General features: G+C 69.4%; 49 protein-coding genes and 3 pseudogenes. 22 read left to right on the top strand and 30 right to left on the bottom strand.

Features of this window, described 5'->3' with window-relative positions:
* The 5 genes from AC3ERT_RS33315 to AC3ERT_RS33295 form a co-directional block, all read left to right on the top strand.
* On the top strand, positions 1-910 hold a 910-nt coding region (locus AC3ERT_RS33315), incomplete at its 5' end, for a DUF2637 domain-containing protein (RefSeq protein ID WP_435178631.1).
* 101 nt (positions 911-1,011) lie between these two features.
* Positions 1,012-1,236, top strand: coding sequence for a hypothetical protein (locus tag AC3ERT_RS33310; protein WP_435178629.1), 225 nt, complete (start codon positions 1,012-1,014; stop codon positions 1,234-1,236).
* 311 nt (positions 1,237-1,547) lie between these two features.
* Entirely contained in the window at positions 1,548-1,889 is a 342-nt protein-coding gene (locus tag AC3ERT_RS33305; RefSeq protein WP_435127144.1) for a plasmid mobilization relaxosome protein MobC, read from the top strand.
* Entirely contained in the window at positions 1,889-3,658 is a 1,770-nt protein-coding gene (locus AC3ERT_RS33300) for a relaxase/mobilization nuclease domain-containing protein (RefSeq protein ID WP_435178625.1), read from the top strand. The genes AC3ERT_RS33305 and AC3ERT_RS33300 overlap by 1 nt, the downstream gene beginning before the upstream one ends.
* Positions 3,659-3,765: 107 nt before the next feature.
* Positions 3,766-4,170 carry a hypothetical protein gene (locus tag AC3ERT_RS33295; protein ID WP_435127148.1) on the top strand — a complete coding sequence of 135 codons (405 nt, stop codon included), beginning with the start codon at positions 3,766-3,768 and terminating at the stop codon, positions 4,168-4,170.
* A 152-nt stretch (positions 4,171-4,322) separates the two neighbouring features.
* Here the strand turns inward: AC3ERT_RS33295 and AC3ERT_RS33290 are convergent, their stop codons facing one another.
* The 6 genes from AC3ERT_RS33290 to AC3ERT_RS33265 all read right to left on the bottom strand — a co-directional run bounded on the left by AC3ERT_RS33290 (position 4,323) and on the right by AC3ERT_RS33265 (position 11,393).
* Positions 4,323-4,514 (bottom strand): hypothetical protein, encoded by a 192-nt coding sequence (locus AC3ERT_RS33290; protein ID WP_435127150.1) that lies wholly within the window; start codon positions 4,512-4,514, stop codon positions 4,323-4,325.
* A gap of 400 nt (positions 4,515-4,914) precedes the next feature.
* Entirely contained in the window at positions 4,915-5,592 is a 678-nt protein-coding gene (locus AC3ERT_RS33285) for a response regulator (protein ID WP_435127152.1), read from the bottom strand.
* Entirely contained in the window at positions 5,589-6,809 is a 1,221-nt protein-coding gene (locus AC3ERT_RS33280; protein WP_435127154.1) for a sensor histidine kinase, read from the bottom strand. Before AC3ERT_RS33280 ends, AC3ERT_RS33285 begins: the two co-directional genes overlap by 4 nt.
* Before the next feature lie 260 nt (positions 6,810-7,069).
* Positions 7,070-8,011 carry an SGNH/GDSL hydrolase family protein gene (locus AC3ERT_RS33275; protein WP_435178623.1) on the bottom strand — a complete coding sequence of 314 codons (942 nt, stop codon included), beginning with the start codon at positions 8,009-8,011 and terminating at the stop codon, positions 7,070-7,072.
* A gap of 262 nt (positions 8,012-8,273) precedes the next feature.
* On the bottom strand, positions 8,274-10,604 hold the full coding sequence (locus AC3ERT_RS33270) for an MMPL family transporter (RefSeq protein ID WP_435178621.1): 2,331 nt from the start codon (positions 10,602-10,604) through the stop codon (positions 8,274-8,276).
* Positions 10,605-10,991: 387 nt separating this feature from the next.
* Entirely contained in the window at positions 10,992-11,393 is a 402-nt protein-coding gene (locus tag AC3ERT_RS33265; protein WP_435127160.1) for a DUF6332 family protein, read from the bottom strand.
* A gap of 435 nt (positions 11,394-11,828) precedes the next feature.
* Between AC3ERT_RS33265 and AC3ERT_RS33260 the strand changes: the two genes are divergently transcribed.
* Positions 11,829-12,014 (top strand): hypothetical protein, encoded by a 186-nt coding sequence (locus AC3ERT_RS33260; protein ID WP_435127162.1) that lies wholly within the window; start codon positions 11,829-11,831, stop codon positions 12,012-12,014.
* A 130-nt stretch (positions 12,015-12,144) separates the two neighbouring features.
* Here the strand turns inward: AC3ERT_RS33260 and AC3ERT_RS33255 are convergent, their stop codons facing one another.
* From AC3ERT_RS33255 to AC3ERT_RS33240, 4 genes are all read right to left on the bottom strand, one after another.
* Entirely contained in the window at positions 12,145-12,474 is a 330-nt protein-coding gene (locus AC3ERT_RS33255; RefSeq protein WP_435127164.1) for an esterase, read from the bottom strand.
* A gap of 83 nt (positions 12,475-12,557) precedes the next feature.
* On the bottom strand, positions 12,558-12,770 hold the full coding sequence (locus AC3ERT_RS33250) for a hypothetical protein (protein WP_435178619.1): 213 nt from the start codon (positions 12,768-12,770) through the stop codon (positions 12,558-12,560).
* Positions 12,771-13,152: 382 nt separating this feature from the next.
* A complete protein-coding gene (locus tag AC3ERT_RS33245; RefSeq protein ID WP_435178617.1) occupies positions 13,153-13,512 on the bottom strand; it encodes a hypothetical protein in 360 nt (119 codons plus the stop codon).
* 67 nt (positions 13,513-13,579) lie between these two features.
* Positions 13,580-13,933 carry an SPDY domain-containing protein gene (locus tag AC3ERT_RS33240; protein ID WP_435178615.1) on the bottom strand — a complete coding sequence of 118 codons (354 nt, stop codon included), beginning with the start codon at positions 13,931-13,933 and terminating at the stop codon, positions 13,580-13,582.
* Between the two features lie 218 nt (positions 13,934-14,151).
* Between AC3ERT_RS33240 and AC3ERT_RS33235 the strand changes: the two genes are divergently transcribed.
* A complete protein-coding gene (locus tag AC3ERT_RS33235) occupies positions 14,152-14,421 on the top strand; it encodes a hypothetical protein (protein ID WP_435178613.1) in 270 nt (89 codons plus the stop codon).
* Positions 14,422-14,424: 3 nt separating this feature from the next.
* On the opposite strand, the gene AC3ERT_RS33230 is transcribed toward AC3ERT_RS33235, so the two are convergent.
* Entirely contained in the window at positions 14,425-14,769 is a 345-nt protein-coding gene (locus AC3ERT_RS33230) for a hypothetical protein (RefSeq protein WP_435178611.1), read from the bottom strand.
* 469 nt (positions 14,770-15,238) lie between these two features.
* Between AC3ERT_RS33230 and AC3ERT_RS33225 the strand changes: the two genes are divergently transcribed.
* The 3 genes from AC3ERT_RS33225 (at position 15,239) to AC3ERT_RS33215 (ending at position 18,493) form a co-directional block, all read left to right on the top strand.
* Positions 15,239-15,979: a dienelactone hydrolase family protein gene (locus AC3ERT_RS33225; RefSeq protein WP_435178609.1), complete on the top strand. Its 741-nt coding sequence runs from the start codon at positions 15,239-15,241 to the stop codon at positions 15,977-15,979.
* A 490-nt stretch (positions 15,980-16,469) separates the two neighbouring features.
* Positions 16,470-17,873, top strand: a complete 1,404-nt coding sequence (locus tag AC3ERT_RS33220) for an ISL3 family transposase (RefSeq protein ID WP_435178607.1) — start codon at positions 16,470-16,472, stop codon at positions 17,871-17,873.
* 32 nt (positions 17,874-17,905) lie between these two features.
* A complete protein-coding gene (locus AC3ERT_RS33215; RefSeq protein WP_435178605.1) occupies positions 17,906-18,493 on the top strand; it encodes a hypothetical protein in 588 nt (195 codons plus the stop codon).
* Positions 18,494-18,722: 229 nt separating this feature from the next.
* Here the strand turns inward: AC3ERT_RS33215 and AC3ERT_RS33210 are convergent, their stop codons facing one another.
* The 11 genes and pseudogenes from AC3ERT_RS33210 to AC3ERT_RS33160 all read right to left on the bottom strand — a co-directional run bounded on the left by AC3ERT_RS33210 (position 18,723) and on the right by AC3ERT_RS33160 (position 26,130).
* Complete coding sequence (locus AC3ERT_RS33210; protein WP_435178603.1) at positions 18,723-19,211, bottom strand: hypothetical protein; 489 nt, start codon at positions 19,209-19,211, stop codon at positions 18,723-18,725.
* 33 nt (positions 19,212-19,244) lie between these two features.
* The gene (locus AC3ERT_RS33205; RefSeq protein ID WP_435178633.1) at positions 19,245-19,706 is read right to left on the bottom strand and encodes an SPDY domain-containing protein; all 462 of its coding nucleotides are present in this window, start codon (positions 19,704-19,706) and stop codon (positions 19,245-19,247) included.
* 88 nt (positions 19,707-19,794) lie between these two features.
* Positions 19,795-19,986: pseudogene (locus AC3ERT_RS33200) on the bottom strand (SPDY domain-containing protein); the annotation flags it as partial.
* Between the two features lie 137 nt (positions 19,987-20,123).
* Positions 20,124-20,975: an SPDY domain-containing protein gene (locus tag AC3ERT_RS33195; protein WP_435178601.1), complete on the bottom strand. Its 852-nt coding sequence runs from the start codon at positions 20,973-20,975 to the stop codon at positions 20,124-20,126.
* A gap of 105 nt (positions 20,976-21,080) precedes the next feature.
* Complete coding sequence (locus AC3ERT_RS33190) at positions 21,081-21,842, bottom strand: winged helix-turn-helix transcriptional regulator (RefSeq protein ID WP_435178599.1); 762 nt, start codon at positions 21,840-21,842, stop codon at positions 21,081-21,083.
* Positions 21,843-21,887: 45 nt separating this feature from the next.
* A complete protein-coding gene (locus tag AC3ERT_RS33185) occupies positions 21,888-22,433 on the bottom strand; it encodes a hypothetical protein (protein WP_435178597.1) in 546 nt (181 codons plus the stop codon).
* 20 nt (positions 22,434-22,453) lie between these two features.
* On the bottom strand, positions 22,454-23,617 hold the full coding sequence (locus tag AC3ERT_RS33180; RefSeq protein ID WP_435178595.1) for a hypothetical protein: 1,164 nt from the start codon (positions 23,615-23,617) through the stop codon (positions 22,454-22,456).
* Positions 23,614-24,273 (bottom strand): hypothetical protein, encoded by a 660-nt coding sequence (locus AC3ERT_RS33175; RefSeq protein ID WP_435178593.1) that lies wholly within the window; start codon positions 24,271-24,273, stop codon positions 23,614-23,616. Before AC3ERT_RS33175 ends, AC3ERT_RS33180 begins: the two co-directional genes overlap by 4 nt.
* The gene (locus AC3ERT_RS33170; RefSeq protein WP_435178591.1) at positions 24,270-24,758 is read right to left on the bottom strand and encodes a hypothetical protein; all 489 of its coding nucleotides are present in this window, start codon (positions 24,756-24,758) and stop codon (positions 24,270-24,272) included. Before AC3ERT_RS33170 ends, AC3ERT_RS33175 begins: the two co-directional genes overlap by 4 nt.
* Entirely contained in the window at positions 24,755-25,522 is a 768-nt protein-coding gene (locus tag AC3ERT_RS33165) for a glycosyl hydrolase (RefSeq protein ID WP_435178589.1), read from the bottom strand. Before AC3ERT_RS33165 ends, AC3ERT_RS33170 begins: the two co-directional genes overlap by 4 nt.
* Entirely contained in the window at positions 25,519-26,130 is a 612-nt protein-coding gene (locus tag AC3ERT_RS33160) for a DUF4913 domain-containing protein (protein ID WP_435178587.1), read from the bottom strand. The genes AC3ERT_RS33165 and AC3ERT_RS33160 overlap by 4 nt, the downstream gene beginning before the upstream one ends.
* Before the next feature lie 484 nt (positions 26,131-26,614).
* Here AC3ERT_RS33160 and AC3ERT_RS33155 point away from each other — a divergent pair, with 484 nt between their 5' ends.
* Together AC3ERT_RS33155 and AC3ERT_RS33150 are read left to right on the top strand one after the other, a co-directional pair.
* Positions 26,615-32,185 carry a DUF6531 domain-containing protein gene (locus AC3ERT_RS33155; protein WP_435178585.1) on the top strand — a complete coding sequence of 1,857 codons (5,571 nt, stop codon included), beginning with the start codon at positions 26,615-26,617 and terminating at the stop codon, positions 32,183-32,185.
* Positions 32,185-32,463, top strand: a complete 279-nt coding sequence (locus AC3ERT_RS33150) for a zinc ribbon domain-containing protein (protein ID WP_435178583.1) — start codon at positions 32,185-32,187, stop codon at positions 32,461-32,463. The genes AC3ERT_RS33155 and AC3ERT_RS33150 overlap by 1 nt, the downstream gene beginning before the upstream one ends.
* A 101-nt stretch (positions 32,464-32,564) precedes the next feature.
* Here the strand turns inward: AC3ERT_RS33150 and AC3ERT_RS33145 are convergent, their stop codons facing one another.
* The 4 genes and pseudogenes from AC3ERT_RS33145 to AC3ERT_RS33130 all read right to left on the bottom strand — a co-directional run bounded on the left by AC3ERT_RS33145 (position 32,565) and on the right by AC3ERT_RS33130 (position 34,096).
* Entirely contained in the window at positions 32,565-32,873 is a 309-nt protein-coding gene (locus AC3ERT_RS33145; RefSeq protein WP_435178635.1) for a hypothetical protein, read from the bottom strand.
* A 363-nt stretch (positions 32,874-33,236) separates the two neighbouring features.
* Positions 33,237-33,563: pseudogene (locus AC3ERT_RS33140) on the bottom strand (DNA cytosine methyltransferase); the annotation flags it as partial.
* A 25-nt stretch (positions 33,564-33,588) separates the two neighbouring features.
* A pseudogene (locus tag AC3ERT_RS33135) lies at positions 33,589-33,690 on the bottom strand (DNA cytosine methyltransferase); the annotation flags it as partial.
* Positions 33,691-33,763: 73 nt separating this feature from the next.
* Positions 33,764-34,096 (bottom strand): hypothetical protein, encoded by a 333-nt coding sequence (locus AC3ERT_RS33130; RefSeq protein WP_435178581.1) that lies wholly within the window; start codon positions 34,094-34,096, stop codon positions 33,764-33,766.
* Positions 34,097-34,307: 211 nt separating this feature from the next.
* Between AC3ERT_RS33130 and AC3ERT_RS33125 the strand changes: the two genes are divergently transcribed.
* The 3 genes from AC3ERT_RS33125 (at position 34,308) to AC3ERT_RS33115 (ending at position 38,130) form a co-directional block, all read left to right on the top strand.
* Positions 34,308-35,495 (top strand): tyrosine-type recombinase/integrase, encoded by a 1,188-nt coding sequence (locus AC3ERT_RS33125; protein WP_435127202.1) that lies wholly within the window; start codon positions 34,308-34,310, stop codon positions 35,493-35,495.
* Positions 35,492-35,833 carry a helix-turn-helix domain-containing protein gene (locus AC3ERT_RS33120; protein WP_435127204.1) on the top strand — a complete coding sequence of 114 codons (342 nt, stop codon included), beginning with the start codon at positions 35,492-35,494 and terminating at the stop codon, positions 35,831-35,833. Before AC3ERT_RS33125 ends, AC3ERT_RS33120 begins: the two co-directional genes overlap by 4 nt.
* A gap of 332 nt (positions 35,834-36,165) precedes the next feature.
* Positions 36,166-38,130 (top strand): hypothetical protein, encoded by a 1,965-nt coding sequence (locus tag AC3ERT_RS33115; RefSeq protein ID WP_435127206.1) that lies wholly within the window; start codon positions 36,166-36,168, stop codon positions 38,128-38,130.
* A gap of 250 nt (positions 38,131-38,380) precedes the next feature.
* Here the strand turns inward: AC3ERT_RS33115 and AC3ERT_RS33110 are convergent, their stop codons facing one another.
* Positions 38,381-39,835, bottom strand: a complete 1,455-nt coding sequence (locus tag AC3ERT_RS33110; protein ID WP_435127209.1) for a DHA2 family efflux MFS transporter permease subunit — start codon at positions 39,833-39,835, stop codon at positions 38,381-38,383.
* 121 nt (positions 39,836-39,956) lie between these two features.
* On the opposite strand from AC3ERT_RS33110, the gene AC3ERT_RS33105 reads away from it, so the two are divergent.
* The 3 genes from AC3ERT_RS33105 (at position 39,957) to AC3ERT_RS33095 (ending at position 42,516) form a co-directional block, all read left to right on the top strand.
* Positions 39,957-40,433: a winged helix-turn-helix transcriptional regulator gene (locus AC3ERT_RS33105; RefSeq protein ID WP_435178579.1), complete on the top strand. Its 477-nt coding sequence runs from the start codon at positions 39,957-39,959 to the stop codon at positions 40,431-40,433.
* A 168-nt stretch (positions 40,434-40,601) separates the two neighbouring features.
* Entirely contained in the window at positions 40,602-41,558 is a 957-nt protein-coding gene (locus AC3ERT_RS33100; RefSeq protein ID WP_435127213.1) for a DMT family transporter, read from the top strand.
* Positions 41,512-42,516, top strand: coding sequence for a LysR family transcriptional regulator (locus AC3ERT_RS33095; RefSeq protein ID WP_435127215.1), 1,005 nt, complete (start codon positions 41,512-41,514; stop codon positions 42,514-42,516). Before AC3ERT_RS33100 ends, AC3ERT_RS33095 begins: the two co-directional genes overlap by 47 nt.
* Positions 42,517-42,808: 292 nt before the next feature.
* Here the strand turns inward: AC3ERT_RS33095 and AC3ERT_RS33090 are convergent, their stop codons facing one another.
* The 3 genes from AC3ERT_RS33090 to AC3ERT_RS33080 all read right to left on the bottom strand — a co-directional run bounded on the left by AC3ERT_RS33090 (position 42,809) and on the right by AC3ERT_RS33080 (position 45,442).
* Positions 42,809-43,612, bottom strand: a complete 804-nt coding sequence (locus AC3ERT_RS33090) for a methyltransferase domain-containing protein (protein ID WP_435127217.1) — start codon at positions 43,610-43,612, stop codon at positions 42,809-42,811.
* 102 nt (positions 43,613-43,714) lie between these two features.
* Positions 43,715-44,638, bottom strand: a complete 924-nt coding sequence (locus AC3ERT_RS33085; protein ID WP_435127219.1) for a ketopantoate reductase family protein — start codon at positions 44,636-44,638, stop codon at positions 43,715-43,717.
* A 270-nt stretch (positions 44,639-44,908) separates the two neighbouring features.
* Positions 44,909-45,442: a TetR/AcrR family transcriptional regulator gene (locus tag AC3ERT_RS33080; RefSeq protein WP_435178575.1), complete on the bottom strand. Its 534-nt coding sequence runs from the start codon at positions 45,440-45,442 to the stop codon at positions 44,909-44,911.
* Between the two features lie 114 nt (positions 45,443-45,556).
* On the opposite strand from AC3ERT_RS33080, the gene AC3ERT_RS33075 reads away from it, so the two are divergent.
* From AC3ERT_RS33075 to AC3ERT_RS33060, 4 genes are all read left to right on the top strand, one after another.
* Positions 45,557-46,498 (top strand): NmrA family NAD(P)-binding protein, encoded by a 942-nt coding sequence (locus AC3ERT_RS33075; protein WP_435127224.1) that lies wholly within the window; start codon positions 45,557-45,559, stop codon positions 46,496-46,498.
* 71 nt (positions 46,499-46,569) lie between these two features.
* Positions 46,570-46,797 (top strand): hypothetical protein, encoded by a 228-nt coding sequence (locus AC3ERT_RS33070; protein ID WP_352177221.1) that lies wholly within the window; start codon positions 46,570-46,572, stop codon positions 46,795-46,797.
* A gap of 215 nt (positions 46,798-47,012) precedes the next feature.
* Positions 47,013-47,753, top strand: a complete 741-nt coding sequence (locus AC3ERT_RS33065; RefSeq protein WP_435127226.1) for a DUF998 domain-containing protein — start codon at positions 47,013-47,015, stop codon at positions 47,751-47,753.
* 261 nt (positions 47,754-48,014) lie between these two features.
* Positions 48,015-48,815, top strand: a complete 801-nt coding sequence (locus AC3ERT_RS33060; protein WP_435127228.1) for an SDR family NAD(P)-dependent oxidoreductase — start codon at positions 48,015-48,017, stop codon at positions 48,813-48,815.
* Positions 48,816-48,961: the final 146 nt, after the last annotated feature.

Here is a 48,961-nt window from a genome sequence, read left to right as displayed (position 1 = left end):
CGTCTGGACGCTGGTCGGCACCGCGACCGGGGTCAGCGTGTGGGCGAACGCCCTGCACGCCGTCCGCCTCAACGATCAGGCGCCTACTGCCGGCGGGTTGCAGCTCGGCGACACCGTGGTCGCCTACCTGTCCACCGTCGCACCGCTGGCCCTGGCCGGAGCGGTCCACCTGTACATCCTCATCGCCCGAGGCCCGGACAACCGCAGCGAACGCAGCGGCCGGGCTGACCGAGCCGGTCACGATCAGGCCGGTCAGCGGTCACCCCACCCCGCTCAGGTCAGTGCCGGTCAGCCGATCGGTGCGCCGACCGACACACACCGGGTGACCGCTCACCGCTCGGAGGACAGCGTGGTCACTGCGACCGACCGGGCTGGTCAGCGGTCACCGCACCCCGGTCAGGCCGGAGCCGGTCAGCCGGTCAGCGCGCCGACCGACCCATCCCGGGTGACCGCCAACACGCCCACCGCGCCCGCCCGGTCACTGACCCGGGCGGGTGACCGAGCGAACGACGGCCGCCCGGTCACCGGTCAGGACACCGACGTTAAGCAGGGCGCTGACCTGGGCGGTCAGCCGGACAGCGGCCCGGCGGTCAGTGGCCGGCCGGACGTCACCGCGCCGGTCACCGCCCGCCCGGTCGGCCACCCGCCGGTCGCTGACCTGCCGGTCGCTCCTGCGCCGGTCAGCGACCGCGGACCCCGCAGAGCCGGTGACCGGCGGCCTGACCTGGACACCGAGGAGCTGCTGGAGATCGCCCGGTCAGCGGTCAAAGCGCAGGACAAGCTCACCCGGCAGGTCGTCGCGCAGGACATCCGGGGTCAGCGGATACCGCTGTCCAGCGACACGCTGACCGCGCTGATGGCTCAGCTCCGCGAACAGCGCGACGAGCCGGTCACCACCTCCCGCGACTGACCGGCCATCCGAGGTCGGGTGACCAGGCCGGACAACCCGGCCGGTCACCCGCCCCGGACAGCCACCTTCCGACTCCCTCCGACCGACTGGAGAGCACCATCATGCGCACCAACCCTGCTAGGTCCGCCGAAGTGGAGACCTGGCTGGCCGTCCTGGTTCGGGAAGGCCACCTCCACCGCGCCGAAGCAGGCCCGGACACCACCTGGGTCGTGCAGAAGGGCCGTCATAGCCGCCCGTGGACGCTGCACCACCCGGTCCTGGCGATGGACTTCGTCGAGGACATCCTGCGCCAGGTCGACCAGCGGGGAGCGGAGTCGGACCGGTGACCGCCAACGACACGTCGCCCACCACCCCTGACCAGCAGCGCAACATCAACTCGGCTCCTGGCGGAGCAAGTTGTCGCGTTCGACGGTCCCACGGCCCGTCGATCGCACTTGCCCCCGCCCAGGGGGGCGGGGGAAGTCCGGCGGGTTCCCGAGCGAGGGCGCACGGGGACCTGCCGGACTCCCGGCACCAGAGGGCGCCGGAGAGGGGAGAAGCAGACGACCGCGCGCCGCGCGAGCAGCCCAACCCGCCCGCGTTTCCCGACCGCGCTCCGCGCCGCCGCTCCCGAAACTCCAGCCAGCGCACCTACAAGTTGACCACGCGCCTGTCCCTCGCCGAGAAGACCGAGATCAGTGACGCCGCAGCGCAGCGCGCGGTGACCGTCGCGCGCTTCCTTGCCGCCGCCGCCCTCACTGCCGCCCGCGGTTCGCTGCCTGTGCACGGCAACGAGCAGCTTGACACGGCGATCGACGAGCTGGCCGCCCTGCGCACCGCGGTCTCCCGCGTCGGCAACAACATCAACCAGATCGCCTACGTCTACAACTCCGGCGGCCAGCCCCGCTCCGGCGAACTCGACCACACCCTCGGCGTCCTGCACCGGATCTTTGCCCGCATCGATGACACTGCCGACGCCCTGGCACGCAGGCGGCTGTGATGGTCCCCAAGATCCGGCGCGGCTCGCGCACCCACGGCGTGCTCGTCTACCTTTTCGGCCCCGGCAAGCGTGACGAGCACACCGACCCCCACCTCGTCGGCTCCTGGGACGGCTTCGCCCCCGACCCCGGCCGAGACACCAGCCCCGATCCCGACCCGAGGGCCACCCTCGCGCGCCTGGCCGCCGCGTTGGACCTGCGTGTCAAGCAGGCTGGCACTCGGGCCCCGGCACAGCACGTGTGGCACTGCTCGGTCCGCACCGACCCCGGCGACCGCACGCTGAGCGATGCCGAGTGGAGCACTGTCGCCCGCCGCCTGGTCCAGGCCGTCGGCCTTGCACCCGATGGTGATCCGGACGGTTGCCGCTGGGTCGCCGTACGGCACGCCGAGGACCATATCCACATCGTGGCCACCATGGTCCGGGGCGACCTGCGCCGACCCCGCATGAACTACGACTACCGCAAGGCCCAGGCCGAATGCCGCCGCATCGAGAAGGAATGGGGCTTGCGCCGGCTCAAGCCCGGTGACGGCACCGCAGCGAAGAACCCCACCAGCGCCGAGCGATTCAAAGCCGAACGCGTCGGCCGCAGCGAGACCCCACGCGAGACACTGCGCGAAGCCGTCCGGCAGGCGCTTGCCGGAGCCGCTGACGAAGCCGAGTTCTTCACCCGGCTCCGCGACAAGGGCCTGCGCGTCAAGCTGCGCGAGGCTCCCTCGGGCGACAGCATCGGGTACTCGGTCGCGCTGCCCGGCGACCGCAACCGCGACGGAACACCGATCTGGTTCCCCGGCTCCACCCTCGCGCCCGACCTGTCACTGCCCAAGATCCGCCTCCGCCTGGCCGACCCACCCGGCGACGACCCGACAGCCCCGGAGGTTGGTACCGGCCGAACCGCGTGGCCACCGACAGCCCAGGGTCGGCGCACCGCGACCGGGATCGCGGAACGCGCCGCCGTGGTCCTGGACGGCGGCGACGACGAAGCCGCCACCCAGCTCGTCGGGATGGGCGAACTCCTCGACGCCGTCGCCCAGACCTCCCCGGCCGCCACCCGCGCCGAGCTGGCCGCCGCCGCCCGCTCCTTCGAACGCGCCACCCGCAGCCACATCCGCGCGGAAAACGCCGATGCCCGCGCGATGCGCTCCGCCGCGAGGGGCATCATCCAGGCCGGCGGCGCACTGGGCCGGGGCGAGGACGGCGGCGCCACCGCGATGCTCCTGTCCACCCTGGTCCTGGCCGCCATCACCGCCGCCCGCTGGCACTCCGCCCGCGGACACGCCCAGCAAGCAGCAGCCTCACGCCAGACCGCCCAGCACCTGCGCGCCGCCTACCAACAGGCCGCCGCTTCACCCATGCAGGCCCTGCACGCCCACGGCCGAGCCCTGCCTGAAGGCCAGCGCCGCGGCTATGAGATCACCATCCGCGCGGCACTGCCCCACGATCTCCCCCGCACCGATAGCGAGGCCCAGCACGACGCGCTGGCCGCCACCCTTGCCCAGGCGGAACAGGCCGGCCACGACCCCGACGCCCTACTCCAACAGGCCGTCGACATGCGCGAACTCGACTCCGCCGAGAACGTGAACGACGTCCTGGTCTGGCGCCTGCGCCGTCTCGCCGACCTCCCTGCACACCCTGGCCCCATCTCCCCACTCCCGAAGGCCGGCACCGGTCGCACTGCGCCTCCGGCTCGCCGACCTGGTGTCCACCGTGCGCCGCCCTCGGCGCCCCGCCCGGATACTCCGGACTCTCGCAACCGTCCGCCGCGCCGCTGACACTCCGGTCCGAAAGGCCCGCATCCGGCCTGCCGGACCGGCTGAAACCCCCTGGACAACCGGCCCCACCTGCTGTTACGGATGAACAGACAGGCTCACACACGGAGATGACGCTCGTGCTCAGAACGAACAACCACCGCGCAGAGGCACCTCCCGCCCCGCCTGCTGCCCCGGCCAGCAGCGACCCGCTGCTGCAACTCCAGCATGAACTCCAGCCTCCCACCGGCCCCCGCGCCTACCGCTACATCCGCCACCCCCAGGTGCTGGCCCTGCGCGGCATCCCCGTGATGTGCACGGCCTGCCGAGCGCGGCGGGACTGGCTCCTGATCAACCAGGGCCGCAACACCTGGGTCCACTGCCGCTGCAACAACGAGTGGCACGAACCCGAGATCACCCGCGCCGCCTTCGAGGCGCTGACCCGCCTCCCCGACACCATCACCTACGCCAGCGTGGAGGAGGGCGTGGCCGCCATGGGCTTCGACGGGACCTTCACCGGCATCTACCTGGAGTAGCCGAGCGGCATTGCATCCGAAGTGGATTTTATCGGTGCGGCATCGCGAGCCGTCTCTGCTCATGTGCCGTGCGAGTGAGGTCAGATGATGATCTGGGACTCCACAGGACGGTGGCGGAGATGGCCCTTGCAGGACGAATGTGGTGGGTGGCTTCAACCGATGTCGGACAGGAACCGGGCGAAGGAGGCCGTGAGGTCGTGGATGGGTTGGGCGGCTCCGGTTCCGGCGACGAAGAATCCGAAGAGGAACAGGAGGATTGCTCCGCTGGCGTTGGTCGACTTGCTCTTAAGAGCGAAGAAGGAGGCAATGCCGAAGACCAGCACCGCCGAGGAGGTCACGGTCATCGGGCGACCTTCCGGCGGTATTTGGTGGATAGACCGGTCGGTTTAGGTAACTGGCGCGTCAGGGTGACCTGTCCGGAGGGCGCCGGTGGAAAGTCGCGTAAAGTCGCAGAGCGGGGGACGGGCCAGTCGGACAGGTGGTGGGGAGTCGATGGGGAGGGAGAGCTACCGGCAGCGGCCATTCGTCTTCCTTGGGTTTCTGTGGGACGGGTGAGAATGGTGCACGGAGCACGTGAGACGTGTGCCTCGGTCCACTTCTTCACCACAATGGCGTGACGCGCCGTCTCTGTCGTCCTTCCTGTCCTGGCATTGCCGATACTCAAATGTCAGTACGCCTGCTTCGTCACCTACAGCGCCTGCAGTACGGGAGCGGCGCTGGCGCGATGTCCGAACGGAGTCGTGGTCAGGTGTGAGGGGTTTCGGGGCGTACGAGGCCGTTCTGGTAGGCGATGACGACGAGTTGGGCGCGGTCGCGGGCGCCGAGTTTGGTCATGGCGCGCTGGATGTGGGTGCGGACGGTCAGGACGCTGAGGACGAGGTGTGCGGCGATCTCGTCGTTGGATTTGCCGTGGGCGGCGAGGGCGGTGACCTCCTGTTCGCGTGGTGTGAGGTCGTGGAGCCGTTCGGCCGGGGCGAGCGGCGGTGTCGTAGGGGTGGTGAGGAAGCGGGTGATGAGGGCCTGGGTGGCGCCGGGGGACAGCAGGGCCTCGCCCGCGGCGACGGTGCGGATGCCGGCCAGGAGGGTGTCGGTGGTGACGTACTTGCCGAGGAAGCCGCTGGCTCCGACGCGCAGGGCCTGGGCGACGTACTCCTCGGTCTCGAACATGGTGAGGATGAGGACGCGGGTGCCGGCGAGGTCGGGGTCGTCGCAGATGGCGGCGGTGGCGGCCAGGCCGTCGGTGCCGGGCATGCGGATGTCCATGAGGACGACGTCGGGCTGGCGTGCGCGGGCGAGTTCCACGGCCTGCTTCCCGTCGGCTGCTTCTCCTACGACTTCCATGTCCTCGACGGAGTCGATGAGCATCCGGAAGGTGCCGCGCAGGAGGGCTTGGTCGTCGGCGAGCAGGACACGGATGGTCAACGGGAGTCCTCGTGCGGGTCGGCCAGGTCGTCGGCCTGGGGCAGGGGTTGGATGGGGAGGTTGGCGGTGACGTCGAAGCCGCCTTCGGTGCGGGGGCCGGCCCGAAGGTCGCCGCCGACGGAGTGGGCGCGTTCGCGCATGCCCATCAGGCCGTATCCGCCGCCGGGGAGCGCTGGCGGGCCGGGTGGGCCGTCGTTGGCCACGGTGAGGCGCAGGTGGGTGTCGGTGTAGGTCAAGTGGACGCGGGCGGTGCGGTCGGAGGCGTGCTTGGCGGCGTTGGTTAGGGCTTCCTGGATGATGCGGTAGGCCGTCAGGTCCACCCCTGGTGACAAGGGGCGCACGGTGCCGTCGGTGGTGACGGTGACGGTCAGGCCAGCCGACTCGCAGGCGGCCGTCAGTCGCGGCAGGCGGTCCAGGCCGGGGGTGGGTTCCAGCGGGTCGGCCTGCGGGCCGTCGGTCTGTCGCAGCACGCCGACGGTGGCGCGCAGTTCCAGTAGGGCGGAGGAGGTGGTGCCGACGAGGTCGGTGAGGATCTTGCGGGCCTGTTCGGGGTGGGTGGCGGCGAGGTGGGCGGCGGTGCCGGCCTGGGCGTGGGCGACGGCCATGTGGTGGGCGACGGCGTCGTGGAGTTCACGGGCGATGCGCATGCGCTCCTCGGTCACTCTGAGGCGGGCCTCCTCCTCGCGGGTGCGCTCGGCGTGTGCGGCACGGGCTTGGGCCGAGGCGAGGTAGGCGCGGCGGAAGCGGCTCAGGGTGCCCAGCGACAGGGGGAGCAGGAGCCACAGGATCGTGCCGAGGGAGCGCAGCATGAAGTTGTCGCCGAGCGGTGCGCCGGACAGGGAGGTGGCCACCAGCACGGCGGCGGTGGGGTAGGAGTAGAGCGCGGTGGTGCGGGAGTCGGTGAGGGTGCCGAGCCAGTACAGGGCGGCCATGACGGGGGCCAGGAGCAGGGGGCTGGGCAGGTAGCCCAGGGCGGTCAGGACCGCCGCGGCCGCTGTGGTGGCCGCCAGCGCCGTGCGCGGGTGCCTGCGGGCTTGGAGCAGGGTCGCACCGCAGAACAGGGCGAGGATCCGGGCGAGCCAGGGGTTGCTCGGCAGTGAGGCGTTTCCCGTGTTGATGTCGGCGCCCAGCAGCATGCAGGCGCACAGCGCCACCGCCAGCACCACCTCCGCCGTCCGGGGGTGGTGCTGCGCATAGCGTTCGAGGTGGCTCGTCATAGTGGTTCTTCCGGGTGCGGGTGCCTTGCTCCATGGTCGCTGATCGCCAGGAGGCGGCGCGAGGCTGGTCGAGCGCGTGTCACGACTGGCCCCGCGGGCGGTCATGGCGTGCGGAACGTTCCTTGAACCTGCTCGCACCGATGTGTCCGAGGTCTGCTCTGTGCCGTGACCTGCTCGGAATTCCGTGCTCATCCGACCTCATTGGCGAATGTGCCGGTGTTGAGGGCTGGTTGTGCGAGTGGGCGGCTTGTTTTTTCTGATCATTTCCGTAGAGCTTCGAGTGCGGCCGTTGCCATTCCGGATTCGCCTCGTGCGTTGGGGTGAACGGAGGCGGCGGCGTTTTGCGTGATGGGGGGTTCGATCCACCGGGTGTCACGGTTGTCACAGGCCGTGTAGTTCTTCGAGGGGGTGGCGGTGTCGATGTAGCGGACGTTTGCTGCTTTGGCCTGCTGGCGCAGCATGGTGTTGAGGCTGTCTTCCACGTGGTGGAGGTAGGCGGTGTCGTCGGGCGAGAGTCCGAAGGAGCGGGTGCAGGCGTTCGTGGTGCCCGAAGGCAAGATGGTGGGGTACCCGATGACGAGAATCCGGGCCCGGGGGGCCTTGCGGTGGATGTCCTTCAAGGCGTGTGCGATGTCCGGCGCGATGGCATTGATGCGCTGTTGGAGCTGGTCGGTTCCGCCGAGGTTGTATCGGCGTTTACAGGCGTCGGGCAGGACGAAATGGCCGATTCCGATGGCGTAGTCGGCGGCGTCCATGGTGATGCATTCCTTGAGGATCGAGGTGAATTCGATGTCGTTGCCGCCGATTCCCAAGGTGACCAGGCGGGTCCGGGACGAGAGGGGGAGTTCCTGCGGCGGGTTGGTTCCGTGGGAGGTGTGCTGGGAACTGGTGAGGTCGTCGACGGTGGCGCCGCTGCAGCTCATGTCGACGAAGCGGGTGCCGGTCAGGCCGAGTCCTCCGGCTATGTCGGAGGGGTAGTTTGCGTCGGAGCGCTGGCATCCGGGCGGCTGTGCCGTCTGGCCGGGCACGTCGGGTGCCGCGGTGTAGGAGTCGCCGAGCGCGACGTAGGGCCCTTTCGAGGATGCGGCGTCTGCGGGCTTCGCGGAGGCCCCGGCATGGTCCTGATCTGTGCAGGCGACGCCTGCCCCCACCAGGGCAGCGGTCAGGGCGAGGGCGTACGCGATGACGGTGGTACGGCACATGGCTGCTCCGGGGCTGGCTGACAGGAACGTGCGTGCCTGCGGCAGGTACGGGTGACCGCCGGACCTTCGAAGAGGTGGTGTGCGTCGGGGTGGGACGAAAGGCCGCCGGTGCGGATCCGGGCTTACGTCGGTGGAGGCCACGACATCACCGCGAGCACGGATGTCCGGCGAGTGCAGGCGGCCCGGGAACGTGTCCCGGGCCGCCTGCGTGCGGGGGCGAGGCCGCTCACGCGCGGGTTCGCACGAGCGCGGGGGGGCTTGCTTACACGCGGGCCCGCACCTGCCCGTCCGGGGCGGGGGCGCCGTCGTGGTCCTGGTCACCGCTCGCGTGCGGGGTGAGGGCTTCGCCTTCGATGTCGACGTGGGGCAGGAAGCGGTCCAGCCACTTCGGCAGCCACCATGCCTTCTCGCCGATCAGGGCGAGGACGGCGGGCACGATGGCCATGCGGACGACGAAGGCGTCCAGGAGTACCGCGGCGGCCAGGCCGAACCCGATCATCTTGATCATCGAGCCCTTCTCCTCGATGAACCCGGAGAAGACAGCGATCATGATCAGTGCGGCGGCGACCACCACGCGGGCGCTGTGGCGGAATCCGGAGACCACCGCGTGGCGGGCGTCCTCGCCGTGGGCGTACGCCTCCCGCATCCGGGAGAGCAGGAACACCTCGTAGTCCATGGCCAGGCCGAAGACGATGCCCACCATGAAGATCGGCATGAGGCTCATGATCGGTCCGGTCTGCTGGACGCCGAACAGGGACGCGGCGTGTCCTTGCTGGAAGACGAGGACGACCAGGCCGATCGCGGCCAGCACGGACAGGACGAAGCCGAGGGCCGCCTTGATCGGCACGAGCACGGACCGGAAGACCACCAGCAGCAGGACGAACGCCAGGCCGACGACGACGGCGAGGTAGGGCACCAGCGCGGACTGGACCTTGGCCGCGACGTCGATGTTCAGCGCGGTGGTGCCGGTGACGTAGAAGGCCGCGGAGGTGCCCGACTCGATCGCCGGGCGGTGGTCGCGGATGGTCTTCACCAGGGTCTTGGTCTTGGCGTCGGTGGGGCTGGTGGAGGGGGTGGCGGAGAAGATCGCCGTGTCGCTGGTCTTGTCGAAGCTGGGCGGGGAGACCGAGACGATGCCCTTGGAGTCGCCGATGCGCTGGCTGATCTGGTTGACGGCGGTCTTGGCATCGGGCGCCTTCTTGGCGTCCACGACGATGGTCAGGGGGCCGTTGAAGCCGGGGCCGAAGCCCTGGGCGAGGTCGTCGTAGGCGCGGCGCTGGGTAGTGCTCTTGGACAGGGCCTCGTCACCGGGCATGCCCAGGTGTAGTGAGGCGACCGGCAGGGCGAGCGCGCCGAGGCCCACGACGCTGGCGACCAGCACCGTCACCGGGCGGCGCAGGACGAAGCGTGCCCAGCGGGTGCCCAGGTTGTCCCGCCCGGCCGCCTTTGTCTCCTCGCGCTGCGGGCCGGTGGCGTCGGGGCCGGTCTTGGGGCGGGAGCGGGGCCGCCTGCCGGGCATCAGCGTGCTGGTGCGCCGGTTGTCTGGTGTGTGGTCCTGCTGCTTGGCGGCCTTGCGGACCTTGCGGGCCAGGACCGCGTTCGGCCAGAATCCCAGCAGCATCGGGACGACGGTGAGGGCGACCAGGACGGCGACGGCGACCGCGCCCGCGGCGGCCAGTCCCATCTTCGTCAGTGTCGGGATGCCCACGACCGACAGGCCCGCCAGGGCGATCACCACGGTGAGCCCGGCGAAGACGACGGCCGATCCGGCGGTCCCCACCGCCATGCCGGCCGCCTCCTGCGGGGCGCGGCCGCGGGCCCGCTCCTCCCGGTAGCGGGAGATGACGAAGAGGGCGTAGTCGATGCCGACCGCCAGGCCCAGCATCATGCCCAGGGTGAGGGTGTCGGAGGTCAGCCCCAGCGGGTGGCCCAGCAGCAGGATCGCGAACAGGCTCGCCGCCGCGCCGATGATCGCGGTCAGCAGCGGCATGCCAGCAGCGGTGAGTGACCCGAAGGTGACCAGCAGGACCACGGCCGCCACCGCGATCCCGATCACCTCGGAGACACCGCTGGGCCCGTCGCCGCCATCGGTCGCGGAGCCGCCCATCTCGACGGTCAGACCGTCGTGGCGCCCCTGGTCGGCGGCCTTGTCCAGCGCCTGGCGGCTGGCGTCCGTGACATCGGAGTCCGCCACCTTGTAGGTGACCACCGCGTACGCCGTGGAACCGTCCTTGCTGACCGCCTGCGACGCGAACGGGTCCGCGACGCCAGCCACCTGCGGGCCGCCGGCCAGTGCGTGCACGGTGTCCTCCACCGCCGCCCGGTTGGCGGCCGCGGTCACTTTCTGCCCGTGCGGGGCGACGAAGACCACCTGGGCCGACGCCCCGTCCGCCGCCGCACCGGGGAAGCGCTGTTGGATGAGGTCGTACGCCTTCTGGGACTCGATCCCCGGCATCGACAGGTCGCCGTCGGACGTCCCCTGCGCGTTGAGGCCGCCGATCGCCACGGCGGCCAGCACCGCCACCCAGATGAGGGCGAACCAGCCTCGCCGCCGGAAGGCCAACCTGCCTAGTCGATACAGAAACGACGCCATCGGGACACTCCAGATCCACTCGTGATTACTTCACCAGCGTGGCCCGGAGGCCCCCTCCGCGTCGTCCTGCCGCTACGGGCATTGCCGGGTACCGAAACGGCAGTACAGGTACTGCCGCAGCAGTAGATGAGGACGCCGCCGACCGGCCGCAGGAACCCGCCGATCGCACACCTTCTCGCACCCGCCATGCCGCGGGATTACCGCAAGGCCCTGGAAACGGCCACGGCCGCCGCCGGCTCGGCGGAGCGACTTCCACCACAGCTTCTTGTCGTCGATCCCGGGTCCCCTTCAAGAAGGCGTGACTGATCATGTGCTCGTCGCAGGCGACTTTCCCGAGAGGTTCTACAGCCTCGCCGTCCCAGCCCGGCTGGCCTTCCCGCTACTGCACTAAGCATCGAGCGGAAAACTCCCTGGTTTGTCCGCCGCTCGATCCGTCGCTGAGGACGACTCCGTGCAGCCCCGCGGGGTTAGGCTCCCGTCCGATTTCATGGTCGACTCCCCGTCGGGCACTACCGCTGAGCGAGGTTCCCCCGGATTCCAGCCGTCCATTCGGTCCCGCCACTCGACGCGTCGCAGGGTGAACGCTAAACGGCCACAGAACAGTGCCGTGGCACCAATGACTGCGCCGGTGACGTACTCCTGGCGAGCCCTTCCGTGCGCTGCCTTCGCCAGCACGGGACTCATCACCGCCGTGAAGCCGGCAACTGCGAGCAGGGCACCCGCCACCACGGCACGCACCATCTCCCTTGTGGTTGCGCCCCGCTCGGTCGGCTTACGTCCTGTCCGCACCGCTGGATCTCCTCCCGTCCCGGCGCATCCCCGCCATTTCGCGCGGTTCGGGGCGAGAGTCGCGGTAGCGACGACCTTGCATCAGTCGCAGGTGACCGCCCATTGACCGCGTGGTCTGCCTCAAGCCCGGCAGCACGAATCGAGGCATAGCACCGATCGCGGGGCCAGCCCTTGCGGAGGGAGCCCACATAGACCCGATCACGCCGTACCCGACCAGGGTCACTGAGCGCGCCATCACTCGTCGTCGTGCGGTTACGGGCACTTCTCCGTACTGAATCCGCAGTAGAAGGAGCTGGAGATGCCGCGGCGTAGTACCCACGCGGCGTGCGGGCCCGGCCCCCAGCCCGGCATCACTGTCAACCCCGCCGCCGTAGGCAATGGCCGAGGTCGGCATCGACATCTCCGCACCAGCAGCGGCGGGCCCGGACCAGCGGGGTGGCCGACGAGCTGGTTCCGGTGGCCGGCCGGGGGCCTGCGTGGCCGTTCGTGCGTGCGGCCGAGGAGGCCGGTGCGGGGTTGCGGGAGCCGACGGAACGGACCCGACGCCGACTGGTCGACGCGCTGGAGGACGCGGCCGAGCACGACGAGAATTCGCCGCCGCACTGGCAGCGGGCCCGGTGAACACTGCGGCCGACACTCCGTATTCGTCTTCGACGGTGAGTGTCAGCAACCGCTGACCTGATCGGGCCAACGGCAAGGCCGCCCCGTGCCGGTGGGCACGGGGCGGCCTTCTGCGGTCGCAGTTGGGGAGTCAGGTGTTGGCCAACTGGTTGGACAGGTCCAGGGCGGACGTGGCGTAGGCGAGGGCTTGGCACAGGCCGGTGACCTCGTAGAGGGTGGGGCGGATGAGGTCGGGCCAGTCGTCGGGGGCGGCGGGCCAGCGGGCGAGCAGCACTTCGGTGGTGGCGAGGCCGAGGTGGGCGTGGACGGTCCAGCCTGCGGGGGAGGCGGGTTCCCAGCTCAGGCGGATGCGGCCGAGGGGGAGGGTGGTGGCGGGTGTGGGGAGCCAGGCGACGTCGAGGGGGCCGTCGGGGAGGCCGGAGACGCGGCGGACGAGTGCGCCGCCGGTGCCGGTCGGCATCGGCTGCAGGGCGAGGGTGCGCAGCGGCTGGACATCGGAAGGGTGGGGTGGGGCGGGGATGTGTTCCTCCGGGTGGTTGGGGGTCAGGCCCAGGACAGGCGGTCGCTGACCGCGGTCGGGAGGTAGCCCTCCTGTCCGTCCTCGACGAGGTACACCAGTCCGTCGTTGATGACGAGGTTTGTGCCGAGGAAGTGGGCGAAGGGGAAATCGGGGTTGACGGCGATGCGGACCCGCAGGTTGGGGTCGAGGTTCTGGAGCTGCTGGAGCAGGTAGCCGACGGTCAGGTCTTGGGGCACGGGAACCTCCGCGAAGCTGGATACGGGGCGGGGACGAAGTGGTGCGGTGGAGCGTCAGCGCATGTTGAAGCCGAGCGTGTCGCGCAGCAGCGGGCTTGCCGGTATCTGGTGGGGCGAGGTGGCGGTGGCGGGATTCGTTGACGTAGCCCTTGCCGGGTTGCTGCATCTGCCAGTTCCCGCAGGAGCAGACGGCCTGGGTGTAGGCGCGGCCGGGGCAGTTGAGGTGGAGCGGTTTGCCGGAGCTGGTGTGCTTGTGCTCGGGTGGGCACGGCGTGCGGTCGGCGTGGTGGTTGGTCAGCGCGGCGCGGAAGGCCACGGAAGTCCCCGGTCGGGAGAGCGCCGGTCGGCCCGGTGCGCGGATCGACCGGGTGGTGAGAGGCGTTCAGGCGGCCAGCAGGAACAGGCGCTCGGTGATTGGCGTGCTCTCGTCGGCCACTGTGACCAGGCCCTTGTGCAGCAGGCGGAGCAGGGACCGGGCGGTGTCGACGTGGCGGGTGCCCATGGCGTGGCTGATCTCGGGGAGGCAGGCTCCGTCGGGCAGGGCGGCGAGGAGGGCGACGATGTCGCTGTCGCGGGCGAGGGACTGCTCGTAGGAGTAATCCCAGGTGTGCACCAGGCCGTTGACGGTGATGACCAGGCTGAGCACGAACCCGGTGCTGTGCACCGGGCTGGTGGCCGCCAGGGCGAGGCCGAAGACGGTGACGGCGGGACCGCAGAACCGGTGCGTGGCGTGTGAGAGCAAGGGCGACTCCTTTGTGCGAGCGGCAGTTGGTAGGGGGCGGTCCCGCCGGGGCCGGGCCGCCGATGATTCAGCGGTCCACGTGGCTGATCAGCGCTTCGAGGAACGCGGCGACGGCACGGCTCGGGACATCCGGGCCGAACTCCTGCACCCAGGGCTCCGCGTCGTCCTCGGCGGGGGTGGCACGGACGGTCCAGACGATGCCGCGCATCCAGGCGGAGGTGTCCTCCGGCAGCCAGCCGCCGTAGACCCGCCCGTCCGGGCTGGTGCAGTGCACGTTAGCCTGCGGGGTGTCGACGATCGCCCAGCCGCGCTCGCTGAGCAGGCTGAGCACCGGTTCCGCGCTGCCGTCGCCGGCCAGGGAGGGGCGCTGCGCGACGACGGGGCGGAAGAGGACGGGCAGGTTGCCTTCGGCGGTGTCCAAAACGGGGTTATCCCTTCGTTGACCTGCGGTTTTCCCCGACACCCGTACGTTGACATGGGGTGTGCCGACGTACGTAGTCCTTTCCGGCGGGAGCGCGTCTGCCGTGGGCGAACTGCACCCGGAGACGGGAGAACAGGCCGCCCGGGAATGGATCGGGGCTGCCAGTTGTCGTAGAGGGGTTGCGGCGCACGGCCGTACGAGGCCGGAGGGGGAAGCACATGGCGGAGCAGGGCGGCAGACACTGGGACGGGGCCGGGCTGGAGCGCAAGATCCGCAGCAGCGGGCGGCCGTGGACAGTCGGCGACATCGTGATGGTCGACGACGGCCAGTGGGCCGTGGACCTCGCCGAACCGGCAGACCCCGAAGCGGACGCGGTGGTGGAGCGCCGGGCCGCCGACGGGCGGCGCGTGGAGATGACGGTGGAGGAGCTGGCCCGCGCGATCGACGCCCGGTTCGAGGACACCCGCCGCGACGGCACGACCGACTGAGCCTCAACCCTCCTTCGTGGATGCGGCGGCGGCGCGCGCCGCCGCGTTCTGGTCGGCGATGTCCGCGGCGAGCCGCAGCACGGTGCCGGCGGCGGGGTGTCCGAGCGGAGCTGCGCTGATGACCTGGCGGATGAGCCGGAAGGCGGCGTGCGGGCTCCATTCGAGCTGGCTGTCGGGGTAGGGCTGGTGCCCGTTGTCCATCCCGGTGAGGCCGTTGCGGACCCGACGGAGCGTGGTGACGTTCACCGTGGGCCGCCGGGTGGTGCGGGCGGCCTGGATGGTGTCGTCGAGGAGCTGGCACAGCGCTGGGTATGCGGGAGTCCACGAGGCGGGGCGTTCGGTGGGCATGGGGAGGTCCTCCTGGCGGTTGTGGTGTCGTCGGACAGTGCAGAGGACACGGCGGTGTGGCGGCGAGGTGGACCGCCGGGGGTGATCGTCGGGCTGTGCTTCTTTGGCTTTGTTCACGAGACCCGACGGCACCTGTACGCGCGTTTGGAAGGCGTCGGCGGTGCGTCGTGTTCGATGTTCGTGAGAACCGGCAGCGCCGCACAGCCCGCCGTCGCAGAGCCGCCACTCGGGTGCTGCGACGCCCCCAGCGGCTCTGCGCTGTGCCTCTGTGACCCAGCCATAGAGACTCCGCAAAAACCATTTGGCGGACCCGGTTCAGCCACTGCTACATTCGTGGAGGCCGTGCGAAAGATCGAGGAGGTGGTACCCGTGAACGTATCGACGTGGGTGCTCTCCTCAGGGGTCACGGTCGGGCGATAGGCAGGTCGTCCGGGAGCGCCGTTCCAGTGCACTCCCGAAAGGCACAACCGTGCATGTCACCTCTGAGCAGCGTCTCGACGACGGCGTCCGCGAGCGCGCCTTCACCCTCGGCGACATCCCCGGCCTCCTCTGGACGCCCGGGCACGCCTCCGCCTCCGCACCGGTGCCGCTGATCCTGCTCGGCCATCCGACCCTCGGGCTGGCGAAGATGTATCCCCGACTTGCGGCCCGGGCCCGCCACTCCGCGGCGCAGGGCTTCGCCACGGCCACCGTCGAACTCCCCGGATGCGGGGACCGCCCCCGCTGGCCCGCCATGGAGCAGACCCGCGCCGAGCTGCGCCGAACCCTGCAGGCCGGTGAACCGGTCGGCGACGAGCTCGTCGACGCCCTCATCCTCCCGCTGGTCGACAAGGCCGTCCCGGAATGGCAGACCGCCCTGGACGCGTTCCTCGCACTGCCCGAGGTCGGCGGACCAGTCGGCTACTCGGGAGGCGTGATCTCCATCGGCATCCGCCTGGCGGCGGTCGACGCGCGCATCGCGGCCGCCGGTCTCTTCGCCGGGAGTTACGTGCCGCGCGCCATGTTCGAAGAGGCACGGCAGGTCACCATTCCGCTGCATGTCCTGCTGCAGTGGGACGACGAGGGCAACGATCGACAGGCCGCCCTGGACCTGTTCGACGCCTTCGGCTCCACGGAGAAAACTCTGGAGGCCAACATGGGCGGCCACACCGGCGTCCCGCAGTTCGCGGGCGCTGCTGCGGCCCAGTTCTTCACACGGCACCTGAAATGAGGCCGGGCCGTCAGACCGGCAGCAGACGGTAGCTGAGGCCAGCGACATACCGCTCGTCAAGGACGGTCCAGGCCCTCGGTCTACACCGTGTGCCCCCTGCCGAACGCCCGGCAGGGGGCACATGCTGCTGAAGCCAAAATTGTTCTATTTCCCTTGGGCCTCCGAGCGCTGCGCAAACTCGGGTTCTGGCTCAACTTCGTGACGTAGCCACACTGAGTAGTGGTTCGCGGCCGTACCAGCCTCCGGGAAGTTGCCCGAAAATGATCAGTGGTGATCACGGGTGCCTGACAGTTCAGGGCCGTGGAAGAGATCGCCCTCCGGTTGGAGGAGTTGCTGTTCGCATCGATCGCGGACGGGTCGGTGGTGTCAATGGACGCGGACAGCGAGACGGTGCGGATCGAGGCTCGCAGTACGGCGTCAGGTTCGGCGTGTCCGGTCTGCGGGAGCTGGTCGACTCGGGTGCATAGCTCCTACCTGCGGTTTCCTGCGGATGTTCCCAGTGGAGGGCTGCGGGTGGTGCTTTGTCCGCAGGCTCGCCTGTCGGGTCGCTTCGTGCCCGCGGCGGACGATCGTTGAGCAAGTGCCGGGGCTGACCCGGAGGTACGGACGGTGGACCGAGCGTCTGCGCTCGACGCTGGCGTCGGTGGGTCTCGCCCTTGCTGGCCGGGCGGGCGCGCGGATGGCGAGTGTGTTTGGAGTGTCCGTCAGCCGCAGCACGGTGCTGCGGCTGGTCGAGGCGCTGCCTGAACCGCACTCACCAGCACCGCGGGTGGTCGGTGTCGATGAGTACGCGACGCGTAAGGGTCGGCACTACGGCACAGTGCTGGTCGACATCGAGACGCGACGGCCGGTGGACCTGCTGCCGGACCGGGAGGCATCGAGCCTGGCCGCCTGGCTGGCCAAACGGCCCGGGATCGAGGTTGTCTGCCGCGACCGAGCCCCGTTCTTTGCCGAAGGGGCCACCGTTGGGGCGCCTCAAGCCGTGCAGGTCGCTGACCGGTGGCACCTCTGGCACAACCTCAGCGAAGCCGCTGAGAGGTGTGTCGCCGGCCATCGGGGCTGCTTGCGAGGCACGACGCCCTACCCGTCCCAACAGATCAAGGAACCAGAAGAACCGGCTGACCCCCTTGGCTCGCCGTGGCCCACCGGCCACCGGTTCGCTCACAGAACCCGGTCCAACCACGCCGCTGTCCACGCGCTGCTGGCCGCCGGCCACAGCCGTCGCGCCATCCAACGCCAGCTCGGCATGACCTACCGCACGGTCAATCTCCTCGCCGATGCCACCACCCCAGAAGACCTCTTCCACGGCCAGTGGCAGGGCCGCCCCTCCCTCCTTGACGAGTACAGGCCCTACCTGGACGACCGCTGGAACCAGGGCTGCACCAACGCCTGGAAGGCATGGGAGGAGATCGTGCCACTCGGCTACAAGGGCAACTACCAGCGAGTTCGCGCCTACTTCCGCACCAAGCGCCTTTCGGACGATTCGATCACCGCACCCCCGCCCTCACCCCGCACCGTCGCCGGTTGGATCCTCCGCCACCCCGACTCCCTGTCCGCCGGCGAACAACTCCGGCTCAAGGCTGTCCTGGCCCACTGCCCCGACCTGGAAGCACTCACCGGATATGTCCGTTCCTTCGCCCAGATCCTCACTGAGCGACAGGGGCAACGACTGCCGGAGTGGCTCGACCCAGTCCGCCAGGACAACTTGCCCGGTCTCCACGCTCTCGCCGCCGGCATCGGCCGCGACCGCGACGCCGTCATCGCCGGCCTCACCATGCCCTGGAGCTCCGGCGTCGTTGAAGGACACCTCAACCGCATCAAGATGCTCAAGCGCCAGATGTTCGGCCGCGCCGGTTTCGCTCTCCTGCGGAAGCGGGTCCTGCTGGCTCCCTGATCGATGTCAGTGGCGGACTGTACCTTCCCCGCATGGGTGTGTACCTGGTGAGCGTTGGCGCGGAAGAATGGTTCGATGACGAGGAAGACGGGTGGGGCCAAGTCGCCTCGGCGCTCAACGCCGAGCTGAGCCGACGGGGCCTGCCGCCCTATGAGGACGTCCCCGCAGAGACCGATTTCGCACCTGGCTCAGGGCAGGCATTCGAGGAGAAACTGACCCCGCCCATGTCCGGATTCATCGCGTTGTGCGAAGCTCACCTGTCGCAAGCGGAATCGGAGACCGTTTGCGGCTGGACGGTGCTCGTGCCTTTCTCGCTCGATGAGGTGATCTGGTTGCCCATCAACGCTGGCTACAGCGACTCGACGATGGTCGCCGGCGCTCCTCAGGCGCTACCACTCGCGGAGAGGCTGGCAGCGGCCATCGATCTGCCGCCCGAGGCTCCAGCGACATGCGACAGCCTCGACCTGAGCATGTGGTTCCGCTCCGAAGGCGCGAAGGAACTGGCCAGCAACCGGCCAGGACCGTGGAGTGATGACCTCGACAGGGCTTTCTACGTTGCAATGTTCCTGCGAGCCGTCCAGCATTCGATCCGCCGCGGCTGCCCCATCGTCTGCACCTGAGAACCAGTCCGAGAATGTCCCCTGACCCGGTCACTCGTAGTAGCGGGATCACGAAATCTGAGCCAGAAGCGGTTCTCGTGGACAAAGCCACTTCTTCGCGGGCGTCAACGACAGGGCCCGGCTCTGAGCCTGGTCTGTAAGAGACCGCAGCGCAGCGACCGTGTGCGTGACCGAGATGCCGGCCGTCTGCTCTGAACCGTGCTGGCGATGTCTTTGAGCCGTTCAGGGGTTACCTGCGGGGCCTGTTGGCGGCCACTACCGGTCCGACGGGGGCCGAAGCCGAGGGCTGGCCGGGCGGCGGGCCCGGCGTCCGGGGCGCCTGTACGGAGCGGGCGACAGCGGCTTGGGCCAGGCGGATCGCCGGGTCACGGTCGGGGGGCCGGGCGGCTTCGCGGGCGTCGATGATGGAGCCGATGGCCTGCAGGCGGGCTTGGCTCTCGGCCTGGGCGATCCGCAGATCCACGGCCGCCCGGGTGATCCGTTCCATGTCGTAGAAGGCCGGCACCCGGCCGGGGCTGGTCATGGCGTGCAGGCGGTCCTGATGTACGACGGCCGCGTTGGACGAGACGACGAGGGTGGAGCGGATCTGCATCGCTGAGCGGAGCAGCGGGTCCTGGACCGGGCGTTGGAGGGCGAGAGTCTCCAGCGCGTCGATGGGGCGGTCCCAGGCTTTCTCGATCATCGCGGTGGCCTGGTCGAAGACCGTGGCGTCGGACACGGGTGAACTCCTCTTCTTCGCAGAAGACTTGGGTCAGCGGCCCGGCCCTGACGCTTGTGGGCGTTGCGGGGCGGAGGGCTGGCGGGGTGTCGGTATGACGGGTCGGGAGGTCCCGGTGGGCAGGGCGAGGGTGGAGTGGGCGCGGGCGGCCTGGGCGCGGCGGACGTCCAGTGGTGTCGGCGCGAGCGGCTTGACCGCTGTTGCGGTGGCCTGGGGTGGGAGATGCCGTAGGTCGTCGCCGTAGCGGATGACGGGGGCCGGGTCGGTCAGAGCGGTGTTCATCGCTGCCACCAGCCCTTGGGGGGTGAAGGAGGAGGCGGTGGCGTACCACCGATTGCCCGGCGGCCCGGCCAGCATGAGCCAGCGCTGTTGGTGTCCGGTCATCTCGGCGGTGTGGTCGTGATGGGGGCGGCGCAGGTGGACTTCGGCCAGGCCGTCCGGGGAGTGGCAGGAGACGTCGGTGCTGTCGTGGCGGTTCCATCCTGCTGCTGTCAGGGGGGGTGCCGAGGTCGAGTGCTGAGAGGTTGCTGCTGCCGTAGTAGAGGTAGGAGTTGGGGCCGTCGGTGTAGGCGGCGGCGAGCGCAGTGGTGAAGTCCGCGACGATCTCGGTGGGGGCGTTGCCCTGGAAGGCGACCAGCCAGCGCGGCATCGCGTAGGGGTCGGAGCATGCCGTGATCCTCCACGGGGCGTCGTCCTCGCCTTCGGACGGATACCTGAGACGCACAGTCCGGTCCGGCGCATGAACGCGGACATTGCCCCGCTCGTCGTGGGTCAGGTTCCAGCCCTGGTCGAGCAGGGGCTGCAGGGCCAGGTCGCGGGAGTTGGTGGATCCGGCGAGGGTAGCGGGGGGTGACCAGGTACTCGGCCCACGGATCGATCGGGGTGTGGGGCACGGGGTGCTCCTTCGAGTGTTCAGCGGCGCGGGAAGGGCACGGGCGGGGTGGGGCCGGGCAGGGCCGTGTCGGTGGCTGGCGCGGGGATGGCCGGAAGGGTGTGCGGGGTGCGGGCGAGTGCGGCGGACTTGAGTCGGTCGGAGTCCGGTTCGGGGACAGGCGTGGTGGTGACGTAGGGGAGGTTCCGCTGGGGGATGCTGGAGCGGATGCGCTGGACGGGTTCGGTGCTGCTGAACGCCCGGGCGGTCTGGGTGAGGAGGTACAGGGGGGTGCAGCTGGTGAAGTCGGCGTGCCACCGCTCGCCGTTGACTCCGTCGACGCGGGCGTACATCGTCCACATCGCCCTGCGCTCGCCCGCGAGTTCGGCGTGGTCGGGGACGTCGTAGTCGCGCCGGCTGAAGTAGGCGTGGCCGTCGGGGGAGTACTGGGAGATGTCCATCTCGGTGTGGTCGGTGCGCCAGCCGTGCTCGGCCAGGACGTCGTCGGGGAGGGCGATCTCCTGGTCGGGCCCGAAGTCCCACGGGTGGGCGTGGCCGGCAGCCAGGCACGTCGCGAGCGCGTCGGTGAAGGCAGCGGTGATCTCGGTGGGGGTGTAGCGGCTGAAGGTCGCGGTCCAGGCGGGTATGCCGAGTGGCTCGTGGGAGCGGGTGATCTTCCACCCGCCGTCGCGGCTGTGGGGCAGGTAGGCGACGTGGACGTCGTGGCGGGGGCTGGTGAAGCACAGCCCGCTGTCGGTGATGGCTTTGCCCCAGCCGCGGGTGTCGTCCAGGGAGTCGTAGATGGCGGCGGTGTCACCGATCCCGGCCAGGTACACGGGGCCGACGAGAACCAGTTGGTCGGGGCGCTGGTCGTCGGGCTGCGGGGTGCTCATGAAGACGTGCTCCCAGGTGAGGAGGGGCCCGCGCGCCGGCGTGCGCGGCGCGCAGGGGCTGGATCGGTGGGACGGTGGTTCTGGTTCTGGTTCTGGGCATGGCGGTCACCTGTTGCGGGCGGGGGCGGACTGGGCGGTGATGGTGGCCGGCACTCGCGGTTGCGGTGCGGGCGCGTGGCTGAACAGGCCGCTCGGCGCGGTGGGGCTGCGGCGCAGGGCCGCCGCGGTGCGTATGCCGTCCGGGCGGGCCGGGAGGGCGCTGCAGGTGCGGATCACGGCCGGAGTGGGAGTGGCGGCGGGCACAGCGGCGCTGGTGGGGTCGTTCCAGTGCTTGACGGCGGCGTAGACCGGGCCGAGGGCGCGGCCGGCGGCGGTGAGGGTGTAGGGGTCGTCAAGCCCGACTGCCTCGCCGATGTGGACGAGGCGCATGGGGCCGGCGTCCAGGGCGTGGATCACGGCGGTGGTGTGGCGCAGGTTCAGACGGCGCACGGCGTCCTCGACGCGCTCGGCACCGGCCACACCGCCCGGCGGGAAAGTGAAGTGGTCGTGGGACCAGTCGGTCAGTGCCTGGTGGACCGGGGCCAGCGACGTGCCGAACTCGCTGAGCCGGTACGGGGCGCGGAGGTCTGCGCCGCGGGTTACGAGCCGGTTGGCGTGCATCTGGGCCAGTCGCTTGCCGACGAGCTGCTCGCTGACGAAGGGCAGTTGGCGGGCGATCTCCCGTACCTGCATCGGCTGGCGTGCCTGGGCCAGGGTCTGCACGACCCAGGTGGTCCACTTCGGTGCGATCAGGGACAGCGCGTCCTCGATGCGCTGGGCGCGGTCGACGCCGGTCTGCGAGGAACTGGGCTGGGTGAGGGTGGACATGACGGACTCCAAGGGGATGAAGAAGCCTGGGGGAAGGGGGATGGTTCAGCGGGCGCGTTCGGCGCGGAGCTGTTGGAGGATGGTGCCGAGGCGGCGGTTGCTGATGTGGACGCCGCGGTCGCGCAGGGCCAGGCGCAGCGCGTCGCGGGTCAGGCGCGGCAGGCAGGCGGCGGCCTGCCGGGCGGTCTCCATCACGTCCTGGTCTTCGACACCACCGCTGGGCGGCCGGGACAGCGGGAGGCGGGCGGCAGCGGGCTGGTCCAGCAGCAGCCGGACGTCCAGCAGGTCCCACAGCGCTTCGGCCTGCGTCTGCTCCTGCTGCTCCACGCGCATGAGTTCCGCGATGTAGGGGCGCAGACGGTCGTCCCGAGGGCTTCCATCGGCGACGGCTTTCTGAACGGTGGTGCGCAGGGCGCGGCGCGTTGCGCGGCCCTGCTCGGCGGTCTGCTCCAGATCGGTCAGGCGGCGCAGCACGATCGGCAGGACGGGATCCGTCGAGCGGTGGTGGGCGACCTGCTCCTGTAGGTGCTCCAGCGGGCGGCCGTACCGGTGCTCGATCAGGCGGCGGGCGTGGAGAGCCGTGGTGGGCATGGGTGTTTCCTTCGTTCTGGTCAGCGGGAGCGGATCGGGTTCGTGTGACCGGCGGAGCCGGCAGGAGGTGGTTGTGCCGGGGGCGAGGGGAGGGCTTTCGGGGTGCTGCGGCGGAGGGCGGCGGTGGTGCGCGGGTCCTGGTCGCAGCCGGCGCGGAAGGCGGCCTCACCGGAGTCGGTGACGACGAGCTGCTGTCCGAAGGTCAGCGACGTGCTCGCGTCCCGCTCGACCCAGCCCCGGCCTGTCATCGTCTCCACCGTTGCGGTGGAGATTCGTGCACCCGAGCCGGTCTCCACGCGCAGGCCGGACCGGAAGGCGCGCTCTTTCAGCAGCACCTGGCCGCGCTTGATCTCCTCCAGCGCGAGCAGCTCCTCGCGCGTGGGGAGCGGATCGACAGCCAGGTCCGAATCGGCCGCCGTCTGAGCCGGGTGGGCGGCATCACGGGAGTCGGCCTCGGGGCCGGCAACGGTTGTTGGTGCTGCGTCATGGGCGGACCGCAGGGCTTCCTGGCCCAGCGCGGTCAGCGAGAGGAGCTGCCCTTGCGTGCGCGTCGTGGTGGTGTCGATGTCGAGCAGGCCGTCGACGAGCATCCGCTCGACGGTCTGCACCCAGATCGGGACCAGGACGCCGGTGCCGTCGGAGAGATACCGGTCCTGCTCGGACAGCGCGCTCTGCTTCAATCGCAGCCCGCCGCGCTCGACCGCCCGCAGGGCCTGAATCTGCCGGTTACCGGCAACGGCCCAGTCGTCGTCCCTCCCCAGTGCCCCTTCTGCCGTTCGCTCCAGGGCGGGACCGAGCCCCTCGGCCGCCCTGTGAGCGGCTTCGGGAAGCAGCCGCCGGTAGCCGGCCACAGCGCGGCCCAGTTGCTGGTAGGCCGCATCCCGGCGGGCCACGAGGAGTTCGAGCTGCGGTCCGGCGGCGCCCAGGAGCCCGTACGAGCCGCGCATCTGCGGGGCCCTGCCCTGCGCGATCGGTTCAAGAGCCTCGATCGTTGCCTTCGCTGCGCGGGTGAGGTCGGCGTGCAGGTCGTCGGTCTCGTGCGCGGCGGTGGCGACGAGCCTGCCCACGATGTCCAAGGGGCTGAGCAGCGGGTGGCGGTCGCTGAGTTCCCAGGGGTCTTCGACACCGAATTCCGCGGCGACCAGGTGCGCGCCGGGCCGTACGGCGGGATCGTGGGGGTTCACCGCGCCGCCTCCATCCGGGTCAGCAGGGTGCGCACCAGCGTCGGCAGACTGTCCGGGCCTTCGCCGATCCGCAGGTCGCCGCCTGCTTCACCCAGCACGTACGCCGCGTCCTCGGCCAGGCCGCTGGCGATCTCCATGCAGGCGTCGGTGATCCGGGCCGCGGCCAGCAGTGACTGCGACAGCACTTGCACGTACTCGCTGGACGTCAGCCCTGCGGTTTCGGCGGCGGCGCGGATGGCCGCCAGCTCCAGCACGCTGAAGCCGAATCCCGTTTCCGCCGTGCCGTCCTCCTGGGGCAGCGGGGCGGGTTCGGGCGGCGCGTCGGGGATGCCGACCTGGGTGCAGATCCGGTCGACGGTGTCGGTCAGCTCGCCGAGGGATTCGGTCAGCCAGCCCAGGGCGGCGGCGTAGGAGGCGAGCGCGAACAGCCCGGCCGGGGTGTCGGGCAACGGCTCGTCGAGAAACCCCTCTAGCCGGTCGGTCAGTTCGCCGACGACGGCGGGTCCGGCGGACAGCGCGCCCAGGACGGGGTGAAGGTAGGAGCGGGCGGCGGGGGTGGGGTACTCGGCGGTCAGGACGCCGGAGATGCTGTTCGCCGCGCCGGTGAGCAGATCGGCCAGCTCGGTGCGGGACAACGGGGTGCGGTCGGTGCTCATCGGGCGGCCTTCCGGGCGGTGTTGGGCGTACGGGTGCTGGTGCTGTAGGCGACCGAGGCGGTCGGCGAGTCGGGGGTGAGGTGCGCAGCATGGGGGGAGCGGGAGTTGGCGGCTCGGATGCGGGCCGCGGTCGTTGGGTCCGGTGGCGGGGTGTGTGTGCGGCCGGTGCGGTGCTGGGCGGTGCGGTAGACCGCGTAGTCCGCGCGGGGGCCGGCGGCGACCAGGTAGACCTCGCGGTCGTGCTTGGAGGTGGCGGGTGCGGGGCGGAACTGGACGACCAGCCGGTGGCTGGCCCAGTCGGTGCCGACACCGAGGATGACCTTGTGGAACCCCTCAAGGCGTCCCTCCAGGCGCTTGGCGACGCGTTCGCCGTTGACGAGGTCCTGCAGGTGCAGCAGTGCCTGGTCGCGGATGGGTTCGGGGAGGTTGCGCAGGTCGGTGAGGGCGTCGGGGTGGGCGGCGAAGGCGCGGCGGGGCAGACTCACCGTGACCTCCGCGGAGCCGGCTGCTGCGTCGTGTCGGCGGGCGCGGCGGGGAGCGTGTCGAGACCGCACGCCGCAGCGCGCGGGGTACCGCTCGACCGGGCGAGCGCCACGCGCTCACGACGGGCGTGAGCGGCTGGACTGGCTTGTGGTGCCTGCGGCAGCGGAGTGCTGCGGTCCTCCAGCCAGTGCCTGGCCGTGTCCTCGTCGGGGAACGCGCCCTCGCGCGGGGTGTAGGTGCGGGTGTCGGGGTCGATGACTTCGAGGAAGACCCGGACCGGTGCGGCGGTGGCGAGGGTGTCGTTGGCCAGGGTCCAGATCTCGCAGGGGCCGTCATCCGAGGTGCAGGTGTCGATGACGTCGTAGCGTTGCCCGCCGTCGCGGATCATCTGCTGGATGCGGAGGGTCTGTTCGTCGGCTGCTTCCACGAAGTCGCTGTCGGGCACGGCGATTTTCTCGGGCGGGCAGCCGCGCTCGATCAGCCAGGCTTGTGCGAACGGCAGGCTGGCGTGGCATTCGCTCTCCAGCGTGAAGGTGCGCAGGTTGAGGTTGCGGGCGACCTTGATGGCCACGAGTTGCGGTGCGCCCGGTATGCCCCAGGTGACGGAGGCGTCGTGGGCGACGACGTAGCTGTGCGATCCGTGGGGAGCGGTGTGGTGCTCGGCCAGGACGGTCAGGTCGCCGACCCACAGCACGCTTGCGGCCTGCGCGGAGTCGATGTCGGCGGGGTCGAGGTCGTCCAGGGCGAGGTCGAGTGCGGCGGTCACCGGGCACCGTCCTCGGTCGCGGGTGCCGGGGTGGCGAGCACGCGGTGGGTCGGGCGGGCCGGGCTGGTCGTGCACGCGGCGAACGGGCCGTCGGGAGAGCGGAGTTGGGCGAGGGTGTGGTCGAGGTGGTCGCGGTGCCACGTCGAGGGACCGGACAGGCCCGCTTCGGCGTCGGTGAGCTGCTGCCAGGCCAGCCACAGCGCATGTAGGCGTGCGACGGCCTCGGGGTGCTCGTACCACGTGGCGCACCACGGGCGGGTGGTGCTGATCTCCCGGCCGTAGACCGGCAGGAACAGGTAGTGCACCCAGTCGGCGAGCGCGGCCAGCTCGGTGGCGTACGCCTCGCCGCCCAGCGCCAGGATGAACACGCTGGCCGGGCCGCTGTCCGGTACGGCGTCGGCAGCCACGGCGTCGGGGCCGGCGTTATCGGCCGGTGCGACAGGGGTAGGGGGTTCGGATTCGGAGCCGAGGCGGTCGAGGATCACGCCGTGCTGGCGGACCTCGGCCATGGTCGCGGCCAGCGTGCTGGCCAGGTCGCCGAGGTTCTCGTCAGCGACGCGGAACGGCTCGGGCTCGGGTTCGGGGGCGGACGTAGTGGGATCGGACATGGCGCTTCCAGGGGGATGGGTGAGCAGGTCGGAGGCGGTGCGCGTGGGGGCCGGGTTCGTCTGGAAGCCATGGCGGTGCTCCTCGGGGTGGGCATGGGTAGGAGGATGCGGAGGATCGGCGATTTGGCCGGTCCGGGAAAAGGCGGTAGTGCGCATAGGGCAGGGGGACGGGGCGCTGAGTTTCGCTGCACGAGTGCGCGGCGGATGGGGACGCTGGTCGACGGGTTCTTGACGACAGCCACCTCGACGCGTCATCACCGCCCTCTCCGTGCAGGTGTCGCCGACCGGAGAGTCGCCGTCCGCATCCGAACGTTCGCCATCAGTAAGTAAATTCCAACTGACTAACCATCAGAAATGCTGTCACGGCAGTCATTTGGTCTCTTGATGGTTGGGTATGGGCCTCGCGAGACTGGTCGCTCCGACACGGCGTGCCCGCGCTGGGGAGCGTGTTCCGTGGTGCGCCTTGACCTGTGGGGGTGGGGGCATGCTTCGTGCTGTTCTGGTCCGGGCTCGTGCGCTCGCAGTGCTGGTGGTGCTGTCCGTTCTAGCGGGTGGTGGGTGGCTGGCGGTGCTGCCGGCCACCGCCGCTACGGCGGCTTCCGTGTCGCAGGTCGACGCGGCCCATGTCCCGAAGCCGGCGGCTCCTGAGAAGCCGTTGTCGCTCGCGCAGCGGCGTGACGCGTTCGGCGGCCAGCCCGCGGCGGTCAAGGCCCACGGCCTTCCCGCGGGCAAGGGAGAAGCGCCGACGCCGAAGCAGACCGCCAAGGTGGAGCAGCGCTTGGCGAAGCAGAAGCAGCATCCCGCGGCGGCCGAGCGGGTCGAGTCGCCGGCCGATTCGGGCCCGTACACGGGTCTGGTGAGCGAGCAGATCTCGACCGATCCGCTCGGGAACCAGGCCGCCTACACCGACAACCCGATATGCCTGTGCGACCGGATGGGCGCGGCGGTGCCGGGCGAGCCTCTGGTGGAGACGGCATCGATCTACCAGTACGGCGACAACACCACCACGCAGGAGTCGCAGCCGGTGAAGGTGACCTGGGAGGTCACCGACTACTGCACCGGCGGGCCCAACCTGAACTTCGACTTCGACCAGACGGTGTCGGCCCCGAACTGGATGACCCACGACCAGCCCGGTGCGCCGGACCCGCCGACGGTCAGCGCGGTCATCCCGCTACCGGCACAGGTGTGTACTGCGAACAGCCAGTGGACTTACATAGTCAACGCCTGCGCGCAGGTGATGACGGACCCGCCCGGTGCTGTCACCTGCGGCTCGTCGAACGACTTCCTGGTACTGCCCTTCCTTCCGGCCGACGGGACGAACGGCTGCACTTGCGGCGACGCGAGCGGTGCGCCGCGCAGCGATGTCCAGCGTGCGGACCCGGTGGACACGGCAACCGGCGCGTACAGCGAGCAGTTCACCGACGCGTCGGTCACGGGCGTGGGAGTGCCGTTCACCGCGGCGCGAAGCTATGGCTCGAACGTGGCGGCGGTCGGTGCGCTCGGCACGGGCTGGTCGCTGCCGTGGGAGACCAGCCTCCAGGTCGACAGCGCCGGCAACGTCCTCGTGCGTGGCGAGGGCGGAGCCCTGCACGGTTACACCAAGCAGAGCAACGGCAGCTTCACACCGGCTGACGGTGGAACCTCCGTCCTGGCGACCGCCTCCGGAGGCGGGTACACGCTGACCTCCCTCGACCACATCACGTACACCTTCGCCGCGGACGGCCGCCTGAGCAGTGAGAAGGACGCTTCCGGGCAGGGACTGACGCTGACGTACACCGGCGGCGTACCCACCACGATCACCGACGCGGCCGGCCGTGACGTGTCCTTGTCCTACACCGGCGCACTCCTGACGAAGATCACCCTGGCCGACGGCCGCCATGTCGACTACGGCTACACCGGCAGCCAGTTGACCTCCGTGACCGCGCTCGACGGTGCGACGACGACCTACGGCTACGACAGCGCCGGCCGACTGAACGCCGTCACGGACGCACTCCAGCACCGGCAGGTCTTCAACGTCTACGACACCCAGGGCCGGGTGACCTCGCAGACGGACGCCGACAACCGGCAGACCACCTTCGCCTACACGACCACGAGCGTCTTCGACGAGACCGACACCACCGCCCCCGACGGCGGGGTGTGGAGCGACTTCTACGCCGGGAACATGCGCTACGCCCAGGAGGACCCCCTGGGCAACGTGACGCTCTACGAGTACGACGCGCACTACAACCTCACGGATCTCCTCGACGCCGACGGCCACGACACATCGTGGAAGTACAACGACAACGGACTGCTGAAGAGTACGAAGACCGACGGCCTGCAGCAGTGGACATACGACTCCTCGGGCAACCCCGCCACGTACGAGGACGCCGACTACCACACGACGAAGTTCACCTACGGCGCGAACCACCTGCTCACCCAGGTCGCGGACCCGCTGCAGAACTCCACCGACTACACCTACTGGCCCAACGGCGAGCTGAAGACGGCCACCACGCCGCGAGGGAAGACCACCCAGTACGCCTACTTCCCCGACGGGAGCCTGCAGCAGGTCACCTCGCCCGAAGGCCGCGTGACCAGCTACACCTACGACACGTCGGGCCGCCTGCGCACAGAAACGGACCCGCGCGGCAACGTCACCGGTGCGGACCCGGCGAAGTTCACCACCACGTACACCTACGACGACGCCGACCGGCTCCTTTCGGTCACCGACGCGAACAACCACACCACGACAACGACGTACGACGCCGCGGGGAACATCCACACGGTCACCGACCCGGCCGAGCGGGTCACCACCTACGGCTACGACGACGCCGACCACGTCACGTCGATCACCGACCCCGCGCAGCACACCACCCACTACGGCTACGACCTGGCCGGGCGCCCCGACTCGGTGACCGACCGAACCGGTGCGACCACCTCGACGACGTACGACGAGGCAGGGAACATCGCCTTTACCGTCACCGCCCGCGGCAACGCGACCGGCGCGGATAAGTCCGTGTACACCTGGACGTACGGCTACGACCACGTCGGCAACCGCACCTCCACCACGGACCCCCTCGGCCACACGACCGCCTTCGCCTACGACACCGTCAACCGCCCACTGGGCACCACCGACCCCAACGGGCACACCCGTAAGGTCACCTACGACCTCGACGGCAACGTCACGTTCCAGTACGACGCCCTCGGCCACACCGTCACCAGGTTCGACTACGACGCGGACAACCGCCTGGAGGACACCAGGACCGGCGCGGGCAACAAAACCACGTACGAGTACGACGACGACAGCAACCTCACCGGTGTCCTCACCCCGGCCGGAGAACACACCACCTACGGCTACGACGACGACGGCCTGCGCACCACCACCGTCGACCCCCGCGGCAACGCCACCGGGGCCACTGCGGCCAACTACACCTGGACCACCGGATACGACCCGGCCGGTAACCCGACCAGCCTCACCGACCCGGACGGGAACACCACCAGGACCGGCTACGACGGCGTCGACAACGTCACCTCCACCACCGACGCCCTGTCCAAGACGACCAGCTACACCTACGACGCACTCGACCGACTCACGACGACCGCCGCACCCGCGAGCGGCACTACGACGTACGCATACGACCCTGCGACCGGGTTCCTCGACACGATCACCGATCCGAACACGCATGTCACGACGTACGGCCACGACAACGAAGGCCGCGTCACCTCGATCACCGACCCGCTCAGCCACACCGAGTCGTTCGCCTACGACCCGGAGGGCAACCTCTGGCAGACCAAGAACGCCCGCGGCCAGACCATCACCGCCACCCTCGACGCCCGGGACCTGACGCAGAAGGTCACCTACTCCGACAGCACTCCCGCGGTCACCTACACCTATGACGATGCCGGCCGGATGCAAACGGTCGCCGACGCGACCGGCACCCGCACGCTGACGTATTACGCCAACGACCAACTCCAGTCGATCGGCACCACCGGCCAGCTCTTCAGCTACACCTACAACAGCGACCAGACGCTGAACAAGCGCACCGACCCCGACGGCGCCTCCACCGCGTACACCTACGACACTGACGGCCGCGTCCACACCGAGACCGCCGCCGAACCCGGCAGCGCCGGAAAGACCACCACCTACGCCTACGACGCCGCCGGCAACCCGACCAGCACCGCCCTGCCCACCACCCCCGCGCTCACCCAGACCCGGGCCTACGACGCCGCCGGCCGGCTGGACAGCCTGCAGACCACAGGCCAAGAAGGCCACTTCTTCCAGTACGACGCGGACGGACACCTCACCACCGACTTCACCGGCAGCGGAGCCCACGGCGAGTCATACGACGCTGCCCGCCGCTACGCCTACGACGACGCCGGACGCGTCACCCGCGACTGCACCGACAACGCGGAAGCCGCCTCCTGCCTCGACGAGGGCACCGGCCACACCTACACCTACGACAACGCAGGAAACCTCGCCACCAGCGCCGACACCGACGTCCCCTGCGAGTCCGGCACCTGCACGACCCAGACCACCACCAACACCTACAACGCGGCGGACGAACTCACCAAGGCCACACCCAGCACCGCCACCGTCACCAACGGCACACCCTCCCAACCCAAGGCCGGCGCCGCCACCTCCTACACCTACGACAACGACGGCAACCAGACCCAAGCCGGCGCCACCACCAACACCTACGACCCTGCCGGCCACCTCACCACCGCCACCACCGGCGCCACCACCCACACCTACGGCTACGACGCCGACGGCAACCGCACCACCACCAAGACCAACGGCACCCTGACCGACACCACCACCTGGGACATCAACAACCCCCAGGCCCAGATCGCCACCGAGACCGGCACCGGCAACGCACTGGTCGGCGACTACTTCTACGACCCCCAGGGCGCACCCCAATCCGTCGCCACGAACGCCACCACCTCCTACTCCTACCTCCACGACCAGCAGGACTCCGTCACCGCCGTCGTCAACGCCACCGGCGCCCTCACCTCCGAGTACACCTACGGCACCTTCGGCACCTCCACCGAGAACCCCAACGACACCGCAGGAGGTGAGAAGAGCGCCTTCGGCTTCACCGGCGCCTACAACGACCCCACCCAAACCGGCGCCCTCGACCTCCGAGCCCGCACCCTCGACACCACCACCGGCCGCTTCACCACCCGAGACCCCGTCGCCACCACACCCGGCAACCCCAACCCCTCCGACTACGCATACGCCGACAACGACCCCGTCAACGAATCCGACCCCTCCGGCGCCTGCCCCGTATGCATCAGCGCCCTCGTCGGAGCCGGCATCGGCGGACTCGTCAGCGGTGGCATCTACGCCTGGCAGCACCACGACGGCGACTGGAACTGGTCCGACTTCGCCGCCACCACCGCCAAGGGCGCCGTCATCGGCTTCGGCGCAGGGCTCCTCGCCCCCGTCGGCGGCACCAGCGCAGCCCTCCTCGGCTTCGAAGACGGCACCGCCGCCTACTACGCCACCGCCGCCACCGTCAACGGACTCACCCAAGCCGCCTACACCTGGGCCGTAAACGCCGTCCAATGCCAATCCACCACCCCCCAAGACCTCCTCTTCAGCTTCGCCGGCGGCTTCGGCGGCACCTACGCAGGCGCGGCATTCCCGTGGCTGCGAGGGCTATTTGGGGACGGAAGCGAGGAAGAAAGTAGCGCTCCTGGGTTGGAGCGCCGGACCTCCAATACGGGGCCGTTCTCAGACCTGCAAGTACCCATGCAGAAGCGAGTGGTTAATCAGGTTGCTCGTAAGGCGGGCGTCGACCTGGGCGGTGTGAAAGTCAAGATAAATCGTGATTCAGATTTGATCGGACGGTCGCTCTACGGGCATACATCGCCGGACGGGAGGACAATTACCTTGTATCCTGATGCGTTCGGCTCCACTGAGGACCTCGTGAGAACTATCGGACATGAGCGGATGCATGTTATGCAGGTTGGACTCTATGGTCCTGCTTCGTCATGGGAGCAGGAGCGAGCTTGGGAGCGTGCCGCCTTCGCCTCGGAGGACCAGTTCTGGAACTACTTCAACGGAGGCTCGCGCTGATGGCTGATAGAGACGCCTGGCTTAAGGCGCTGGCTTTGGTCTCCAACGGCCAGCGTGTGACAACCAGTGTGCCGTGTCCGGCATGCGGAAATCACCAGCTTGAGGTCCGATACATTGTGGACCCCACCAGCCGCGTCGGCTACGCCTTGTTCTGGTGCGGAGCGTGCCTACATGGCATCACCGTATCCCGGGTGCGTGCTCCGGAACGCATGGTGGCGCTATCGATCGACGATCCGGATTCGACCGCCGATGTACCGGATTTCGTTCGGGAGAACTGATGTGGTGCAGGGTGGCGGGCTCTTCCTGGACTGCGCTCGTGACTGTCCGCCCAGGCAAAGGATCGGGGATTTGGTCCGTCTTGGAAATGGCGACGGTGCGGCTACGACCCGGCGCAGGGTGGGCACCTCGGAAACGGAGGATGAAGCAACTGCATCGCGTGTACGGCTTGTTGGGGGATGACGCCGTTGCCGAGCGCGGTGAGCTGGGCAGGCCGGCCGAGACCGGGCGTCGCCGTCACCCAGCCCGCGGGCAGGCCCTGCATCCACTCCACGAACTCCGCCCGCAGCCGCCCGGCCTCGTCGGTGGGCGGCGGCGCGGGGCGGGTGAGGGTCTCCCACCGGGTGATCGCGGCTGCGTACGGCCCCCAGCGCCCGTTGCTTCCTCCGTATGCGGACTCGGGTCCGTCCACAGCGGCAGGGCCTCCGCCGACAGGGGCGGTCGCCGGCCCCGGCGCGGACGGCGTCCAGGGGTGCCGGTGTTGCTCGCCCGTGGGGTGGGCAGAAGGGAGGCCGCCGCCGAGGGGAGCGTCAGGTCGCCGTTGCCGTGCCGCTGGTTTGGCGAGCCCTTGATCCCGTCCGACGCTTTCGGCGTCGGCAGCAGCCACTCCACCTCGTCGGCCAGGTTCGGCCCGTGGCCGCCGCTCTTCCTCTTCTCCGGGTGCTGGCTCCCGCCGTTCGATCCGATGTTGCTCGTCGGCGTCTTGAGAAGGAGGTTCGGCGGGCCAGGCGGTGAGGAAGGTCCGCTCGCGGCGGTGGGGTGCTCCGATGTCGCAGGCGCGTAGCACGAGCCAGCGTGCGTCGTACCGGAGGTTGGCCAGGGAGCCGAGTACGGCGCCAAGTGCCCGCAGAGGAGGCTGGGCTGGGTCGTCTCCCAGACACCACGGGCAGGATTCCACGTCGCCAGGGGTACCGGCGGGGGAGGTGAGGAGTCCGCGGACATTCTCGATCACCACCAGGCAGGGTCGGAGGGCTTCGACCGCGCGGGCGACGTGCAGCCACAGCCCTGAGCGGGTGTTCGCGTTGAGTCCGGCGCGGCGGCCGGCGACCGAGACGTCTTTGACAGGGGAAGCCTGCGGTGAGCACGCACACCCGGGGCACATCGGCCCAGTTGATGGCGGTGATGTCACCGTGGTTGGGCACATCGGGCCAGTGCCGGGCCAGGATGCGGGATGCGTCGGGGCTGGTTTCGGCGTGCCAGGCCACCGTGCCGCTGAGTGCGGCCTGCACGCCCAGGTCCAGGCCCCCGTATCCGGAGCACAGGGAGCCGATCGCAGGCCCTGCGGATGACCGGGCGGACACGTCAGCGGCCCTTCATGGCGCTGAGTGCCAGGGGGGAGGCCGCCGGGGCCGGCGGGGTTGCAGGCGCCGGGGCGCTCTGGCCGACGAGGGAGGTGTGGGGCGAGCGGGCGGTGGCCTGTACGTGTGCGGTGGACGGTGCCAGGCGGCCTGCTGACGTGCGGAGGTCTGCGGCCACGGACTCGAGGATCTCGTCGGCCGCCTCGCAGCAGCCGGTGATGATCTCGTTGGCCTGCCGGCGGGCGGGATCGAGGCTCGACGGGTTGTTCCGGTGGGTCGGATGGGTGGTGAAGTTGAAGTACGCGATCTCGCTTTGCGCGCGTCCGAGTTCGGTCATGGCCTCGCCCAGTGGAGGGAGGACGTCGCTGTAAGCCTCGACGGCCTTCTTTCCGTCGCCGTTGAACCGCCCTTCGGCCAGACAACTGGAGTACGCGCGGGTTCGTAGTCGATCGCTGCGTGCGATCTCTTACATGTCGACAGGTCCGAGACCCGTGTTCGACATGTCCCTGAGTCGGTGGAGTTTCCGCAGAAACTCGCAGAATCTGCAAGTGTGGTTCGTAATCTGCGTGTTCGTGGATGAATACCGAACTCGTCGCACCGCGCTGGAGCCAAGGCCGGCGGAGGAGCTCGGCGGCGCTGGGTTGGCGGACGTCTTTCAGCTGCACCGCCGCCGCGGCGAGCGGGACGGCCTGTCGGAGCGTGACTACTTCTTCGACACCCTCGCTGAGTACCAGTGGGCACGCGACGCGGCGGGTCTGATGCCGGAAACGGTCGACAAGCTCGTGAAACCTGTGATCGAGATCTGTGAGTACCTGGATCTGGCTCCATGGCGCCTGCAACCACGAGACCTCGACCGCTACTTCGCCGGACCGGGCAAGCGTGCCCGCTCCACCGTTCGCACCAAGATCAACCTTATTGACGGGTACTTCGCGTTCCTTGAGCAACGGTACGCGGGTGAGATCAACCGTCGTTTCGGTGTAGTCGTGGAGTCGCCGATCGATCCGTTCAATCGGCCCCGCCACCGGGGTGACTTGGGTCTGCGGGTGCCGCCGTCGCAGCAGGCTATGCGGGAGTTCTTCGCTGCGTGGCGGCGTGCTCTGCCACAGGCACGCAAGGAGGCGGTCGCGTGCCGTGACTACGTCATGGCGAAGATCGCCTACTTGTCGGGCGTGCGAGCGGCTGAGCTGTGCGGTGTGTGTATGCGCGATGTTCACTGGGAGTCGGGCCAGTGGGGCCGCTTCCTCGTTCATGGCAAGGGGGCTCGGGGGTCGGGGCCGCGGCAGCGTGAGGCGTTCTTGTTCGAGCAGGGGCGGGAGCTGCTGTGGTGGTACGTGGAGGAGGTGCGCGGATTGTTCCGGGACGATCCTGAGCATCCATCGGCGCCGTTGTTTCCGTCCGAACGCTTGCCCGTGGCTGTCGCGGCGCTGAACATGCCAGTCGCGCCGAAGATGGTCCCCTCGACGTTCAGGCGGGCGCTGCGGGCAGCGTCGTTGGCGCATCTCCCGGGCCCGGTGGCGGAGCTGTTCCCTCATCTCCTGCGTCATGCGTGCGCGACTCACAACTACGAGCGGGGGATGTCCCTGTGGGAGGTGCAGCGATTGCTGGGGCACTGGTGGAGTACGACCACGGTCCGATACCTCCTGACCGCGCAGGGCGATCCGGAGCAGGCGGCGCGGCGGGCTTCAGCCGAACGGGCCGGGCAGCGGCTGGTGGCGGACACGGGGAGCCTTCGATGAAGTGGAATCTGCGCTGGGTGGCGGCGCGACAGGACATCTGGCGGCCGACCGACTTGCTGGCGGCGTTTCGGCGGGTGGGCTTCAATCCGTCGTTAAGCAAGGTGTCCGCACTGTGGGGCGGCACCCCAGTGACCGTGCGGCTCGAGGACCTGGACCTGATCTGCCAGGCGCTGGGATGTACCGTGGGCGATCTCCTGGAAGCCGAGCCGGCCGCGACCGCGGCGGATCAAGGTGAGAGCCGGGCGGTCGCAGGTGGTGAAAGGGCTCCGGACCCGGTACGGCCAGTGCGGCCGGTGCCGCGAGGCGATGGCCCACGGCGCCTGCAGCCCCCGAACTGAGCCGCGCGTTGGAGCGGATCAGGCAGTGCGAGGACTGCCTGGCGGTGGCGCCGGGACAACCCCGGCGCAGCTGGCGGTGCAGAGGGTGCCAGCAGTGGGATCACCAGTACTCCCAGCGCGGACTGTGCCCCCGGTGTCGGTACCAGCAGCACCTGGGCCAAGACGGGCTCTGCCGCGGGTGCCAGCTGGCGCTACACGCCGAACGGGCGGCAGGCAACGTGTCCTGCTTTCCGGCTGCGACGCAGCTTCGGCTGCTGATTCCCGGCGTGGCGGACGGAGCCTGGCGCCTTGGCAAGCCGCCCACAGCGCGGCCTGCGGAGCCCCGACGCCGTGTGCTGCCTGCGACGATGCCGGGCCAGCAAATCCTGTTCCCGGTGCATCGCCGGCTGGGGGCACCGGAACTGCTCGACCTTGCAGAGAGACACTGGCCAGAGGAGGAGGCGCTGAAGCAGTACACATTGGTCCTGGCCCGGCAGCGCGGCCTGGGCCGGGCATGGTGCAGCCAGGTAGGACGGCGGCTACGGCTGGCCCTGGCCGTGCGGGATGCCGAGGGCGAGAGACAGGTCTCCCGCGAGATCCTCGACCAAGGCCGCGGGATGCAGTTCGGCGCGGCTGCCGCACAGAAGGTCCTGGAGCAGGCAGGCCTGTGGCGGGGGCCGACGCAGATGACCGACCAGATGCGTCAGCAGAGGATTCGAGTGCCCGCCGGCACCGTGACAGGCTGCGCGCACTGCGGCAGCTGGGGCATCACCACTCGCCTGTGCACCGCGTGCGCGAATTACCGTGCGAAACGGCCGATAGGGCGGTGCACCCGATGCGGACGCGACGGCCTCCCCTTGCATGTGAAGACGAGCCTGTGCCGGGGCTGTCTGGCATTCGTGCGGAACGTGCCCCAGCCGGACGGGACGTTCACTCAACTCACATTCGCCGGAGCACTTGCCCACCGGGTAGTCGGCAAAGGAACACAGCCGTACCCGGCACCCGCTCCGGAGCACGACCACGCCGCCTCGCTGTTCGCTTGCGTTCCGGTGGTCCCTGGGCAGACCGCCCTGCTGACGGCCCCGCGTGACTGGATGGCCGTTCACACTGTCCCCCACCGCCTGCTGCCCCCGCTCAGCAACGAAGCACAGGCACTGGTGGAACAGTTCTCTGCCTGCCTTCCCGTCACAGCCAGCCGTCAGCCGAACCACGTTTACTCCATCCAGATGCTGCACCGCCTCCTGGCGTACACGGGTGTGGAGGAGCCCGTCCCGGAGCGGGACGTGTGCGCGCTCGCGAGGCTGGAGCCGAACGCCTCTCTGCACCGGATCGTGTTCTTCCTGCATGAGCGTGGACTGCTCGAACCCGACCACGACCGCAATATGGCCACCAGCCCTTCACTCGCCCGCCTGGACGCCGCCCGCACAGACGCCGGGCACCGCCAGGCCATCGAAGTCAAGCTCCGACAACTTTCTGACGCCATGGCCGACCAAATGCGGACCTGGGTCGCCGTCCGCCGCGGGGAGGGTCGTCGCCCTCACCCGCCCGTCAACTACACGCGTATCCGACGCGACCTCAACGTCGTTCTCCCCGTCCTGAACCTCTGGAGCCAGGACGGGCTGGATCTCCGGGAGATCACCACCGCGCACGTGACCTCCGCCCTCGGCGACCGGCAGGGACACCAGGCACGCGGCGTCCATCACGTCCTGCTCAGCGTCTTCCGCGCCCTCAAACAGGAACGTGCCGTCTTTACCAACCCGCTCGCCGGGCTCTCCCTCACCACCCCCGTTCGACTTCCTGAACCACTGCCCAGCGACCGGCTACATGGCCTGCTGGATCGGGTGGACAGTGCGATGGGGCGACTGGCCGTCGGCCTGGTCGCTGTCCACGCCATCAAGGTCACCGACATTGCTCGACTGCGCATAAACGCGCCCGACCTTGCCCGCGCAAGCCTCAGAGTCGACTTGCGCGGCCAGGTGCACACGGTCTATCTCGACACGCTGACCCTCCGCCTCCTGGACGAGTGGCTCCAGGAACGTCACGACCAGTGGCCCGCATCACCCAACCCGCACTTGCTGGTGACAACGCACTCAGCGCACCACCCCGCCCTCCCGCCCGTCAGCTACTGCGCGCTGCGGCGCGCGTTCGACCAAGCCGGAATCACCCCGCGCCAGATGTGGAGCGACCGTGTACTGGACGAGGCCCGACAAACCGCCGACCCAGTACACCTGGTGCACCTGTTCGGCATCCATCCCGGCACCGCCGTCCGCTACGTCCACACCGCGCACCCTGACAAGGCGTTGCCCCGCATCCGCTGAGCCGGATGGTGCTGTCCAGGCATCTGCAACCCCGCCCTACTTGGGTGCGGATCTTGGTGAAGCTCGGCGCTTTGGGTCGACAGCACCCGCCGCAGAGCAGCCAAGTTGCGCCCACAGCGCCGGGGCTGACCTTGATGAGTTGGGGGATGCGCTGGTAAACACCACCGGCCCTCTTGGGCCTTCTCGTAGCGGCGCGTGGCAGACAAGCCGTCGGCCTTGTGCCGCGTTGCTTGAGGTGGCTGGAGCAGTGTCAGCGCGCGTCGATCGGCGCCGCCTGTGCACCGGCCGGGCCGGTTGCCCCCTGTGGCCTCGCCTGATCGCGGGCGCTTCGGGTCAGCCGCAGTCCAATCAGGGTGCAGACCAGGCCGAGGGCGGCGGCCAGCACCCAGGCCGCTTGGAAGTGCTGGCGCTGGGCCGGGCCCACCTGCGCGCCGAGGATGGCAACCAAGATGGCGATGCCCACGGTGGCGGACATCTGGCGTACGGAATTGACCAGGGCGGACCCGGTGGCGGAGCGGTGCGCAGGCAGGGAACTGACGCCCGCAGCCATCAGGGTGCCGAGCGTGAGTCCCACGCCCACACCGCTGAGGACTTGACTGGGCAGCAGATCAACCCAGTAGTTGGGGGTGAGGGACGCGAAGCAGGCCCGCCAGACCATCGCTGCGGCGAACAGCAGGCCACCGACGGCGATCAGCGGCCCGTGGCCGAGGCGCTGCGCGGCACGAGCGGTGAGCAGCGTGACGATTGGGACCAGGGCCGGCCCGGGCACCATGGCAACGCCGGTGCGCAGCGCGCTCCAGTGCCAGACCTCCTGGCACCACAGCACGTTGGACAGCAGCATGATGGCGAAGGCCACACCGAAGACGAAGGTGCCGATGTTCGCGGTGCCGAATCGGGGCAGCCTCAACAGGTGCAGCTCGAACAGCGGGTGGCTGTGACGCAGTGAGCGGATGGTGAAGGCGATCGCGGTGACCAGCGCAACCGCGAACAGCACGAGAGTCCTGGCGTTCAGCCATCCCCAGTCCGGGGCCTGCACGAGAGCTCCGGAGAGGGCTGCCACAGCGACGGTGACCAGCAGCGCGCCGAGCATGTCGGGCAGGCGGCCCTCTTCCCGGCGGGTCGTACGGGGCAGGACGCGAAGGCCGGCCACGACGGTGGCGATGCCGATGGGTACGTTGATCACGAAGACCCAGCGCCAGTCGACCTGGACCAGCAGGCCGCCGGCGACGGGACCTGCGGCGGCAGCCAGTCCGCCGACTGCCGCCCAGTTGCGGGTGGCGCGCGTGCGGCTCTCGGCGGGCACGGTCGCCAGCAGAAGGGCGAGCGAGGTGGGCAGTTGGGCTGCGGCTCCCACCGCTTGCAGGGCCCGTGCCGCCACGAGCGTCCACAGGTCGGGGGCCAGGGCGCAGGCGAGCGAGGCGAGGGTGAAGAGGGACACCCCGGCGAGGAACACCGGCCGCTGCCCTATCCGGTCGCCGGTACGGCCCGCGACCACCAGGAGGGCCGCCAAGGCGATGGCGTAGGCGTTGAGTACCCAGGACAGGGAGTTGAGCGTCGCGCCCTGCCCATGGGGCGACGCGAAGGCTGCGCCCATCGCGGGCAGCGCCACGTTGACGATCCACAGATCCAGGTTCGTCATGAAGACCGCGAGCAGGATCACCAGCGAGGCAACACGCTGCTTTGAAAACCAAACCTTCCATGTCATGGGACCAGAGAAGCACGATGTGATTTGATATTCAAACTACGCTCCCCCGGGGTGGCGGGAGCCGGGCGAGGCTCAAAGCTGTAGCTTTGAAATTCAAAGCGCGTGATGGATACTGGTCAGGGTGACGACACAACGCATTGATCCCGGAGAAGTACCCGGGCGGCCCTGTTCGATCGCCGCCGCCCTGCAGGTGGTGGGCGACCGGTGGGCCCTGCTCGCCATCCGCGAGGTCACGTTCGGTAACCACCGTTTCCGTCAGATCGCCAGGAACACCGGCGCTCCGACCGACCGCCTGTCCGCTCGCCTGAAGGGACTGGTCGCGGCCGGCGTCATGGAGCGACGCCCGCTGCCCGACGAACCTCGCCACGAGGGCTACTACCTCACGGAAGCCGGTCGCGACCTGGTCGGCACCTTGCGTGAACTGCTCCGCTGGGGAGATCGCTGGATTGCGACGTCTCCCCCTCTGCGGCTACGGCACCACGATCACCAGTACACCCAGCACGCCGTATGCGATCGCTGCGGCGAAACGGCCGAACCGGGAGAGCTCCACCTCGAAGTGGCCGCGGACGGCTGGACACTAGAAGGCCCGGTGGAGTAAGGCCTTACGGCCGCCCTCCCGTGAGCCGGACGCAGACATTTCCACAGGCCAGCGCGATGCGTAAGGGAAATTATGCGCTTCGCCAACTTATACTAAATGGATCTTTTGCCCGTAGGGTGTCACGTTGAAGGGGTGAGAACACGAGCTGCGTCCCCCCAGTTTCTTGCTTTGGTCGGCACTGTCGTGCTGTGGGCCTGCGCCTTCCCTGCCATCCGCGTGGGCGTGGACGGACTCGGCGTGGCCGCGTTGTCCTTCCTGCGGCTCGCGGTCGCTGCCATGGCGCTGCTTGCCATGTCCCCGTTCGCAGGCGTGCGCCTGCCCCGTCGGCGGGATCTCCCGCTGATCGCGTTGTGCGGCTTGACCGGTATGACCGCCTACCAGGTCCTTCTCAACTGGGGCGAGGTGCACGTCGCAGCCGGCACGGCCAGCCTCCTGATCGCGATCGCACCTGTCTTCAGTGTGCTTTTGGCCAGTGCGTTCCTGTCCGAGCCCCTGACCCGGAACGTCGTCGTCGGGAGTCTGATCGCCATCGCGGGCACCGCGGTCGTCACCTTGGCCAAGGGGTTCTCCGGCTTCAGCGCGGCCTCGCTTGTGGTGCTGGCCGCGGCCGTCGTCCAAGGCGTGTACCACTTCGCCAGCAAGCCGCTGCTGAAGCGTTACAGCGGGCTGGAGGTGGCCACCTATGCGATGGCCGCAGGCACCGTCTTCGCCCTGCCCCTCGCTCCCGAGGCCGCGAAGGCAACGGTTGGCGCCCCGGCAGGCGCCGTGTGGGCGGCGGTTTTCCTGGGCCTGCTTCCTTCCGCGCTCGGATTCGTCATCTGGGGGTACGCGGTTGCCCGGCTGCCCATGGCAGCCTCCACCGCGGCCCTGTATCTCGTACCGCCTGTGGCCTTGGTGGTCTCCTTCGTATGGCTGGGAGAGAAGCCTCTCCCCCTCGAACTGGCTGGAGGAGCGATCAGCGTGGCGGGCGTCGTCCTGATCAACCACCGCACGGCCAAAAAGCCCGGGCCGGCCGCGCCTGCATCAGGATCACTCGCGGCCGACCCCACCCGTGGCAACGCGATCAAGCCTGCGAGCCGTGAGCCGGTTGCACTCGACGCCCGCGCAACACGGCAACGCCACTGAAGAGGTCTCCATGCTTGATGTACGACGGCTGCGCATGCTGCAGCACCTGGCCGCATACGGGACGATCGCCGCCACGGCCGACGCGCTGCACCTGACCGGCCCGGCTGTGTCGCAGCAACTGGCTGTCCTGGAGCGCGAGGCCGGCGTGCCGGTGGTCGAAAAGCGTGGACGCAGGCTGTGCCTGACCCCTGCCGGTGAACTCCTGGTGGCGCACGCGGAGGTGATCCTCGGCGACCTCGCTGCCGCGGAGTCAGATCTGGCCGCCCTGCGGGGCGGGCATCACGGGGTGCTGCGCGTGACTGCCTTCGCTTCTGTCGCACGCACGCTCTTGCCCCGCGTGTACCAGTTGCTCGCCCGGCCCGTGGGCGAGACAGCGCCCAGGCTCACGCTCCGGCTCGACGAGCAGGAACCCGACCAGGCGCTGGAGGCGCTGCAAAAGCACCAGGCCGACGTGGTCGTGGCTCACAGCTATACGGTGCTGCCCCGCAACTTCCCGCAGAACAGTCGCCAGGACGTTCTCATGGAAGATCCTGTGCTGCTGTGCCTGCACCCGGACCGCGCCCGCAGTCTCGGGCTGTCCCCCGGGCAGCCGGCGGACCTGGCCCGACTCGCTGACGCCCCGTGGCTCACCCCCAGTCCCGAGGTTTCCTGTTACGAGATGATCCAGCGGACCTGCGGGACGGCGGGCTTCGTCCCCGACATCCGGGTCCGCAGCAGCGACTTCGCGGTACTGATGGCTCTTGTCGCCGCGGACGCCGGCGTCGCACTGGCTCCCCGTCTGGCCATCCCCGAATCTCACGACGGGGTCAGCCTGCATCCCCTGCTCGCGCCGGTCACCCGCACCATCTGCACCGTCGTCCGTTCCGGCAGTACCCGTAATCCTGACGTGCATCTGTTCCGTTCGCTTCTCGAACAGGCAGTTGCTCAGCACGAACCCACCCAGCGGGACCAGATCTGACAGCGTGCTCGAGAAGAGCGCGGTTGACGGCTCGGCCCAGTGGGCTCTGTGCCCTGAAACCTGCCTCCTGTGCAGCCGCAGGACTGCAGAGCATGCCGTTGCGGGCCGGCCGGACGGGCATCCAACGGGCACGCAACCGGAGTGCCCCGGCGCCGCTGCTGGTCGGTGCCAGCGCAGATCGGAAGGTCTGGCTCAGTCGGGCGCCGTGGTTCTCCCGCCTGCACGTCGAGGTGGGTTTGTGTTCCGTCGCGTGTGTTCCGCCTCCCCTCCGCTGCCAGAGCGGGGTGAGGGTTCAGCGCGGCTTGCGGGCCGTCAGCAGGTGGGAGACGAAGGGAACCTTGAATCCTTCGGGAGTCTGGTAGGCACTGAGGCTGTCGGTGATGGCCTGGGCAATCACCGGGATCGTGTCGGGGGCCCTGCGCGCGATCTCCGCGCCGAAGGGCAGGGCTGTGAGGTGTGCGGCGGCGAACGCCGGCAGGGCAGGCAGCACAACGTCGGCGGTGAGTTCCTCGGCCGCCAGGTGCACGAGGCCCGCGGCTGTCGCCGCCTGGAGAAACCGCTGCTTGGTCAGGGCGAACGCCGCAGGCGGCGCGGAGTCGTCGGTGTGTCCAGGATCGGCGGCCCGCGCCGCCTGGCCCTGCGCCTCATGGTAGGGAGACCGACCGCGCGGCGCCCACGACGTGGCGGCAAGGCGCCCGCCCGGGCGCAGCACGCGACCGATCTCGGTCAGTGCAGCGCACAGGTCGGGGAAGAACTGAAGACCCTGCTGGCACACCACCACATCGAACTCCGCGTCGGCGAACGGCATCGCGTCGGCGGGCGCGCGCACCAGCGTGGTCGGCGGGACAAGACGGCGTGCGGCGACATCGAGCATGGCCTGGTTGACGTCCACTCCGACCACCCGGCCGGATGCTCCGGCCCGCTCGGCCGCGGCAAAGGTCAAGTAGCCGGTCCCGCACGCCAGGTCGAGGGCCGCGTCGCCCTCGCCGACTTCGCTCGCCAGAGCCGCCACGAACGGTGCCATCAGAGCCAAGGAGTGGGCGTCGTACCTCTCCGCAGCATCCCCGTCCAACTGAAACTGCAGCCCCGGCTTCATTGAGGTTCCTCAGCTCTTCGGTGTGTGCGGTCGTCGATGCCGATCGCGAATGGTGAGGCCGGCCGGTGCCAGTCGGACGCCGCTGTATGTCGCGGCGGCGCGTCAGGCGAGTGCGGCCTCGTAGACACGCAGCCGTACGGCCGCCGCACGCAGCAGCGGTACGGACAAGCCATGCTGGGCCGCGACCCGGCACAGCCCACCGATGATCGGCTCGACCTCAGTGGCGTGGTTGTGGCGGAAGTCCCGGTACAGGGAGGTGGCGAACGCCGAGCCGGGAGACGTCAGCGTCGAGGTGACCTGGGCGACCGCGTCGCCCCGGGCGGGATGGCCGGCAGCCTCCAGTACCGAGGCCGTCTCCGCGATGACGTCCCGGATCACGTCGGTGCCGTCCTCGACGGGATTGATCTGGCCGACGTGACCGCCGAGCAGCACAGTTGCCGCTCCTCCAGCTGCCATGAACAGCCATTTTTCCCACATGTCCTGCTCGATCGTGGTCGAGGCAACTGTCTTGAACGGTGCCCGCTCGAAGGCCTCGGTGATCGCCTCCACGCGGGACGTGACCGGGCCGGACAGTTCCCCGAGGGTGATGCTCGCGGCGGGCGTGAGCTGCCTGATGGCCCCATCGGTGTCCAGCTGCGTGGCTACCAGGCAGACGCCGCCCAGCAGGTGCCGGGCACCGAAGCGGTCGCCGATGGCGTCGAGGTGGCCGATGCCGTTGAGCAGCGGCACGATACTCGTCTCGGGGCCCACTGCGGGGGCCACGTCTTCCAGGGCCGCCGCGACGGCGGTCGACTTCACGGCGAGGAGCACGACGTCGAACGGCGCGCGCAAGGTCTGCGCGGTGACCGTTGACACGGAGGTCGTCGTCCTTGTTCCGTCGGCGGCGACGAGGGTGATGCCGTCCGACCGCAGGCGATCGGCGCGCGCCCCGCGCACCAGGAACGTCACATCGACGCCTGCGCGGGCGAGCAGCGTTCCGAAATGGCCTCCGACCGCTCCGGCGCCAACGACGAGTACACGCATCATGGTCACTCCCGACGAGGATCTTCACGATTGCCGAAGCTGCCTGGCTCCCTCCAAGGAACCAGGCAGCATGCCTTCCTGCCACCTGAAACGCGAGCGTCCGCCGCGGCGCGACGAACGCCCGGTCGCCCTCCACGGCCGTCCTGCCGACGCAAAGCGATCGCCTGCAGAAGGAACCGGCACCAAGAGCCCACCGGCCCTGACCTTTCGGACGACGCCTGAAGACGCAGCGTTCCTCCCGCCGCTCTCCTTGGCTGACTCCTGGGGTTCGTCTCAAGCAAGCAGGGGGGCGAGTTCCGCAACCACGTCGTCGAGCGGCTGGAGGCTGCCTTGAAGACGACACAGAAGCACGGCGCCCTCGACCGCAGAGATTCCGAGCGTGGCCAGCGATGCCGCCTGCTCGGCTGAGCGCCCCGCACGCGTGAATGCTGCCGCGAGGAGATCGTGCCAGCGCGCGAAGACGTCCCTGACAGCCTCCTTCGCTTCGGGGACAAGATGCTCATCGTCCACGGCGGCAGCGACGATCGGGCAGCCCGCGCGGAAATCGGACGTCACAAGCCTGGTCTTCCAGGAGTCGGCGAACGCCGCCAGCGCCTCTTGCGGGCCGGCACCGTCACTCGCGCGTTCCATCCTCTCCCGCATACGCTCTCCGGCCACTTCCACGGCCGCTCTGATCAGCTCGTTGCGGCCGCCGGGGAAGTGGTAGTACACGGAACCACGCGGAGCTCCACTGTCGGCCAGGACCGCATCGAGGGTCACCGCTGCGGCGCTCTGCCGCTGGAGCAGCCCGATCGTACTGTCAAGCATCAGCTCCCGAGTCGACGGTTTCGCTTTCACCCTCATCGCATTCGCCTCCCACACTCTGACGTATGTAATATAGCATAATCCAGATTTCAGGATGCGGGTACGGAAGGGCCGATCATGGGCATGTCGACCGAAGGCGACCGCTCGGACGATGCAAGGCCGATCCTGGTGACCGGGGCGACCGGACGGCACGGCGGCACGGGCGGCCACGTCGTGAACGATCTCCTCGCTCGGAGCGTTCGCGTAAGGGCACTGGTGCGGGCGCAGGACGAGCGGGCCGAGCGGCTGGCCGCTCTCGGTGCGCACGTGGCAGTCGGCGACTTTGCCGACTACGACAGCCTGCTCGGCGCGCTCGACGGAGTGCGGGCTGCGTACTTCTGCTACCCGGTGGGCCCGGGCATCGCCGAGGCCGCGGGCTTGTTCGCGGCGGCGGCGCGCGAGATGGGGCTGCCGTGGCTGGTCGACCTCTCCCTTGCGGCGTCGGACCCACGCAGCCTCAGCCCACAGGGCAGGGCGCAGTGGGTCGCGGAGAAGGCCTTCGAGTGGGCCGGCATCGAGGGTGTCCACCTTCGGATCGAGGCCTTCTTCCTGGAGAACCTGCTGCAGGTGCACGGCCGGCAGATCCGCGAGAACAGCGTCATCAGGAACGCGTTCGGCGATTTTCCGGTGGGGTGGATCGCGGGAGCGGACGTCGGGGCCATGGCGGCTGCGCTACTCGCCGACCGGATGCTCGTCGACGACCGAACGTCCATTGCCGGCCCGACCTTCCGGATGACCTACGGACAGATCGCCGACACCATCACCGAAGTCACCGGACATCGGGTGATCTACCAAGAGATCACAGCGGACCAGTGGCGCGACGAGATGATCGCCGAAGCCGAGGCCCAGGGCCGGGCGAACCCGCGGGGTGCCGCCCATCTGGCCGCCCAAGCCGTGAGCCTGCGCGCGAAGCCGCAGGCCGCCGTCCGCGACGACGTCACACGCCTCGCCGGAAGGCCCCCGACGAGTCTCGCCCACTTCATCACGGGCAGCAGTCGGCAGCTGACCGGTCACGCCTGATCCGTCCGCCCAGCTGGGCCCAGACCCGGAACGTCAGCGCAGGAGTCGCCGAGGAAGGAATACCAAGAACGATGAACAGCGAATGGATGGTCACCATCCCCACCAAGCGCCTCGAGCAGGAGCGTGAAATTCACGGCGCCCAGTACCTCATCGTGACGGCACGCAACGAGCTGGAAGCACGCAAGCTGGCAGCCAAGCTCGCTCTGCGCAGCGAAATGCGGCAACGGCGCCGCCACGCCGAAGCGGACCTCGAACGAGCATCGGTCGAGCCGTATATTCAGCCGCGGCTGGCGTGGTGAAAATAGCGGCTCGCCAAACCGGTCGATGCAAGCTTCTCCGCCGCGTGTCCAAGGTGCCAAGCGGAAACGGGCCCTCCAGGGCACCGCACCCGCCGATCACTCCTCGGCGTGAGTCTGCGCCGCAGTGCACGACAGACGGCGGCCCTCTGGCCCGACCGCACAACACCGAAGGTCTGACAAGACCGCCCACCTGATGCACCGCAGCAAGGAACCGCATGAGCAGCGAAGAAGGAACGCCCGCCCAAAGTTCCCACGACAACAGCCGACTCGCCTCCGACCAATCGAAGGCCGACCGGCTGCGAAACGGACGCAGGGTCGTGGGTGCGCTGTTGCTGTTTTCGTCGTTCCAGTGGTTCCTGGTGCAGGCGGCCGTCGCCGCCGGATGGCGCACCCACTACTCGCTCACCAGGAACTTCATCAGCGACCTGGGAGCACTGCACTGCGGTCGCTTCCCGTCCGATACTGGCCTGTATGTCTGCTCCCCGGCGCACTCGGCGATGAACGTGTCCCTCATCCTGTGGGGCGCCGCGTGGGCCGTGGGGGCGCTGCTGATCGCGGAACGCAGCCACCGCACCGGCTACATGCTCCTTGCGCTCGGCGGCATCGGGACGATCCTCGTCGGGGTCCGCCCCGAGGACACCGTGTTCGCGGTCCACGCCCTCGGAGCCCTGCTTCAGACGATCGTCGGCGGTGCAGGCATGGCCGTCATCGGCGTGCGCCTTCTGCGTCGAGGCCACAGGATCGTGGGCGTGCTGAGCGTGTTGGTCTTCATCGCGGCCGTCGTCGGCATCATCGCCACGGGCCTGGCCACCGACAGCCGCGCCTTCCTGAGCGTCGGCCTGGGCGTATGGGAGCGCATCAGCATCTGGCCCCAGTGCGCCTGGCTGACCGCCGCGGGCATCGGCATCGCCTGGGACGCCGCCACTCGTCCATCCCGGACAGAACCAGGGGCCTGACGCGCAACACCGCCTGCAGGTGACAGGCCTGGCAGGCTGTCACTTCACCTGCCTGCACAGCCAGAGGCATGTGACCACGCGGAGCGGAACGTGTCGTGCCGGCGCAGTAGCTCCTTCGCGCGACGGGCAGTTCCTCAGCCGGCTGGGCACCCGACGCAGCAAGAGACTCAAGGCGATCCACGTGAGTTCGCCGTCGACGATCTCCTCCTCCGTACCGAAGCAGTGGACGAAGGAGGGACCGCAAGCAATGAGAGGGATAGCATGACCGCCGTCGACTATCAGGGACAGACCACACTCATCACCGGCGCCAGTGCGGGCCTGGGAGCGGAGTTCGCCCGCCGGCTCGCCGCCCGGGGCTCGGACCTGGTGTTGGTGGCCCGACGGAAGGACCGGCTGGAAAAGCTGGCGGAGACGCTCTCCACCGAGCACGGCGTCATGGTGACAGCGATCGCTGCCGATCTCAGCCTGCCGCATGCCGGGCGGATACTCCTCGAGGAGACCGACCGACTCGGTCTGCGCGTCACAAGCCTGATCAACAACGCCGGATTCGGAACCTACGGTGCGTTCCACATGGAAGACGCTGACCGGCTCGGCGACGAGATCACCGTGAACGTGGCCAGCGTTGTCAGCATCAGCCGGGCATACATCGAGCGCCTACGACAGGCTGGCAACGGCATCCTCATCAACGTGGCCAGCAACGCCGCTTACCAGCCCAACCCGCTCCTGGCCGTCTACGGCGCGACCAGGGCATTCGTGCTGAACTTCACCGAGGCTCTGTGGTTTGAGTCGGCCGGCACAGGTCTCAAGGTGCTCGCACTGTCTCCGGGCCCGACGCAAACCGAGTTCTTCGACGTCATCGGCACGACCAACGCCTCAGGCAACACCGTGCTCCAAACGCCCCGGCAAGTCGTTCACAAGGCCCTGCACACCCTCGACCGACGCAACCCGCCTCCAAGCATCATCAGCGGCCGGCGCAACCACCTGCAGGCGCTGTCGGTTCGCCTGCTCACCCGTCGGCGTGCCGCCCTCACTGTCGGGGCGATGATGAAGCCGACGACCTGAACACGCGGGCCGAGCCAGGGAAACGGGTCTCCGTCAGCGCAAAGCCCCGCCTAGGGCCTGTCTGATAATTGATCACGGTTCACGGAGCCAGAGGATGAGCGAAGCGAGCCTGAGCCCCGCTAGGTAGCGGGCGGCCAGTTTGTCGA

The organism is Actinacidiphila sp. bgisy145 (assembly GCF_057708125.1).
Note: the sequence above shows the minus strand (reverse complement) of the source record. Positions and strands in the feature narration are given on the sequence as shown.

Excerpts from the sequence above, each read along its gene's own strand:
- AC3ERT_RS33310 (WP_435178629.1), top strand. The coding sequence starts at position 1,012 with ATGCGCACCAACCCTGCTAGGTCCGCCGAAGTGGAGACCTGGCTGGCC.
- AC3ERT_RS33300 (WP_435178625.1), top strand. The coding sequence starts at position 1,889 with ATGGTCCCCAAGATCCGGCGCGGCTCGCGCACCCACGGCGTGCTCGTC.
- AC3ERT_RS33295 (WP_435127148.1), top strand. The coding sequence starts at position 3,766 with ATGACGCTCGTGCTCAGAACGAACAACCACCGCGCAGAGGCACCTCCC.
- AC3ERT_RS33290 (WP_435127150.1), bottom strand. The coding sequence starts at position 4,514 with ATGACCGTGACCTCCTCGGCGGTGCTGGTCTTCGGCATTGCCTCCTTC.
- AC3ERT_RS33280 (WP_435127154.1), bottom strand. The coding sequence starts at position 6,809 with ATGACGAGCCACCTCGAACGCTATGCGCAGCACCACCCCCGGACGGCG.
- AC3ERT_RS33275 (WP_435178623.1), bottom strand. The coding sequence starts at position 8,011 with ATGTGCCGTACCACCGTCATCGCGTACGCCCTCGCCCTGACCGCTGCC.
- AC3ERT_RS33270 (WP_435178621.1), bottom strand. The coding sequence starts at position 10,604 with ATGGCGTCGTTTCTGTATCGACTAGGCAGGTTGGCCTTCCGGCGGCGA.
- AC3ERT_RS33255 (WP_435127164.1), bottom strand. The coding sequence starts at position 12,474 with ATGCCGACCGGCACCGGCGGCGCACTCGTCCGCCGCGTCTCCGGCCTC.
- AC3ERT_RS33235 (WP_435178613.1), top strand. The coding sequence starts at position 14,152 with ATGGCGGAGCAGGGCGGCAGACACTGGGACGGGGCCGGGCTGGAGCGC.
- AC3ERT_RS33230 (WP_435178611.1), bottom strand. The coding sequence starts at position 14,769 with ATGCCCACCGAACGCCCCGCCTCGTGGACTCCCGCATACCCAGCGCTG.
- AC3ERT_RS33220 (WP_435178607.1), top strand. The coding sequence starts at position 16,470 with ATGTTCCCAGTGGAGGGCTGCGGGTGGTGCTTTGTCCGCAGGCTCGCC.
- AC3ERT_RS33215 (WP_435178605.1), top strand. The coding sequence starts at position 17,906 with ATGGGTGTGTACCTGGTGAGCGTTGGCGCGGAAGAATGGTTCGATGAC.
- AC3ERT_RS33195 (WP_435178601.1), bottom strand. The coding sequence starts at position 20,975 with ATGAGCACCCCGCAGCCCGACGACCAGCGCCCCGACCAACTGGTTCTC.
- AC3ERT_RS33190 (WP_435178599.1), bottom strand. The coding sequence starts at position 21,842 with ATGTCCACCCTCACCCAGCCCAGTTCCTCGCAGACCGGCGTCGACCGC.
- AC3ERT_RS33185 (WP_435178597.1), bottom strand. The coding sequence starts at position 22,433 with ATGCCCACCACGGCTCTCCACGCCCGCCGCCTGATCGAGCACCGGTAC.
- AC3ERT_RS33175 (WP_435178593.1), bottom strand. The coding sequence starts at position 24,273 with ATGAGCACCGACCGCACCCCGTTGTCCCGCACCGAGCTGGCCGATCTG.
- AC3ERT_RS33160 (WP_435178587.1), bottom strand. The coding sequence starts at position 26,130 with ATGTCCGATCCCACTACGTCCGCCCCCGAACCCGAGCCCGAGCCGTTC.
- AC3ERT_RS33155 (WP_435178585.1), top strand. The coding sequence starts at position 26,615 with ATGCTTCGTGCTGTTCTGGTCCGGGCTCGTGCGCTCGCAGTGCTGGTG.
- AC3ERT_RS33150 (WP_435178583.1), top strand. The coding sequence starts at position 32,185 with ATGGCTGATAGAGACGCCTGGCTTAAGGCGCTGGCTTTGGTCTCCAAC.
- AC3ERT_RS33130 (WP_435178581.1), bottom strand. The coding sequence starts at position 34,096 with ATGACCGAACTCGGACGCGCGCAAAGCGAGATCGCGTACTTCAACTTC.
- AC3ERT_RS33120 (WP_435127204.1), top strand. The coding sequence starts at position 35,492 with ATGAAGTGGAATCTGCGCTGGGTGGCGGCGCGACAGGACATCTGGCGG.
- AC3ERT_RS33110 (WP_435127209.1), bottom strand. The coding sequence starts at position 39,835 with ATGACATGGAAGGTTTGGTTTTCAAAGCAGCGTGTTGCCTCGCTGGTG.
- AC3ERT_RS33090 (WP_435127217.1), bottom strand. The coding sequence starts at position 43,612 with ATGAAGCCGGGGCTGCAGTTTCAGTTGGACGGGGATGCTGCGGAGAGG.
- AC3ERT_RS33085 (WP_435127219.1), bottom strand. The coding sequence starts at position 44,638 with ATGATGCGTGTACTCGTCGTTGGCGCCGGAGCGGTCGGAGGCCATTTC.
- AC3ERT_RS33080 (WP_435178575.1), bottom strand. The coding sequence starts at position 45,442 with ATGCTTGACAGTACGATCGGGCTGCTCCAGCGGCAGAGCGCCGCAGCG.
- AC3ERT_RS33075 (WP_435127224.1), top strand. The coding sequence starts at position 45,557 with ATGGGCATGTCGACCGAAGGCGACCGCTCGGACGATGCAAGGCCGATC.
- AC3ERT_RS33070 (WP_352177221.1), top strand. The coding sequence starts at position 46,570 with ATGAACAGCGAATGGATGGTCACCATCCCCACCAAGCGCCTCGAGCAG.
- AC3ERT_RS33065 (WP_435127226.1), top strand. The coding sequence starts at position 47,013 with ATGAGCAGCGAAGAAGGAACGCCCGCCCAAAGTTCCCACGACAACAGC.
- AC3ERT_RS33060 (WP_435127228.1), top strand. The coding sequence starts at position 48,015 with ATGACCGCCGTCGACTATCAGGGACAGACCACACTCATCACCGGCGCC.